Origin of the sequence: Nocardioides epinepheli (genome assembly GCF_037936805.1) — a bacterium.
In the GTDB taxonomy this organism is placed as follows: Bacteria; Actinomycetota; Actinomycetes; order Propionibacteriales; family Nocardioidaceae; genus Nocardioides.
On record NZ_JBBMMC010000009.1, the window covers coordinates 1 to 56,167 of the forward strand.

Genomic DNA, 56,167 nt, shown 5'->3' on the forward strand with positions numbered 1-56,167 from the left:
ACACACCGAACACGCGGAAAGGCCCTCTACCCACCCCGCCACGCCGAGCTGTCACCAACCTCCCTACCCACAACAGCCAGCGAGCGCCGACGAAACCCCGGCAACCGACTGCGCAACTCTCGTGGTGCGATGCTGCGATCCGTTGATCGACCGACCTGGGTGGTGGGTGGCCGCGCGCGGGCCGCGCTACTCGCGTTTCCGGGGTCGGTTGCGCCCCGCCGGAGGTTGAGCAAGCGAGCGCCAGCGAGCGCCAACGAAACCCCGGCACCCCTCACCGCCCAACTTCCCGAGAAGGCCGACTAGAACACACTAGCGAATCCGCGTCGGACGAGGTAGAATCAGACATGGCCGCCACCACCGACACCGGGACCGGGCACCCGCTCGCGGTCCTGGTCGCGCGGTTCAAGAAAGACCTCGCCGGCCACGTCGACACCCCCTTATGGAGCCTCGACGCCGACGACACCGCTGCCTTGCTGGTCGACCTGTCCGAAGTCACCGCCAGCCTCGCCGAGCTCGAGGCCCGCATCCTCACCCAGGCCGAGGCGCTCGACCTGCCCGGCACGATCGGCGCCCGCACCACCAGCGCCTGGCTCCGCCGTCTGGTCCCGATCACCCCCGGCCACGCGCACCGCACCACCCGCCTCGCCCACGAGCTCGCGACCCACGAACAAACCCGGATCGCGGCGGCCGAGGGCCGGGTGCTGCCCGACCAAGCCGCCGTGATCGTTGCGGCGGTCGACGAACTCGACCCCGAGCACCGCGACCTCGCCGAGAAGCACCTCCTCGCAGAAGCCGCCCACCACGACGCGAAAGCCTTGAAGATCCTCGGCCGCCGCATCCTCGAAGTCATCGACCCCGCCCGCGCCGACGCACACGAAGCCCGACTCTTGGAAGCCGAAGAAGCCCGCGCCCGGAAACACACGACGTTCGCGATCTACGACGACGACCAAGGCCTCACCCACGGACGGTTCACCCTCCCCGCCGCCCAAGGCTCGATGCTCCGCAAAGCCCTCACCGCACTCGCCGCACCCAAACACGTCCGCGCCACCGACGGCGCCGGCTCGTACGACTACGCCAAGCCCACTCCACAAAGACTCGGGCAGGCCTTCGCCGAATACGTCGAACGGTTCCCCACCGAGAAGCTCCCCAAGACCGGCGGACTCAACGCCACCGTCATCGTCACCATGCAACTGGAAACACTGCTCGGCGGACTCGAAGCAGCCCACCTCGACACCAGCATCGACATCTCACCCAGCCAGGCCCGCCGCCTCGCCTGCGAAGCCGGGATCATCCCCGCCATCCTCAACGGCAACAGCGAGGTCCTCGACCTCGGCCGCACCCGCCGCTTCCACACCCCAGCCCAACGCCTCGCGATCGCCCTCACCCAGCAGCACTGCCAAACCCCCGTCTGCGACACGCCCGCGGCGTACTGCCACACCCACCACACCCACTCCTGGCAAGACGGAGGCGACACCAACACCAAAGACGCCCGACTCCACTGCCCCTTCCACCACCACCAACTCCACGCCACAGGTAGTGAGCATCCGATGCGGACGTAGCCGGCGACGTCACTTCGCGGTGCTGCGCGCCATTCGCTTGGAGATCGCGGTCCACACCGGGGTCGGGAGGATCCGAGCCAGCTTCATCAGGACCGCCATCTGCCAGGGGAAGACGATCTCGGTACGCCCGCGCTCGAGGCCGTCGGCGATCGCTCGGGCCGCCTCCTCGGGCTCGACCATGAAGGGCATCTTGAACCGGTTGGACGCCGTCATCGGGGTCCGGACGAAGCCGGGCGCCACCGTGGTCACCACGACGCCGCGACGCGACACCGCGGCCCGCAGCGCCTCCATCAGGTTGATCTGGGCGGCCTTGGTGGCGCCATAGGCCTCCGACCCGGCGAGACCGCGGAAGCCGGCAACGGAGGCGACGGTCACGATCTGTCCCGATCCCACCCGCACCATCGGCGGCACGACGACGGCGAGCACGTTGTTCAGCCCGAGCAGGTTGACCTCCACATGCTGCTCGAAGACGTCGGCGTCCCAGGTGGCGGCGTCGAACTGCTTCCACAGCCCCGCGCACCAGACCATCGCGTCGATGCCGCCGAGCGCGTCGCGCACCTGCGCGGCCGCCGCCTCGACGGCGTCACGGTCGGTGGCGTCGAGGGGAACCGCCGACATCGTCGTGCCGGCGACCTCGGCGAGCGCGTCGGCGTCGCGTGCGCTGATCGCCACGTGCGCACCGCGCTCGACGAGCACGCGAGCTAGCGCCGCCCCGATCCCGCTACTGGCGCCGATGAGCCAGAAGCGTCGTCCGGCAAGCTGGTGGTGGCTCATGCAGGCACCTCGTCGGTAGGTCGGGTCAGGCGGATCTGGGCGACGTCGAGATAGCCGGCGGCGAAGCCTGCCTCGCAGTAGGCCAGGTAGAACTCCCACTTGCGGCGGAAGGTCTCATCGAAGCCGAGCGCGTCCACCCGGTCGGCAGCGGCCACGAAGGCCTCGCGCCAGCGGCGCAGCGTCTCGGCGTAGTGCAGGCCGAACCGGTGCACATGGTCGGCCTGCAGCGTCGTGGCGGATGCGGCGACCTCCTCGATCGCCCGCAGCGACGGGATGAGGCCGCCGGGGAAGATGTGCTTCTGGATCCACCCGTAGGACCGGCGGGTGGCTCGATAGCGGTCGTGCTCCATCAAGATCGCCTGGATCGCCACCGTGCCGCCGGGTGCGAGCATACGATCGAGGGAGCCGAAGTAGGCAGGCCAGAACTCCTCCCCAACCGCCTCGATCATCTCCACGCTGACCACAGCGTCGTAGGTTCCACGCACCTCGCGATAGTCGGCGATCCGCACCTCAACCGAGGCGTCGAGACCGGCCTCGCGGATCCGGCGACGGGCAAGCGCCGCCTGCTCGTGCGAGAGCGTGATGGTGAGCACTCGGGCGCCACGCATCGCGGCTCGGATCGCCAGCGTTCCCCAGCCGGTGCCGATCTCGAGGACCGAGCTGCCCGGGCCGACACGAGCCAGATCGAGGATCGCATCGACCTTGCGCTCCTGGGCCGAGACCAGATCCTGGCTCGCCCACCCGGTCGCGTCGTCGAAGAGCGCGGAGCTGTAGCTCAACGAGTCGTCGAGGAAGGTCTCGAACAGATCGTTGCTCAGGTCGTAGTGGGCCTCGATGTTGCGGCGCGAGCCCTCGGGCGAGTTGCGGTGCCGCAGCGGGATCGGGCGATCGACCAGGCCCCGGAGCCGAAGCAGCGCCGGCGGTACGGCACTGGACATCCGCTCGGCGAACGGAAGCAGAGCGGCGGCGAGGTCGGTGCCCGCATCGACCTGCCAGTCGCCGGCCATGTAGCCCTCCCCGATGCCGATCTTGGGGCTGGCGGCGATTCGGGCGAAGAGCGCGTCGGGACGGATCATCTCGATGGCCGGCAGGGAGTCGTCCTGGTGACGCGTCCACCACGAGCCGTCCGGCATCCGTACCCGGACCGGCACGCGCTCGAGTGCCGCTCGCACGACCCGGCGGGCGAGCGCGACTCGTGGTCCACGGGCCTCGCCGCGATCGGTGGCGGGAAACGTGTCCAGGCGCTGGGCGCAGGCGGTCATCGAACCGCCTCCTCCGAGTGCAGGGGCCGCGGCCGCACAGGGAGCCGGCCGAGCCACAGCCGGATCCCGTGCCAGCGGATCAGCAGGCTGACCCGCTGGGTCATGAGGAAGTGCCGGGCCGCGACCCGAGCGAGCCGGGAGGCCGTGGCCGCCCGCGGTGTTCCGGTGACATACGCCGTCATCACACGATCACCCTCTCGCTCCAAGGTGATGCTCAACCTCACCCTGGAGGAGTACAACCCGACCGAGATCCGGTACGTGCCGCTGGTGTCGTTGAAGGGTGAGACATAGAAGGCCTTGTCCACCTCGCCGTGCCCGTCGGCATCGAGGTCGACCAGATAGGCATGGCGCTCGCCGTAGGTGTTGTGGACCTCGAACACGACGGCCTTGAGCGTCGAGTCCGGGTCGAGTACCCAGAACACCGACAGCGGGTCGAACACGTGCCCGAGGACTCTGGCGTGGGCCAGCATCAGCACGCGGTCATCGGTGTCGAGCTCGATGCCGCGTCCGGCCAGCCACCGCTTGAGGTCACCCCTGATGCCGCCACCGAGCCGGCCGCGGTCGAAGTGGTCCCGGGCGTCGAATCGAGCCAGCCAGCTCAGCGGCCACCGATAGCGCGGGATCTGGTCGAGGTCGACCAGCCACTGGTAGTGGTCGTAGACGAACCGGTGCTTGACCGGATGATGCCGCGTGTGGCCCACCGTGCCGACCACGAGAGCGGGCAACGGGGGGAGGTCGACGGCGGCCGGGACGGGCGCGGGATCGCTGGAGGTCGAGCTGGAGGTCGAGCTGGAGGTCGAGGCGGGGGTGGTACCCGCCTCGGGCGCGAGGGTCACCAGGACACGCCCAACGCGCGGGCCGCATCGACGCCGGAACGGCACCCGTCCTCGTGGAATCCCCACCCGAGGTGCGCGCCTGCGAAGGCGAGCCGGTCCCCACCGGCCTCGCGCAGCCGCTCGGCGGCCCGCACCGCCTCCGGCGTGAAGATGGGATGGTCGTAGTCCATCTGCGCGATGACGGCGTCGGGGTCGACCTTGTCTGAGCCGTTCAGCGTCACCAGCAGGTCGTCGGCGGTGTCCAGACCCTGGAGGCGGTTCATCCAGTACGTCACCGCCACCGAGGCGCGGGCGTCGTCGGTCCCGCAGGTCGTCACGTGGTTCCAGGAGGCCCGCGCGGCCGGGCGGCCGGGCAGCAGGGAGCTGTCGCGATGCAGGACGGCCTCGTTCGTGGAGTACCCGATCGCGCCGAGGTCCTGCTTCTCCTCGGGGGTGGCGTCGGCCAGCAGCTCGAGCGCCTGGTCGGCGTGGGTGGCCAGGACCACCTGGTCGTAGGTCTCGATCGACCCGTCGCGGGTGACCACGTCGACGCCGTCGGGGTGACGCCGTACGGCGACGACCGGCGCCTCCCTGCGCACGTCCGGAAGCCGCTCGGCCACACGCTCGACGTAGGTCCGGGATCCGCCGACCACGGTGCGCCAGGTCGGCGAGCCCGAGACGCTCAGCATCCCGTGGTGGTCGAGGAACCGGAACAGGTGCCGCGCCGGATAGGCCAGGGCGTCGGCCTCGTCGGCGGACCAGACGCAGGACACGAGGGGCACCGCGAAGTGCCGCACGAAGTGCTCGGAGTAGCCCAGGGAGGCGAGGAAGTCTCCCCACGTCGTCTCGTCGCCCTCCGACTCCAGGACGCGCCGGGCCGCACGGTGAAAGCGCGGCACCTCGGCGAGCATCCGGATGAACCGGGGATCGCCGGCTCGCCAGGGCTGGGCGAAGATGCCGCGGGCGCCGCGGCCTCCGGCGTAGGAGAGCCCGCAGGTGCTGCAGGTGATGCTCATGCTCATCTCGGTGGGACGAGTCTCGACTCCGAGGTCGGCGAACAGGCGCAGCAGGTGGGGGTAGGTCCGCTCGTTGTGGACGATGAAGCCGCTGTCGACCGGCACCGTGTCGCCGCCGGCGTCCGTGGCGCTCACTGCGACGTCGTGGGTGTGCGCGTGACCGCCGAGCCGCGTGTCCGCCTCGTAGAGGGTCACCGCCCGCTCGCCGTTGAGGACGTGCGCCGCGCTCAGGCCCGATACTCCCGCGCCGATCACCGCCACGGTTCGCCGATTGGTGTCGCCCATGCCCGTTCCCTTCGGTAGGCGGAGCAGCCATTGCCACTCCCGATTCGAGACGTTAAGGTGTTTGTATCAGGTTTGTCAAAGGTTAGGTTAAGCTTGTGAAGCTGGTCCGCACGGTGAACTCCCCTCGGCCCGCGGCCGAGGTCTACGTCTATCTGGTGGACTTCACCACCACCGAGGAGTGGGAGCCGGCCACGGAGAGCACCACGCTCGTCGCGGCCGCCCCCGGAGGTGGCGACGGCGTCGGCGCGAAGTACCGCAACCGCACCCGCTTCCTCGGCCGGACGACCGAGCTGACCTACGTCGTGGAGGAGGCCGACCCCCCGAAGCGCATCCGGCTACGCGGGGAGAACAAGACCGTGATCGCGAAGGACACGATGACCCTGGTCCCCACCACGTCCGGGGGAACGAGGGTGACCTACCAGGCCGAGTTCGAGTTCCGGGGCCTGGCACGGTTCGTCGCGCCACTGCTGGCGCCGGCGCTCAAGCGTCTCGGGGACAATGCCCAGCGCGGCATGGAGCAGGCTCTTGCCTGAGCGAGCACGTGTGATGAACTCGATGAGGTAGCTGGGAGGAGTATGTACACGATCAAGCGGGCCGCCGAGATGGTCGGCGTCAGCGAAGCGACCCTGCGGGCGTGGGAGCGACGCTACGGAATCGGCGCGACCCATCGGACCGAGTCGGGCTATCGCCTCTACGACGAGGCGACGGTCGGCTCCCTCACCACGATGCACCGTCTGATCGAGTCGGGGTGGGCGGTGCGTGCTGCGGCCGACGAGGTGCTGCACCAGGCCTCGCGGCCCGGCCAACCCACGCCGGAGCCCCAGGCGAGCGGAGTTCTCGAGCGTGACACGGCGGAGTTCATCCGGGCCGCCATCGACCTCGATCCACACACTCTCGACATCGTCTTGGACCGACGGTTCGCCGCCACCACCTTCGAGTCGGTCGCCGACGACTGGCTGCTGCCCACCCTGGTCGCGCTCGGCCAGGCCTGGGAGCGCGGCGAGGTCACCGTGGCCGGCGAGCACCTGGTCGCCGGCGGCGTCCAGCGTCGGCTCGCCGCCGTCTACGAGGCGGCCGGCGAGAACGCCCTGGGGCCACGCATCCTGGTCGGCCTCCCCGCCAAGTCTCGACACGAGCTCGGCCTGCTGGCGTTCGCGACCGCCGCCCGCCGGCACGGGCTGTCCACCACGTGGCTCGGCGCCGACGTCCCGCTCAAGGACTGGAGCACCGCGGTGGAGGCCATCGGTCCGACGGCGGTGGTCCTGACCGCCTCCATGGACTCCGACCTAGCAGCCCTCGAAGCCACGGTGGCCCAGCTTCGAGCCCAGGACCCCGGGCTGCTCATCGCCGTCGGCGGGGCCGCCCAGGATCTCGCCCCGCCCGAGTGTGTGCGCCTGGGGCATTCGGTGGGTCCGGCCGTCGTCCGACTGACCGACCTCCTCACCTCGCCGGCCCGGGCGCGGGCCCGGGCGAGCCGCTGACCCACCAGGCTCGAAGGTCACAGGCCTCGGAAGCGCTCCACCTGCTGCTGGACCGCCGCCTGGATTCGGTCGGCCTCCTGGAGGCCGGCCCAGTAATCGGGGTGGACCCCCTCGAAGGTCGCGCGCAGTGCGTCGAGTCGCCGGGCCAGCGCGTCGAGGTCACGGCCGACGGCGTCACCGCCGGGTCGCGGCTGGTGGGTGACGAGGAGCTGGGCATCGCGCAACCGGAACCGGACCTTGCGGAGCAGCTCCTCGGGGTCGGCCTTGACCGCTCGCAGCGCGTTGAGCCGCTCGGCGGGGGCATCGACCAGGGCACCGGCCTCGTCGAGGGCGGCACGGGCCTCGTCGATCAGCCGCAGCGGCAGCGCCCACTCGGCGCCGGCGTCGACGAGACGATCGAAGTCGTGCAGCTTTCCTCGGGCCAGGCTCAGGGCCTGCTTGACCCGCTCGCCGACGTCGTCGACATCGCGCCAGTTGCCGAGGCTGAACTCGCGGCGCAGCACCGCCATGGTGTCCGGTATCCGCTCCATTCGTGACTCGATCGCCTGCGCCTTGGTGCTCAGCGAAGAACGGCGGGTCCGGGCGTGCGCGACGCGCTGGGGGTAGTCCTCGGCCAGCTTCTCGGTCTCGACGGCGAGCGACTGCAGCTCGGCGACCGCTTGCTCCAGCGCCGGGAACCCGGCGGCCGGCGCCCAGTCGTTGGCCGCGACAGCGGCGGCGCGAGTGCGCGCCAGCAGCCCGTTGAGCTCGGGCACCTCCAGGCCGGAGTCGCGCAGCCGGGTCGCGGCGGCCGCGACCCGGCCGGCCAGCCCCGCGGCGTCCTCCTTCATGGTCCGTCCGCGTTGGACCTGCGTGCCGATGCGGGTCAGCTCGGCGTCGTAGTCGTTGACGACCTGATCCATGGCGGCGGCCTGCTTGGCCAGCCGCGGCCCGATGTCGGCGTAGGCACGATGGGCCGCGCCGAGCCGGTTGAGATCGAGCGACTCGTCGAACGGGTGCTGGTCGAGGACGTCGAGGTACTCCAGGATCAGCTTCTCGGCCTCGGCGTCGAGCACCCGGAACCGCGGCACCAGTCCGGACGCCGCCGCCCGCTGCGGCAGATAGGCCTCGAAGCTCTCGACCATGCCGCGCAGGGTCCGCTGGGAGCTGTCGAGGTGTCGGAAGTCCTCCATCAGCTGGTCGAGCGCCTGCTGGGTCGCCTCACGCTGCGAGGGAGGGCGACGGGACACGCTCACATCCTATGAGGCGCCACCGAGCCCCTCTCCCGGGGCCGAAATGAACGCTGACCCGTCAGCTATAGCGGACGGGTCAGCGTAAGGACGACGGTGACCCGTCAGCTATGGCGGACGGGTCAGCGCACGAGGGGGTCACACGTGGAGGGTGTGGTCCTCGTCGGCGTGCGACTTGTTGTAACGGATGCTGGACCAGACGGCCACGGCGATGAAGCCGACGCCGATCAGGCCGATCACGACCTCGGGCGCGTGCCAACCGGGCGAGATCAGCAGCAGGAAGGCCAGGGCCGCGATGGCCCAGTGCGCACCGTGCTCGAGGAAGACGTACTCGGACAAGGTCCCCTTGTGGACCAGGTAGATCGTGATCGAGCGGACGTAGAAGGCACCGACACCGAGACCGATCGCGATGATGATCGGGTCGGAGGTGATCGCGAAGGCCCCGATGACGCCGTCGAAGCTGAAGCTGGCGTCGAGGAGCTCGAGGTAGAGGAACAGCGAGAACGCCGCCTTGCCGGTGGCCTTGACGACCTGCCCCTTGGCGCGCGCCGCCTCGGCCTCCTCGCTCTCGTCCTCGTCGTCGAAGCCGCCGTCGAAGAAGTCACCGAGGCCGCCGACGAGCAGGTACAGGATCATGCCGAAGATGCCGGCGGCGAGCATGTCCGAACGGTGCTCGGGGAAGGCGTAGCCGAAGCTGAAGAGCACGATGAGGCCGACCAGCGGCGAGATCGCCGGGAACGCGGCCATCTTGGAGAACAGCCGCTCCAGCGGGCCGATCCAGTGGTGCTCCTTGTCCTCGTCGAAGATGAAGTCGAGGAAGATCATCAGCAGGAACATGCCGCCGAACGCGGCGATGAGGGGACGGGCCTCCTCGAGGATGTAGCCGTAGGTGCCCGGCGTGTGCGGGTCGCCCTTCTCCAGGGCGAGGCGCCAGGCCTCCACCGGAGACAGGTCGGCGGTCACGAACACGATGACCAGCGGGAAGAGCAGCCGCATGCCGAAGACGGCGATGAGGATGCCGACGGTCAAGAAGATCTTGACCCAGAACTCCGACATCCGGACCAGCACCTTGGCGTTGACCACGGCGTTGTCGAAGGACAGCGAGACCTCGAGCACGATCAGGATCGCGGTGATCGCCAGCCCCGTGGGGCCGCCGTACCAGAGCGCGGCCGCCAGACCGATGAGGGTGATGAGGAACGACCACCGAAGGGTCTTGATCAGCTCCACGAGTACTGCTTTCTCATAAGCGGTGCGGCGGCCGGGTGAGTCCCCGGCCGCCGCACCGTCGTGTAGGGGTGGGTCAGAGGTTGACGCCGTAGTCGCGGACGATGCCCGCCAGACCCGAGGCGTAACCCTGCCCGATGGCGCGGAACTTCCACTCGCCACCGTTGCGGTAGATCTCGCCGAAGACCATCGCGGTCTCGCTCGAGGCGTCCTCGGAGAGGTCGTAACGGGCCAGCTCGGTGCCGTTGTCGGCGTTGACGACGCGGATGAACGCGCCGGTGACCTGGCCGAAGTTCTGGCCGCGGGCGTCGGCCTGGTCGATCGAGACCGGGAAGACGACCTTGTCGACGTCGGGTCCCATGCCGGCGAGGTTCACGTCGACGACCTCGTCGTCGCCCTCGCCCTCACCGGTGCGGTTGTCGCCTTGGTGGACGACGTTGCCGTCGGGCGAGGTGAGGTTGTTGTAGAACACGAAGTGCTGGTCACTGACGACCTTGCCGGCCTCGTTGCACAGCAGCGCCGAGGCGTCGAGGTCGAAGTCCTGACCGGTGGTGGTGCGCACGTCCCACCCGAGGCCGACGATGACCTTGTTCAGACCGGCGGGGCCGGCTTCCTTGGTGAGGGAGACGTTTCCGCCCTTGGACAGGCTGACGACCATGTGAACTCCTTGTGTTCGTGGCCCGGACGGACCACGGGATCGATGCGGTGTGGTGATGCGTACGGGTTTACAGCGGCAAGACTACAAATGGATGGTCAAACCGCCACCCCGCGGGCTCGGCGCGCGTCGATCACTTGGACCCCGGAGCCCACTGCAGGCCCCAGCCGTAGGCGTTGTCGAGCTCGGGATGCCCCCCGACGTAGCGCACCTCGCGCTGGACCGAGAAGTCGCCACCGGCGTTCTCCAGCAGCGCGATCGCGCACATCCGCGCCTGGTTGCTGCTCGCGTCCAGGCGCACCTCGACGGTCGGTCCGGACGTCGGGAACAGGGTCACGACCCCGTCCGCGGCGGCCCAGTTCGGCACGCCCTCGTAGATGAACGCATAGACCAGCACCCGCCGGATCAGCCCGAGGTGGGCCAGGTCGACGAACAGGTTCTCGCCGTCGCGGTTGGCGCCGGACCGGTCGTCGCCGTCGAGCCAGCAGATCGGGCTGCCGCCCACCGAGTGCTGGCCGCGCAGGGAGTTCCCGAGAGCCTGCACCGCCCCCTTCGAGCCGTCGACGAGCTCGTAGAGGCAGCCCAGGTCGAGATCGACGCCGCCGCGCCCGCTGCTCCGCTTGAGGAAGCTGGCGCCGGCGCGGCTGCCCTGGTTCCAGTTCAGGTTCACCCGCAGCCGGCCGGCGTCCGAGACCGCCTTGGTGAGTGAGACGCGCGGGGCGGCCGGCGTCAACGAGACCTTGGTGGCGCCACGATGACCCTTGACGGCGTCGTAGCGGCTCGGGTCGAACGAGTCGTCGGGCATGCCTCATCCTCCCCCGCCGAACGATCGCGGCGCCACCCGCCGTCCCAGCCACCGCGGCACCCGCCTGCGCCACCCACTGCGGTCACGTCAACGCGCCCGCCTCCTTCGGAGCGTGCGGCGCCGCGGTGTCCCAGTCCAGCGGCGCGGGCCGTACCGGGCGTGGCCGGCTCGGCCACCAGGCCCGCTCCCCCAACAGCGCCAGCGCCGCGGGCAGCAGCACCAAGCGGATGATCGTGGCGTCGAGCAGGATCGCCACGGCCAGCCCGACGCCCATCATCTTCATCTCGAGCATCGAGAGGGTCGCGAAGATCGCGAACACCGACACCATGACGGCGGCGGCGCTGGTGACGACGCCGGCGGTGTCGCGAATCCCCCGTTCGACGGCCACGCGGGTCGGGAGCCCGTTCGCGACGTGCTCGCGGATCCGGCTGACGACGAACACGTGGTAGTCCATCGAGAGACCGACGAGCACCACCATGATGAACAGCGGCAGCCAGTCGATCGCGTAGCCCGGCGTGGTGAAGTCGAGCAGGTCCGCGCCGACACCGTGCTGGAAGACCACGACGAGGAAGCCGAACGCGACGCCCACCGAGGCGAGCGTGAGCGCGGTCGAGAGTGCGGCGATCACGATGCTGCGGAAGTTCACCAGCATCATCACGAACATCAGGGCGAGCACGAAGCCGATCACCAGCGGCAGCCGGCCACCGAGCCGGTCGGCGAAGTCGAGGCTCTCGGCGGCTCCGCCGCCGACCACGACCTCCGCGCCGAGGTCCGCGCCCGGACCGTGATCGAACGCGGCGGGCACCAGGTCGGAGCGCAGGTCGCGCAGCGCCTCGTCGACGCGCTCGTCGGACTCGTCGTAGGGCATCGCGAGGTGGAGCAAGGACGTGGTCCGATCGTCCGAGGTCTGCACCGCCTCGCCCGACTTCTCGAACCGGCCGGTCCCGACGGCGTCCCGCTCCAGTCCGGTCAGGACGGCGCTGACTCGGTCGGCGTCGTCCGGGGAGGCCTTCACCACGACGGTGGCGACCGCGCCCTCACTCGGGAACGCCGTGGTGAGGGTGCGCATGGTCTGCACCTCGGGGATCGAGGCGGGCAGCGTGTCGAGGTTGCTGGAGTGGATGCGCAGGCTCAGTGCCGGAAACGCCAGGGCGACGACGGCGAGACCGGCGAGCACCAGCGCAATAGCCGGATGCCGCAGCACCGGCGCCAGGATGCGTCGGCTGAGCCCACCGCGACCGATCCGGCGGTTCAGGCGCCACAGCAACGGCACCCGCGGCCGGTCGACCCAGCGGCCGAGCTTGACCAGCACCGCCGGGAGCACGGTGATCGAGCCGAGGACCGCCACGGCGACCACGACGATCGCGCCGACGGCCAGGCTGTTGAAGATGACATCGCCGACGAGGAACAGGCCGCTCATGGCCGCGATCACGGCTCCGCCCGAGACGAGGATCGAGTGCCCGGAGGTCTCCGCCGCGATCTCGACGGCGTCCACGGTGCCGTGTCCGGCGGCGCGTTCCTCGCGCTCGCGCTTGAGGTAGAACAGCGAGTAGTCGACTCCGACGGCCATCCCGATGAGCACGATCATGCTGGTCACGCTGGGCTCGGCCGGCACCAGCCGCGAGAGCGGACCGAGCAGGCCGATCGTGGCCGCGACGCTGGACGCCGCGAGCAGGACCGGGATGCCGGCCGCGATGAGGGCCCCGAAGGCCACCAGCATGAGCACGAGCGTGATCGGCAGGCTGATGCCCTCGGCCGAGGACAGGTCGTCCGCGACCCGCTGGTCGATCGCCGCGCCGAGGGTCACGTCCCCGGCGACCCGGACGACGACGTCCGGGTGCTGCTCCTGGACGGCCGTGGTCGCAGCGTGGAGTGCGTCGGCCACCCGGTCGCCGTCGTCGGCGGCATCGCGGGTGAGCTGGACGGGCACCAGGAGCGCGGAACGGTCGGGGCTCCACTGCGGGCCGGCCACGCCCGCCACGCCGTCCACGCCGACGAACCGGGTGGCGACGTCGTCCGCGGCCCTCTCGGCCGCGTGCTGGTCGAGGTGGGCGGAGCCGGCTGAGGTGATCAGGACGTTCTCACGGTCGGGCTCGTCGAGCCCCGCGGCCACGACCAGCGCGTCGGCGCGACCGGAGTCGCCGAGGCGGTGGTCGGCCTCGGTCGCCTCGTGGATGGAGATCATCGATCCCAGCGCGATCGCGGCGGCCACGAAGGCCAACCACGCTCCGATGGCGCGCCAGGGATGCGTCGCGCTCCACCGGGCCGCGCGGCGCGGGAGCAGGGTCAGGGGGTTGCTCACAGCGGTACTCCTCGAGGTGGAAGGGCAGCTCGTCGACTCGGACGCCTCCAACCTCGCGCCTGAGCGCGCCGTGATCAGGAGCGCAGACACCCCGGATCGCAGTGGTGCTAGCACCACTGCGCCGACGCCGACAGCGCACGAGAATGGGGCCATGACGGAGCCGAGCCGCCTGCGCCTGACGGGCTACGCCGCCGCGCAGCTCCTGCTCGGGATCCTCGCGCTGGTGCTGTTGGTGCTCACCGTGATCGGCGGCGCGCTCCTGATCGTGTGGGTCGGCGCCCTACTGCTGGCGGTGGCGCTGCCGTCCACCCGCGCGATCGCCGGCTGGCAGCGGCAGATGGCCGCCGACGTCCTGGGGGTCGAGGTGCCGCGCCCCTACCGACCTGTGCCGCGGCGGCCGCTCGCGGCGCTCGCCGCGGTGGCGCGCGACCCGATGACCTGGCGGGATCTGGGCTGGCTGCTGTGGGCATCCACGCTCGGCTGGATCATCTCCCTGCTCTGCGTGCTCGAGATGCTCGTGGCGGTCTGGCCCCTGTGGTGGTTCACCGTGCGGCCGAAGATGGAGATCCGCTCGCAGATCGACCTGTGGTTCCTCGCACCGGGCCGTATCGAGAGCCTCGAACGCCGGGTGCGGGTGCTGACCGAGACCCGCGCGGACGCCGTCGACCACGCCGCGGCCGAGCTGCGCCGCCTCGAACGCGACCTGCACGACGGGCCGCAGGCCAGGCTGGTCGCGCTGTCGATGAGCCTCGGGCTGGCCGAGCAGGCGATGGGCTCGGATCCGGTGCTCGCCGAGAAGCTGATCGGCGAAGCCCGGAGGACGGCGTCGGCGGCGATCGGCGACCTGCGCTCGGTGGTGCGCGGCATCCACCCGCCGGTGCTCGCCGACCGCGGCCTCGGCGGCGCCGTGGAGGCCCTCGCACTCGACATGGCGCTGCCCGTCCGCATCGAGGTCGACCTGCCCGGGCGCCCGAGCGCACCGGTGGAGTCCGCGGTCTACTTCGCGGTCGCGGAGTGCCTGGCCAACCTCGGCAAGCACTCCAGAGCCACCCACGCCACCGTCGACCTGCGTCACGACGGCGAGCGGCTACGTGTGATCGTCGCCGACGACGGGGTGGGCGGCGCCGATCCGAGCGCCGGAACCGGCATGCTGGGGATCAGGCGGCGCCTGGCGTCGTTCGACGGCACGATGGTGGTGACCAGCCCACCGGGTGGGCCGACCGAGATCCTCCTGGAGGTGCCGTGCGACTTGTCCTCGCCGAGGACCACGCCCTCCTCCGCGCCGGGATGACCCAGCTGCTGGAGGCCAACGGATTCACGATCCTGCACTCGGTCGCAGACGCCCCCACCCTCGCCGAGGCGCTCGCCGATCCCGACGCCGAGGCCGCCGTCGTCGACGTCCGACTTCCGCCGAGCCGGACCGACGAGGGGCTGCGCGCCGCGATCGACGCACGCGCCCGACGTCCGGGCTTCCCGGTGATGGTGATCTCGCAGTACGTCGAGCAGCTCTACGCGCGCGAGCTCCTCGCCAGCGGCCACGGCGCCGTGGGCTACCTGCTCAAGGACCGGGTCTCCGATGTGGCGGAGTTCGTCGACGGCGTCCGGCGCGTCGCCGCGGGTGGCACCGTCTTGGACCCCGAGGTGGTCGCCGCCGTCCTCGCCCGAGGCGGCGAGGAGCCATTGGAGCGGCTCACGCCACGCGAGCGGGAGGTCCTGGCACTGATGGCCGAGGGCCGCTCGAACGCCGCGATCGCGGCGCGGCTCACGGTCACCGACAAGGCGGTGGCCAAGCACATCAACGCGATCCTCACCAAGCTCGACCTCCCGCCCGCCGACGACGACCACCGGCGGGTCCGCGCCGTGCTGGCCTGGCTGCGCATGTGAGCGTCAGCAGCTCGGCGCGGTTCGTCGATCTCCTGCACGGACGGCCTCGCCCACCTAGCCTCGTCGCAGCACCTCCCCCCACGATCTCAGGAGTCCTTCGATGCTGCGCCTCAAGACCGCCCTCGCCGCGATGGCTGTGCTCGCTGCCCCGCTGACCGCCACCGTCGCGCTCACCCCAGCCAGTGCCGACGCCGCGGCTGCAGGCGGCAAGTACTACGCCAACTGCGACGCTCTGCACCGCGACTACCGCTACGGCGTCGCGAACAGCGCCCGATCCGCTGCCGCCCAGGTCCGTGCAGGCTACGGGCGGCCCTCGACCAGCAAGACGGCCAAGGCCGTCTACCAGACGAACCGCTCGCGCCTCGACAGGGACAAGGACGGCACCGCCTGCGAGACGTCCTGAGCCTCACTCGCCCGAGACGGTGGTCCCCTGACCGGCATGGGTCTGAAAGGGTCACCGGGTGAGCACCCCACGCACGACCTCCCCGACGACGTCCCGCACCCGCTCCCAGGTGATTGGCGACGGCGTCGCCTGGCTGGCCCGCTGGAGTGGCCGCTGGATCCTGATCGCGGTGGCAGCCATCGTCCTGGGCCTCCTGGTCGGGCGCTTCTGGAGCATCCTGCTACCGGTGGCGCTGGCGCTGCTGGTGGCCAGCGTCCTCGAGCAGCCGGCCAGGTTCTTGGAGAACAAGCTGCGATTCCCGCCGGCGCTCGCCGCCGCCGCGGTGATCCTCGGCTCGCTGGGCGCCCTGGTCGGGATCGGGTTCGCGATCGCTCCGGCGGTCGGCGACCAGGCCGTCGACATCGTCGACAAGGCGTCCAAGGGCCTCCAGGAGCTCCAGGACTGGGTCCAGAAGCAGGACTTCGTCTCCCAGGACCAGATCGACGCCGGCATCCAGGCGATGCAGGACCGGCTGAAGAGCAGCGGCGACGCCATCGCCTCCGGAGTCCTCACCGGTGTCGGGGCGGCGACGTCGGCGACGGTCACCCTGGTCATCACCCTGATCCTCACGTTCCTGTTCCTCAAGGACGGGCGTCGCTTCCGTCCGTGGGTCCGGCACGTGGCGGGTCCGGGCGCGGGCGACCACCTCGTGGAGGTCATGGGCCGTGCCTGGTCCACGCTGGGCGGCTACATCCGGACCCAGGCGATCGTGAGCGCCGTCGACGCCGTCCTGATCGGCGCCGGCCTGCTCATCGTCGGCGTGCCGCTGGCGATCCCCCTGATGATCTTGACCTTCCTCGGCGGCTTCGTGCCGATCGTCGGCGCCTTCGTAGTCGGCGCACTCGCCGTCCTGGTGGCCCTGGTCTCCAACGGCTTCGGTGCCGCGCTGATCATCCTCGTGGTGATCATCGCGGTGCAGCAGATCGAGGGCAACGTGCTCTCGCCCTGGCTGCAGGCCAAGAGCATGCAGCTGCATGCCGCCGTGGTGCTGCTGTCGGTGACGCTGGGCTCGACGCTGTTCGGCATCACCGGCGCGTTCCTCGCGGTGCCCGCGGTCGCCGTCGGCGCGGTGGTGCTGCGCTATCTCGACGAGGTGATCGCGGCCCGCACCGGCGAGCCACCTCCGTACGAGGACGCCGAGTCGGACCCCGAGTCCGAGTCCGACGCGAAGTCCGGCTCGGCACCGGACGGCACGGCGACCGCGACCGACGTATAGCGCCGGTCGACGGCCGCGGTGGGTCAGCCCTCGAGGACGGCGAGGGCCGCGGCCCGCGCAGACGCCGGGTCGGTCGCGGCGAGAGCGGCCTCGGCGGCCTCGAGACAGGTGTCGTGGGTGACCGAGGCGAGGCGGGCGCCGACCGGCTTGGCGGCGGCCGCGGCCATGGAGAGCGAGGTGATGCCCATGCCCACCAGCACGCAGGCCAGGATCGGGTCGGCCGCAGCCTCGCCGCACACGCCCACCGGCTTGCCGGCCTGCTGACCGGCCTCGGCGGTGATCGCGATCAGCTGGAGGACGGCCGGCTGCCACGGGTCGGTGAGGTGCGAGAGGTCGGTCGCCATCCGGTCGGCCGCCATCGTGTACTGCGTGAGGTCGTTGGTGCCGATGGAGAGGAAGTCGACCTCCTCCAGCATCTGGTGGGCCAGCAGCGCGGCGGAGGGCACCTCGACCATCACGCCCGACTTCAGGCCACGCTCGCGGACCTGGGCGGAGAACTCCCGCGCCTCGGCGACCGTCGCGACCATCGGCGCCATCACCCAGGTCTCGGTGCCGCTGCTCTGCGCCGCCGCGGCGATCGCGTCGAGCTGGCGCTCCAGCAGGCCCGGGTTCCCGAACGAGAGCCGCAGGCCGCGGACGCCGAGAGCCGGGTTCTCCTCCCCCGGCAGGGTTGCGTACGCGACCGGCTTGTCGGAGCCGGCGTCGAGGGTGCGCACCACCACGTAGCGGCCGCCATCCTGCGCCCCCTCTCCCCCGAACGCGTCGAGCACCTCGCCGTAGATCGCCGCCTGCTCCTCGACGGTCGGCTCCTCGGAGCGGTTGAGGAAGGACAGCTCGGTGCGGAACAGGCCGATGCCCTCCACCGGACCGGTCGCCGCGGCGCGGGCCGACTCGCCGTCGGCGACGTTGGCCAGGATCTTCACGCGGAAGCCGTCGGAGGTGCTGCCCGGACCGGTCCAGGCATCGAGCGCCTCTCGGTCCGCGGCGGCCGCGGCGACCTTCTCCCGCGCGTCGTCGGGGTCGGCGTCGAGGACCACGCTGCCGGTGGTGCCGTCCACCAGGACGTCGGCGCCGGTGGCGATCTCGAGAACGCCGGCCGCACCCACGACACACGGGATGCCGAGCTGGCGGGCGATGATCGCGGTGTGGCTGGTCGGGCCGCCGCGCTCGGTCACTAGGGCGAGGATGAGCTCGGGGTCGAGGCCGGCGGTGTCGGCCGGCGCGAGATCCTCGGCGATCAGGACCGAGGGACGGTCGGGGGCCGGGACGCCCGGCTCGGGCTCCCCGACGATCCGGGCGACCAGCCGCTTCTCGATGTCGCGCAGGTCGGTGACCCGCTCGGCCATCAGGCCGCCCATCTGGGTGAACACGCCCGCGAACTGCTCGACGGCGGCAGCGACCGCCTCGAGGATCGGCGCACCGTCGCGCAGGTTCTTGCGGACCGCGCCACGCAGGCCGCGGTCGGTGGCCAGCCCGGCACTGGCGTTGAGCACCTCGGCCGCCGCACCGCTGGCCCGCGCCGCCTTCGCCGTGAAGCCCTCCGCGACGGCGGCCGCGGCGGTGTCGTAGGCCTCGAGGGCGGCCTCGGCATCGGCGAACCCGCCGTCGCCGAACCCGCCGACGGCGTCCTTGGAGACCTCCCCCCGGGCGAGGAGCGCGGGGCCGTAGCCGACCCCGGGAACTACCGGGGTGCCGATGATCGGCTCCGCCCCGGACTGGGCTCCGGACTGGGTTGAGGACTGTGCTGAGGGCTGGGCTGCGTCGGTGACCACAGTCACAAGTTACCCATGCCGCACCCTTGACAGTCAACACATTCGGGCATAAAACAACATAAGCGCAGATCCGGAGGAGGGCGCCGTGTACGCCGAAGAACGACAACAGGCCATGGCTCGGTCGGTCGCCGAGCGACGCCGGGTCTCGGTCGCCGAGCTTGCCGAGGAATACGACGTCACCACCGAGACCGTACGCCGGGACCTCTCCCAGCTGGAACGGCTCTGCCTGGTCCGGCGTGTCCACGGCGGCGCCGTGCCCGCCGACGCGCTGGCCATCACCGAGGCGGCCCTCAGCGACCGAGACCGCCTCCACACCGATCTGAAGGACCGCATCGCCAAGGCGGCGCTCGCGCTGCTTCCACCGAGCGGCTCCACGATCATCCTCGACGCCGGCAGCACCACCTCGCGCCTGGCCGGGGCTCTCCCCCACGATCTGCGCGTGGTCGCCTTCACCCATGCCGTCCCGGTCGCGGCCCGGTTGGTCAACCTGCCGCTCGTGGAGGTCCACCTCCTGCCGGGACGGGTGCGCACCACAACCCATGCGGCGGTCGGGTCCGACACCGTCGCCGCCCTGGGAGCACTGCGCGCCGACGTGGCCTTCCTGGGCAGCAACGCCCTCAACGAGTCGCACGGCCTGTCCACCCCGGACCCCGACGAGGCCGCCACGAAGCGGGCCATCGTCGGCGCCGCCCAGCGAGTGGTCGCCCTGGTCGACTCCACCAAGATCGGGCACGAGTCGGCGATCCGGTTCGCCTCGCTGGCCGAGGTCGACACGGTCGTCACCGACGACGGCATCGAGGACGCCGATCGCTCGATGCTCGAGGCGGCCGGCGTCGAGGTGGTCGTGGCATGAACTCGGCAGCCACTCCGGCCGGAATGGGCCGCATCGTCACCCTCACCCCCAACCCGAGCATCGATCGCACGATCATGCTCGACGGGCCCCTCGTGCGCGGCTCGGTGCAGCGCGCCGACTCCTCGTTCTTCCAGGCCGGCGGCAAGGGCGTCAACATCTCCCGCGCCTGCCTGGCCGCCGGCGTCTCGACGACGGCGGTGCTGCCGGCCGCGCCGGAGGACCCGTTCTCGCTCGAGCTGACCGCGTCGGAGATCCCCAGCCGGCTCATCGCGCCCGACGGCATGGTGCGGGTGAACCTCACGATCACCGAGCCGGACGGCACCACCACCAAGCTCAACAGCCCCGGCGCGGTCGCCACCCCGGCGACGCTGGAGGCCCTCGCCACCGCACTCCACGACGCCGCCACGGACGCCGCGTGGGTGGTCCTCGCCGGTTCGCTGCCTCCCGGGGCGCCGGCCGGCTGGTACGCCGAGCTCGTGGGCGACCTCCGCACGCTCACCAGGGTCGCGGTCGACACCAGCGACGAACCGCTCACCGCGCTGGTCGCACAGCTCTCCCCCGACACCGCGCCGCATCTGATGAAGCCCAACGGCGACGAGCTCGCCTCGTTCACCGGTGCCGACGCCGCCGAGCTCGAAGCAGATCCGCGGGCCGCGGCCGCCGCGGCCCGCACGCTCGTCGACGCCGGCGTCGCCGAGGTCCTCGCGACTCTCGGCGGTCACGGCGCGGTGCTGGTCAACGCCGAGGGCGCCTGGCACGCCACACCGCCCCCGATCGACGTCGTGAGCACCGTCGGCGCCGGAGACTCCAGCCTCTTCGGCTACCTGCTGGGCGGGCTGCGCGGCTACGCACCCGCCGAGCGGCTCGCGCTCGCGGTCGCCTACGGCAGCGCTGCCGCGTCGTTGCCCGGAACCACCATCCCGACCCCCGAGCAGACCCGCCCCGATCTCGTCGTCGTGCGCGACCTGGCGACTTCCACCACCGGCACCACGACCGACACCACTGGAGTGTGATCTCGATGAGCGATCTCATCACCCCCGCCCTGGTCCGACTCGACGTCGACCTCGGCACCGACAAGCACGAGGTGATCCGCGCGCTCGCCGGGATCGTCGGCGAGGCCGGCCGGACCGACGGGCCCGACGGCGTCGTCCTGCTGGCCGAGGACGCGCTCGCCCGCGAGGCGAAGTCGCCGACCGGCCTCAAGGACGGCATCGCCATCCCGCACTGCCGTACCGAGGCGGTCCAGGAGCCGACGCTGGTCTTCGCCCGGCTCCAGCCGCCGGTCGACTTCGGCGCCAAGGACGGGCCGGCCGACCTCGCCTTCCTGATCGCCGCGCCCGCCGGTGGCGACAACACCCACCTGCAGATCCTCACCAAGCTCGCCCGCGCGCTGGTCCGCAAGGACTTCACCGACGGCCTGCGCGCCGCGGCGACCCCCGACGACGTCGTCGCGCTGGTCTCCGGCGTCCTGGCCGACGCGCCGAAGCAGGCGCCCAAGCACGCCGCCCCGGCCGCCGAGTCCGGAACCGAACCGGCCGCAGACCCGGCGGCCGGGCCGGCAGCGGCCCCCGCATCCCAGCCCCCGCGGATCGTCGCCGTCACCGCCTGCCCCACGGGCATCGCCCACACCTACATGGCCGCGGAGGCGCTCGAGGCCGCCGCGGAACGCGCCGGCGTCCGGATCGACGTCGAGACGCAGGGCTCGGCCGGCTCGACGCCGCTGGCACCCGAGACGATCAAGGACGCCGACGCGGTGATCTTCGCCGTCGACGTCGGCGTGCGCGACCGCGGCCGGTTCGCCGGCAAGCCGCTGGTCTCCTCCGGCGTCAAGCGGCCCATCGACGACGGCGACGCGATGATCGCCGAGGCTCTGAAGTACGCCGCGGACCCGAACGCCCCGCGTGTCGAGGGCAGTGGCGAGGGCGGCGACACGACGGCCAGCAGCGGCGCGAGCGAGACCTGGGGCGGGCGCACCCGCCGGGTCCTGATGACCGGCGTGTCGTACATGATCCCGTTCGTCGCCGCCGGCGGTCTGATGATCGCCCTGTCGTTCCTGCTCGGCGGCTACGAGATCACCGGGCCCTACGGCGACATCGCGGTCAACAACACGCTGTTCGACCTGCCCGACCCGCAGGCGCTCGGCCTCGATCACGCGCTCTTCGGCTGGGGGCTCTCGGCCTACCTCGGTGCGCTGTTCTTCATCATCGGCAAGACCGCGTTCATGTTCTTCATCCCGGCGCTGGCCGGCTACATCGCCTACGCCATCGCCGACCGTCCCGGGATCGCTCCCGGCTTCATCGTGGGCGGCCTGGCCGCCAACATCTTCGCGGTCGCCGACGGCGAGGGCGTCCAGCTCCCGGCCACCGGCTTCCTGGGTGCGATCGTCGGCGGCGTCCTGGCCGGTCTCATCGCGCACTGGATCGCCGGCTGGAAGGTCCCGGCCTGGGCGCGCGGCCTGATGCCGGTGCTGGTGATCCCGCTGTTCACCTCGGTGATCGCGGGCATGCTGATGATCGTCGTCTTCGGCCGCCCGATCGGGTGGCTGATGGACCAGCTCACCAACGGCCTGTCGGACATGAGCGGCAGCTACGCCATCCTGCTCGGCGTCATCCTGGGCCTGATGATGGCCTTCGACATGGGCGGCCCGCTCAACAAGGTGGCCTACTCCTTCGCCGCCGCCGGCGTCGGCGGGGCCTCGCTGGCCACCGACGCACCCGAGCTGAAGATCATGGCGGCTGTCATGCTGGCCGGCATGGTCCCGCCGATCGCCCTCGCGCTGGCGACCGTGCTGCGCCCGGGGCTCTTCAACGCCGCCGAGCGCGAGAACGGCAAGGCCGGCTGGCTGCTCGGCGCCTCCTTCATCACCGAGGGCGCGATCCCGTTCGCGGCCGCCGACCCGCTGCGGGTCATCCCCGCCATCATGCTCGGCTCGGCCGTCACCGGCGGCATGTCGGAGTGGCTCGAGGTCAGCGTGCGCGCTCCCCACGGCGGCATCTTCGTGCTCTTCGCCGTCGACAACGTGCTGGGCTTCATGATCTCCCTCGTCGCCGGCGTCGTCGTCGGCGCGCTCGGCGTGATCGCCCTGAAGTCCTTCGGCAAGTCCCCCTCCACCGCAGCCGCGGTGTGAGTCAGCAGTACCCGCACACCCACCTCACCCACACCACACCACACCTAGGAGAACCCATGCCCCTCAGGTCCGTCGTCGTCGGCTCCGCCGTCGGTCTGCACGCCCGCCCCGCCGCCATCATCAGCGAGGCCGCCGGCGAGCTCGACTCCGAAGTGCTCATCGGCCTGCCCGGAGAGGAGCCCGTCGACGCCGGCTCCTCGCTGCTCATCATGACCCTCGGCGCCGGCAACGGCGACACCGTCGAGGTCTCCGGCGACAACCAGGCCGACGTCGACGCGATCGCGACGCTGGTCGAGAAGGACCTCGACGCCGAGTAGGCAGGTTCGAGCCGAGTCCCTCCTCCGGATGGGTGTCGCCGGCGCGACCCCGATGGCGATCTTGTGCCATGGCGCACACCGGCCACGCCGAAGCCTTTACCGGCGGCCGGCGGTCCCGCCAGAGTGTGACCACCGCCACTCATCTCGGAGGAGATCTCGGAAATGCGAATCAACCGCCTCATCGCCACGACTGCGAGCCTCGCGCTGCTCGCCGTAGGCACCCTGACCAGCGCCCCGGCCATGGCCGAGGACAACACCGGCCTGAGCCAGAACGAGGCCGACGCCGTCCTCGCGCTGGTCGACGCCACCACCCCGGCCGAGCTCCGCGCCGCCAGCCGGGACGCCGCTCTGCCCGACGAGACCGCCCAGCTCGCTCGCGAGGTGGCCACCCTGCTCCCCGCCGGCACCGACCTCACCGCGGAGGGGCCCGTCGAGAGCGCGGTCGACTACGACGCGGTCGTGCGCAACGCGATCCGCAGCGCCATCGACGGCACGCAGTACCAGTGCGAGGGCACCGCGCTGTCGGAGTACTCGACGTCGCTGCTGATGGGTCCGCTCGGAGACTTCGACATCGAGTCGGCCACCCAGGAGGAGCTCGAAGCCCACATCAATCAGATCTTCACCCTGCTCTTCTACACGATCCTGGGCGGGCTGGACGGTGCGACCTACGACCTGCTGTTCAACGCCAACGACCCGCGCTTCTCGCGGTTCGGCGCCGGCGATGTGAACCAGACCGCCGATCTGCAGCGCAGCTTCTTCGAACTGAAGAACTTCTGGGACATCAACGCTCGCAACATCCGTCTCGAGCCGCTGAAGAGCACCGTCATCCTCAGCAGCAACCTCGATGACCGCACGCGCTGGGGCAAGGGCGCGATCGCCTCGATCACACCCGAGAACATCCCGGCCACCGACACCCCTGAGCACCTCGAGCTGTACCGGGGCTGGGCCGACACCCTCGCCGCCTTCCAGGAGGACCTGCCCTGGATGGACGCGAGCAACCCGATCTACACCTTCAACGCCTTCGCCTTCGATCCCGCCGGCGAGAGCCCGGCCTTCTCGAAGTTCGGCAAGATCATCGCCTACGGCGACGGCCTGCTGACCGGACAGGCCGAGTTCGGCCTCATCGACGTCGGTCCCGAGGCGGTGCTCGGACACGAGTACGGCCACCAGGTCCAGTACTCCAACAAGGTCTTCGGCACCGCGTCCACCCCTGAGGCGACCCGCCGCACCGAGCTGATGGCCGACGCCTACGGCGCCTACTTCGCCGCCCACAAGGAGGGCCTCGCGCTCAACGGTCGCCGGCTCAGCCAGGTCGTGCGCTCCTTCGAGGAGGTCGGCGACTGCGGCTTCGACTCCCCCGGTCACCACGGCACGCCGTTGCAGCGCCAGAAGTCCGCGATCTGGGGCGTCGAGCTCGCCCAGGACGCGCCCTGCGTGACGCCGAAGGGCAAGGCCACCGCGACGCTGGCCAATGGCGACTGCCGCCTCGGCGTTCAGATCATCGCGACCAAGCAGCTCCAGCGTGAGTTCGACGTCGCGCTGCCGGGGATCGTGGCGCCCGACGCCTGATCCACTCGCGCAACCCCGCCTGATCGCGGAACCTCACCGTATGGCCGGTCCTCCCGGGGGCCGGCCATACGGCGCGTCCGGGGTCGGTTCGTGAGTGTCATCATGGAGCATGCTCAGCCAGTCGGGCCGCCTGCTGTTCGAGCGGATCAGCAGCACCGAGGTATCCGGGGACGTCGAGAACTGGGACGCCGCTGCCGCTGAGGAGCTGTGCGCCCTGGGCCTGGCGGAGTGGGACGGCGACATCCTTCGCGCGATCTCCCCCCGAGCCGCGCTCACCGCCCGGGCCAGCGATCTCGCACGGCGCCGCGACGACGTCCTGGCTCTGGCCGACGAGCTCGCGGACACCTGGGACCGGCTGCATCACTCGCCGCAGGTCGACTCCCTGATCGGGGACGACGCCGGACGCGCGGTGCGACAACTGGTTCGCGAGGCGCGCGGTCAGATCGATGCGATGAGCATCAACCCGGAGCCGGCCGGAGGCCAGCTGAGCAAGGTCCCGATGCCGCCGATCTCCCGGGCGGTCCAGGTGCGCGCCATCTACGACGCCGCGGTCATGGGCGATCCCGGCGGTGTCGCCATCGTCAGGGCCTCGGTCGAGGAGGGCGAGGTCGCACGGGTCCTCCCGCAGGTGCCGATGACCATGTTCGTCGCCGACCGCGAGGTGACTGCCGTCCTGCCGCCCTACGAGCGATGGGACTCACGCGTGCTCCTGCTGACCCGTGCCCCGGGCCTGGTGCAGGTCATGTCGGGGATCTTCGAGCTGCTGTGGGGACTCGCGATCGAGGTGCGCGCCTCGGCCTGGGCGGCGACGTCGGCGAACCCCGGCGGCGAGGTCGGCGACGACCGGGTGCTGCTGCTGATGGCGGCCGGACTGAGCGACCCGGCGATCGCCCGTGAGCTCGGCATCAGCGAGCGCACCTTGAGCCGCCGGATCGCCGCGTTGCAGCAACGGCTCGGCGCCAAGACCCGGTTCCAGCTCGGCTATCAGGCAGCCCAGGCGGCCGAGCACTCGAGGTGACCTGCTTCTCGGGACGGTGTGCGGGTGCGTGTGGTGGGATGGAAGCGCCATGAGCACCACGTCCGCCGAGCCCGATGCGCCCCGTGCCGGCCGTCCGCGTCGACGTCGTGGCTGGTCGTTCTGGCTCGGGCTGGCGCTGGTGCTCTCCGGCCTGGCGATCCTCGGCTGGGTCGGCTGGCAGCTCTACGGCACCAACATCGTGTCCCAGAAGCGGCACGAGCGGACGGTGGAGCGCCTCCAGCAGGAGTGGGACGAGCCGAGCGGCGCCGCCGACGTCCAGACCGACCAGGGGGTCGCCGACGCCATCTTGCGGATCCCGGCGTTCGGGGACGACTTCGCGGTCCCGATCCTGGAGGGGACCGCCGAGGACACCCTGGCCTCCGGCATCGGCCACTTCGACGACTCCGCCGCGCCCGGGAAAGTCGGCAACTACGCCCTCGCCGGTCACCGCATCACCCACGGCGAGCCGCTGCGCGACATGCCGGACCTCCAGCCCGGCGACGAGCTGATCGTCGAGACGCGCGACGCCGTCTACACCTACGTGCTCGACACCGGCGGCGACGACCTGCGGGTGCCGTTCACCGCCGGCTGGGTGGTCGACGCCGTCCCGGTCAATCCCGACGGTGGCACCGGCCCCGACCCCGACGCCAAGCGCCTGATCACCCTGACCACCTGCGCCGAGCTCTTCCACACCGACGACCGGCTGATCGCCTTCGGCCACCTGGATTCGGTCGACAAGCGCTAGGTGGCCCTCTCTCGCAGGACGAGATAGACCGCGCGCATGCCGACCGCACGCTCGAGCTCTCCGGTCACCGCTGCGAAGAACTGGCTGCGGTAGGTGTCGTCGGTGACCGCCGACACGGTGAAGTAGAGGCCCGAGAAGGCAGCGAGGAAGAGCGAGACCTGCACCAGCTCGACCGAGGCGTTGGGCAGGAACGGCAGGCTGTCGACCGGCCCGCCGGTCCAGGACTCCTGGACCGCCTTGGTCATCACCAGGGCGCCGAAGAGCAGGAAGAACGCGAAGACCGTCACCGCGAGCAGCAGCACCTGGCCGATCTGGACGACCAGCAGCACCAGGATGAGGTTCCACCGGGCGAAACCGGTGACCGGCGGGTGCGGGCCGGGAAGGTCGGCGATCCGGTCGGCCTCCGCCTCCAGCGGCGTCCCACGGGTGGTGCGCCGCAGGAAGTCGGCATCGATCGCGTCGTCGGCGCGGTCGACCTCCTCGGGGAGGCGGACGAGCAGGAACACCACGGCGAGCGCGGTGAGCAGCAGCACGGTCAGCCACAGGACGCCGGGCGCGAGGTGCGAGGTCATCTGCCAGGCCTCGGCGTTGATGAACAAGAACGTGACGAAGACCAGCAGCAGCGGCAGCGCGCGGCTCACCATCGGCACCAGGAGGCGAAGGCTGCCGAAGGTCCGGGTCAATGCCCAGCTGACGATGGCGCGTGCGTGCAGGGCGGTCAGCGCGTAGGCGAGCGCCCCGGCGAGCGCGAACGACGTCCACACGGCCGGGGCCGCGCTCTTCTCGTCGAGCAGGAGGACCACCAGCCACGCGGCGGCCACGGCGAGCGCGGTCACTCCGAGCAGCGGCGGCAGGAAGCGACGCGGTCGGAGGCCCCTGCGGACCTCCGCGCGCACCCGGGGCACGAAGTAGGACAGCCCGTGGTCGAGGAACCAGCGCTCGGCCTCGGTGATCGACGCCTGGTCGGAGCCGGGTCCTCGGCCCGTCTCAGCCACCGAGGATGTCCCGCGCCCGCCGGACGTCGTCGTTCATCTGGTCGACCAGCGCATCGATCCCCTCGAAGGCCACCATCCCACGCAGCCGGTCGACGAAGGACACCTCGACCTCCACTCCGTACAGCTCCAGGTCGGTGCGGTCGAGGACGTAGGCCTCCACACGGCGGTAGCGCTCGCCGTCGAAGGTGGGGTTGGTGCCCACGCTGATCGCCGCGGGATAGGTCTCCCCGGTGTCGAGGCGGCGCAGCCAGCCGGCGTAGATGCCGTCGGCGGGGGCGGCGGTGACCTCGGCGGTGGGCACGTTCGCGGTCGGGAAGCCGAGCTCGCGTCCACGCTGGTCGCCCTGGACGACGACGCCGCGCACCGCGAAGGGGCGCCCCAGCGCCTCGGCGGCGCCGGCGACGTCGCCGGCGGCCAGACAGGTGCGGACGTAGGTCGAGGACCAGACCTGCGGGCCGCCGTCCAGCTCGACGCCCACCGCCTCGAAGCCCGCCCGCTCGCCGGCGGCCACGAGGAAGGCGACGTCGCCGGCGGCTCGGTGACCGAACCGGAAGTTGGCCCCGACGACCACGGCGCGCGCGTGCAGGACCTCCACGACCACGCGGTCGACGAACTCCTGCGGGGTCCAGCTCGACATGTCCAGGTCGAAGGGCAGCGCGAGCACGTGGTCGATACCGACGTCGGCGAGCAGCACGGCGCGCTCCTCGAGGCTGGTCAGCATCATCGGGGCGTGCTCGGGACGCAGCACCGCCATCGGGTGCGGGTCGAAGGTCACCGCCACCACGGGGAGCCCGAGCTCGTCGGCGCGGTCGCGGGCCTCGGCGATCACCGCACGGTGGCCGCGATGGACGCCGTCGAAGTTCCCGATCGTGACGACGCACGCACCGAGGTCGGAGGGGATCTCCTCGAAGGATCGCCAGATCGTCACTCGCCAGAGCCTACGACGCCGACCCGTCCGCTATAGCTGACGGGTCACCGTGTCATTTGCGCTGACCCGTCAGCTATAGCTGACGGGTCAGCGTTCCTGGTGAGTCAGACGAAGACGGCGACGGGTCGGGCCAGGTCTCCGCGGGGCTCGTAGAGGGCGAGGAAGGCGCCGTCGGGGGCGAACAGGGCGGTGAGGCCGGCCAGCTGGCGCTGCAACGGACGGCCGACCCGGACGTCGCGCGCCTCGGCGTCGTCGAGGTCGGCGACCGCGAAGGTGGCGCGGGCGGCGTCGGCGATCGGCAGCACCGCGAAGTCGTCGGTGAGCTCGTCGAGCGTGCGCGCGGCGTCCAGGTCGAAGGCGCCGACCGCGGTGCGGCGCAGGCTGGTGAGGTGGCCGCCGACGCCGAGGCGCTCCCCCAGGTCGCGGGCGATGGCACGGATGTAGGTGCCGCTGGAGCAGCGCACGCTCACGCGCACCTCGGGGCCGACCACGTCGTGCACGGTCAGCTCGTGGATGGTGACCCGGCGCGGCTCCAGCTGAACCTGCTCGCCGTCGCGGACCCGCTGATAGGCGCGCTTGCCGTCGACCTTCACCGCCGACACCGCGGTCGGGACCTGGTCGATCTCCCCGACGAAGCTCGCCAGCGCGGACCGGATCTCCTCCGGGGTCAGCGCCTCGACCTGCTCGGCCGACGCCTGGCTGAGGACGTCGCCCTCGGCGTCGTCGGTGGAGGTGGCCGCGCCCAACCGGATCGTGGCGTCATAGCCCTTCTCGGTGAGCATCAGGTGCCCGAGCAGGCGGGTGGCGCGGTCGACGCCGAGCACGAGCACCCCGGTGGCCATCGGGTCTAGGGTTCCGGCGTGCCCCACCTTGCGGGTGCCGGCCAGCCGCCGGACCCGGGCGACGACGTCGTGGGAGGTGACCCCGGCCGGCTTGTCGACGACGACGAGACCGGGTTCGGTCATCGGTCCTCGTCGTCTCCGTCGGCCTCGTCGTCGTCGGCGTCGCGCGGCTTCTTGTACGGGTCCTCCTCGCCGGCGTAGGCGGTGCCGCGGGAGGCGGCCACCGCCTCGTCCTGCGCCTTGGCCCGTGCCAGCACCTCGTCGAGAGCCCGGGCCTCGTCGGGAAGGGCATCGTGGATGAAGGTGAGCGTGGGCGCGGTGCGCGTGCCGAGCTGCTTGGCGACCTCGGAGCGCAGGATGCCCTTGGCCGACTCGAGTGCGGCGGCGGTGGACTTCATCTCCTCCTCGCCCCCGAGCACCGTGTAGAACAGGGAGGCCTGCTGGCCGTCGCCGGTGAGGCGGACGTCGGTGATGGTGACGAACCCGAGCCGCGGATCCTTGATCCGGCGCTCGAGCATCTCGGCGACGATGACCTGGATCCGGTCGGCGATCTTGCGGACGCGGGGACTGCTCATAGCGATACCTAATCAGACGCGGCCAGCCGCGGTCGCGGTGGTCCGCACCGACGCCGGAGCGTGGCCCGAAATGCCGAACCGGCGCGGATCCGATCGGATCCGCGCCGGCTCGTGACCGCCCGTGCCGGGTCAGGTCCGCGGGATCTCCCGCATCTCGAAGGCCTCGACGATGTCGCCCTCCTTGATGTCCTGGAAGTTGCGCAGCACCAGACCGCACTCGAAGCCCTCGCGGACCTCGGAGGCGTCGTCCTTCTCCCGCTTGAGCGAGGCCAGGTCGAGGTTGTCGGCGACGACGTTGCCGTCGCGGATGACCCGGACCTTGGCGTTGCGGCGGATGACCCCGCTGGTGACCATGCAGCCGGCGATGTTGCCGATCTTGGAGCTGCGGAAGATCGCGCGGATCTCCGCCTGACCCAGGGTCGACTCCTCGAACTCCGGCTTGAGCATGCCCTTGAGGGCCGCCTCGATCTCGTCGATGGCCTGGTAGATGACGGTGTAGTACCGGATCTCCACGCCTTCCTTCTCCGCCATCTCGGTCGCCTTGCCCTGCGGGCGGACGTTGAAGCCGATGATGATGGCGTCAGAGGCGGCGGCCAGGTCGACGTTGGTCTCGGTGATCGCACCGACACCGCGGTCGATGACGCGGATGTTGACGTCGTCGCCGACGTCGATCTGCGACAGCGCGTCCTCGAGCGCCTCGACCGAACCGGACACGTCGCCCTTGAGGATGAGGTTGAGCTCCTGGCTCGCGCCCTTCTCCATGGAGGCCATGAAGTCCTCGAGGGTGCGGCGCACGCGGCGCTTGGCCTGCATCGCGGCACGCTCGCGCGCCTCGCGCTTCTCGGCGATCTGGCGGGCCATCCGGTCGTCCTCGACGACCAGGAAGTTCTGGCCCGCACCGGGGACCGAGCTGAGACCGAGGACCATCGCCGGACGGGCCGGGTCGGCGTACTCGAGCTCGTTGCCGTGCTCGTCGAGCATCGCGCGGACACGGCCGTGGGCCGGACCGGCAACGATCGAGTCGCCCACGCGCAGGGTGCCGCGCTGGACCAGGATCGTGGCCACCGGACCGCGGCCGCGGTCGAGGTGGGCCTCGACGACCAGGCCCTGAGCGTCCTGACCGGGGTTGGCCCGCAGGTCGAGCGAGGCGTCGGCGGTGAGGACGACGGCCTCGAGCAGCTTGTCGAGGTTGAGCTCGGACTTCGCCGAGACGTCGACGAACATCGAGTCGCCGCCGTACTCCTCGGGCACCAGGCCGTACTCGGTGAGCTGGCCGCGGACCTTGGTCGGGTCGGCCTCCGGCTTGTCGATCTTGTTGACCGCGACCACGATCGGGACGCCGGCGGCCTTGGCGTGGTTGAGCGCCTCGACCGTCTGCGGCATGACGCCGTCGTCGGCCGCGACCACGAGGATCGCGATGTCGGTGGCCTGCGCACCACGAGCACGCATGGCGGTGAACGCCTCGTGGCCCGGGGTGTCGATGAAGGTGATACGCCGCTCGTCGCCATCGACGTCGGTGGCGACCTGGTAGGCACCGATGTGCTGGGTGATGCCACCGGCCTCCTTGTCGACGACGTTGGCGCTGCGCAGCGCGTCGAGGAGCTTGGTCTTTCCGTGGTCGACGTGACCCATGACCGTGACGACCGGCGGCCGCACGACCAGGTCGGACTCATCGCCCTCGTCGGAGCCGAACTCGATGTCGAAGGACTCCAGCAGCTCGCGGTCCTCGTCCTCGGGAGAGACGACCTCGACGACGTAGTTGAGCTCCTCGCCGAGCAGCTCGAGGGTGGCGTCGTTGACCGACTCGGTGGCGGTGACCATCTCGCCGAGGTGGAACAGCATCTGCACCAGTTGGGCGGCGTCGACGCCGACCTTCTCGGCGAAGTCGGTCAGCGAGGCGCCACGGGCGAGACGGACGGTCTCGCCGTTGCCCTTGCGGACCCGCATCCCGCCCAGGGTCGGGGCCTCCATGGCCTCGAACTCTTGACGACGAGCCCGCTTCGACTTGCGACCGCGCCGCGAGGGACCGCCGGGGCGACCGAAGGCGCCCTGGGTCTGGCCGCGCTGGCCGGGACGACCGCCGCCGGGGCGACCGCCGCCGAAGCCGCCGGGGCGACCGGGAGCTCCACCGCCGCCGGGACCACCGCGACCGGGGGCACCGGGACGACCGGGAGCACCGCGTCCGGGAGCGCCGGGACGACCCGGACCGCCGGGACCGCGGCCGCCGGGGCCGCTGCCGAAGGCGGCCGGGGACTTGGGCATCATCGCCGGGTTCGGACGCGGCATGCCGGGACGCCCGGGGGCGCCGCCGTCACGGCCGGCCGGAGGACGCGGCGGACGGTTCTCGCCGCTGCCGTCGGCGTCGGGGCGCGGGGCGGCCGGACGCCGTCCCATGCCCTGGTTCGACGAGAACGGGTTGTTGCCGGGACGGGGCGTGCCGCCGGGCTTGCCGACCGGACGCGGGGCCGGAGCCTTCGGCGTCGGCGACGGCTTGGCCGGCGCCGCCGGGGTCGCCGGAGCCGCAGGAGCCGCCGGTGCTGCCGAGGCGGCAGGCGCCGCGGGCTCGGCCGGCTTCGCTGCCGCGGGCTTCTCGGCGGCCGGCTTGTCGGCGGCCGGAGCCGACGTGGTGGTCGCGCCGCTCGGCGAGGTGGTCGTGGTGGACGACGTGCTCGCGGGGGCGGCCGCGGCCGGAGCCGGAGCGGCCTTGGGACCGGGCTTGGGGCCCGGCTTCGCGCTCGGCTTGGCAGCCGGCTTCGCGGCCGGGGCGGCCGCGGCGTCGGTGCTCTTGGCCTCGCTCTTGGCCTCGGCGGGGGCCGAGGCTGCGGCCTTGAGCGACTCGCCGACCTCCTTGCGGAAGCGCATCTCGGCCGGCAGCTCGACAGTGGAGCTCGCCGACTTGACGAACTCCCCCATCTCCTTGAACTTCTCGAGAACGAACTTGCTCTCGACGCCGAACTCCTTGGCGAGTTCGTGTACGCGGGTCTTAGCCACAATTCTCCTTCATGGCTCGACCCGCGTCTCCCTCATCGGGTGCGGTGACCGAGCCTCAGTGGTGATCCAGACTGATGGGGCTCATCGGGAAGTACTCATCGAGTGCTCATGAGCTAGTGCTCCAGTTCCCTGGTGGTCGGGTGATCGTCTTGCTGGTTCTCGTTCAGCGCGGTGAGGTACTCGCCCACCGGCACGCTGGAAAGTCCCGAGTCGGCCCGTAGGGCCCGCCCGAACGCCTTCTTGCGCACCGCGAGGTCGTAACACTCGATCGTGGGGTGCAGGTGCGCCCCGCGGCCGGGTGCGGTGGCCCTCGGATCGGCCACCACGGCCGGCCGGCCGTCGCGGTCCGAGCCGGCGGTCACCCGCAACAACTCGCGCTTGGCGGCCCGCTTGCGACATCCCACGCACGTCCGAACAGGTTCGGTGCGCGCAGAGGACGCCGATCGTGGAACCACCACTGTGCAGTCTATCGAACTACTGCCCGGACGCCGAACCGGGCACGATCGGGGGGTGAGCTCGCTGCAGTGCCCCACCACGATCATCCTCGCCCGCCATGGCGAGGCGACCTACGAGTCGCCGACCTGGCAGCCCGAGGGCGGCTGCCTGACTCCGGCCGGCCGCGCCCAGGCCGGCGCCCTCGCCGAGCGACTGGCCGGACGGCGGATCGCGCACGTATGGACCAGCACGCTGGCTCGCGCCGTCCAGACCGCCGAGATCGCGGCCGCGCGGCTCGGGGTCTCGGTGACCACCCGCGCCGGTCTCCGCGAGTTCGAGGTCGGCGACGCCGCTGGCACGCCCCTGGACGAGGACCCGTTCGCGGACACCTATGCGCGGTGGCTCGAAGGCGAGCTGGACGAGCGGATCGCCGGGGGCGAGTCCGCTACCGAGATAGTCGGGCGGATGAGCGCGGTGCTCGACGAGATCGCCGACCAGCACCCCGGCGAGACCGTTCTCGTGATCAGCCACGGCGGCGCGCTGCGACTCGCGGTCCCCCACTGGGCCCGCCTGGAGGCGCCCCCACAGCGCCTCACGAACTGCGCCACTCTCGAGGTTCGGGCCGATCCCGACGACCGCGCCTGCGTGGCCTGGGACCGTCCGGCCTGACCGACCTCGGAGGCACCAGCCCTCGGAGGTTGAGCAAGCGGGACGGGCGAGGAACGAGCCCGCCTGACAGTCGGCCTCCGACGAAACCTCACAACCCTCCTCGGAAACGCTGGCACGACCGGTTGCCGGGGTTCGATCAATCAACGAGCGCTCGTTGGCGCTCGCTTGCTCAACCTCCGGCCGCGGCGCAGGAGCGAAGCTGCGGCCGGCTTCGCCGATTGCGGACAGCCGCTGACCGCAGTCAGACCTATCGTGCCCACATGCCGAAGGTCGACCTCAAGCGCGAGCTCCCGTCGTACCGAGCCAGGACGGGCGTCTTCGACGTCGTCGAGGTGCCGCCGCTGCGGTACCTGATGATCGATGGTCACGGCGACCCGAACGACCCCGACGGCGAGTACGCCGCCGCGATCACGACGATCTTCCCGGTCGCCTACAAGTTGAAGTTCGCGCGGCGCGCCGAGACCGGCAACGACTACGTGGTGATGCCGCTGGAGGCGCTGTGGTGGGCCGACGACATGGCCAGCTTCACCGCCGAGCGCGACAAGTCGCGCTGGCACTGGACGATGCTCAACCTGGTGCCGGACGACGTCACCGACGGCCAGTTCGAGCAAGCCCTGTCAGCGGCGGCGGACAAGGGAGCCAGCGCCGTCGACCGGGTGCGGCTGGACACCCTCGCCGAAGGCCGGTGCGTGCAGACCCTGCACCTGGGCCCCTACGACGACGAGGGTCCGGTGCTCGCCGCGATGCACGATGAGTTCATCCCGGCGCAAGGGCTCCAGATGACCAGGCGACACCACGAGATCTACCTCAACGACGTCCGGCGCACGGACCCCTGGAAGCTCCGCACGATCCTGCGGCAGCCTGTGTCGTCGGGATGAGGGTCACTCCTCGTCGCCGTGGATGTCGATGCGCCAGCCGGTGAGCCGGGCGGCCAGGCGGGCGTTCTGGCCCTCCTTGCCGATGGCCAACGACAGCTGGAAGGACGGCACCACCACGCGCGCGGACTTCGCGGCCTTGTCGACGACCTCGACGCTGGTGACCTGCGCCGGGGACAGTGCGTTCGCGACGAACGTGGCCGGGTCGTCGGACCAGTCGACGATGTCGATCTTCTCCTCGTTGAGGGCGTGCATCACGTTGCGCACCCGCTGCCCCATCGGCCCGATGCAGGCACCCTTGGCGTTGACGCCGGGCGCGATGGCGCGCACCGCGATCTTGGTGCGGTGGCCGGCCTCGCGGGCGATCGCTGCGATCTCGACCTGGCCGTTGGCGATCTCGGGGACCTCGAGCGCGAACAGCTTCTTCACCAGGTTGGGGTGCGAGCGGGTGAGGGTGATCTGCGGACCGCGCATCCCCTTGCGGACCGAGAGGACCAGGCACTTGATCCGGGTCCCGTGCGTGTAGGTCTCCCCCGGCACCCGCTCACTCACCGGCAGCAGCGCCTCGAGGCGGCCCAGGTCGACCAGCACGTCGTCGGGATTGCGGCCCTGCTGGATGACACCCGAGATGAGGTCTCCCTCCTTGCCGGAGAACTCGCCGAACTTGATCTCGTCCTCGGCGTCGCGCAGGCGCTGCATCATGATCTGCTTGGCAGTGGTGGCCGCGATCCGGCCGAAGCCGTCCGGGGTGTCGTCGAACTCGCCGACCTTCTGGCCGTCGTCGTCGAGCTCGGCGGCGAACACGGTGACGTGTCCGGTCTTGCGGTCCAGCTCGACGCGCGCCTCCTCGTAGGCGCCGGGCGACTTCTGGTACGCCGTCAGCAGCGCCTGCTCGATCGCCTCGACGAGCACGTCGAACTTGATCTCCTTCTCGCGCTCCAGCACCCGCAGGATGCTCAGGTCGATGTCCATCAGTCGTCCTCCTCCGACCCGTCGGCCGGGTCCACGCGGTTGAACTCGATCTGCACCAGCGCCTTGGCGACGTCGGCGTACGGCACCTGCTGCTCGGCACCCGACACCTCCAGGGTGACGCCGCCGCCGGGCTCCTCGTCGCTGGCGACGATCCGCCCGGTGACCGACGAGCCGTCGGTCAGTGAGACCTTCACCAGGCGACCGCGGTTGCGGCGCCAGTGGCGCGGGAGGCTCAACGGACGGTCGACTCCGCGTGAGGTGACCTCGAGGGTGTAGGGCTGCTCGCCCAGGGCCGAGGACAACGGGCCGTCGAGCTCGGCGCTGATGCGTCGGGTGGCCTCGGCGATGTCGTCGAGGGTCACTCCGTCGTCCTGGTCGACGGCGATCCGGACCACCCGCCTCTTGCCGGCCGGGGTGACCTCGACGGCTTCGAGATCGAGCCCGAGCTCGGCCAGGGGGTCGGTGACTCCGGCTTCGATGCGGCTGGTCAACGCCTCGTTGGCGGACATCCTCACGACCTCCTGTGCTGTTGTGGCCCTGCCTCGAACCCGAGCGCCGAACGGCGTCGTGCCTGATCGTCCAGCCTAGGGCATGTCTCCCAATTCATGGCGGCGCCGGACGCCGCCCAGGCCGCACGCCGACGGACACCGCAGCTGCTTTGAATACGCCCGGTATGCCCACGCACCTGCGGCACCGTCATCGCACGACCTAGACGACGCCGGCATCCACCAGCAATAGGGAGACACACCCTAGACGATGGGCCCGCGGCGGCGTGAGGCCGAGGGAGGCCGGGGCCGGCCGGTCGGGGTATCGTCGCCCGGTGCCGCCGCGTCCCCACACGTTGAGTCGTCGCGCCCTGATCGGCGCCGCGGCGCTGACGACCGCCGGATGCTCGTTCGGCTCACTGGATCCCGACGCCGAGGACCCGACCTACACGCCCACCAGCACGCCGTCCGAGAGCGCCGCAGGCCCGGCGACCACCGAGCCGCAGCCCGCCGACCCCGACGCCGAGGTCGCATCCCAGGCGGCGGTCGAGCTGCTCACCGCCCAGCAGGTCGCCAAGGAGACCGCCAAGGCCTATCCGGCCCTCGCCGACCGCCTCGACCCGATCGCCCGGCTTCATCGAGCCCAGGCCGGCGAGCTCGGCGGCGGCCAGGTCACCACCGTGGTCGTCATCGAGCAGGGCGAGCCTCGGGCCAAGGTGCTGCGCCGGATCGAGCGCAGCGAGCAGGCCCTCCAGGAGCACCTGGTCGCCGCGGCACTGGCGGCCGACAGCGGTGCGCTGGCCCGGCTGCTGGCCTCCATGGCGGCCGCGACCGCCCAGCACCGGGAGACGCTGTGACCTACCTCGACGGCCTCCAAGCGACCCTCGAGGCAGAGTACGCCGCCGTCTTCGTCGTCGGCTACCTCGGCGCGCAGACCTCCGCCTCGGCCGACCCCAAGCTCGACGAGCTGCTGCGCACGACGTTCGCCGTGCACCGGACCCGGCGCGACGAGCTGAGCGCCGCGATCCTCGCCGAGGGCGCCGAACCGATCGCCGCGGCGCCGTCCTACGACCTGCCGACGGTGGGCACGGGCGACAGTGCGGCTATCCGGGCCGAGGCACTGCGCCTGGAGAAGGCGTGCGGCGCTACCTACGGGTACCTGGTGGCCAGCGCGCCGAGCGCGAAGCGGTCGTGGGCGGTGGACGCGCTGCTCGACTCCGCGCTGCGCGAACTCGCCCTCGGCGGCCCGCCGCGCGCCAACCCCGGCAGGTAGCCGGGATCGCGCCGGAAGACCGGCGGCCGGAAGAAGGCAATCCGCGTTCTCATCCTCCGGGGAACTCCCGAGATGCCCCCCGGAGGGATGAGAACGCGGACTGCATGGCCTGGGACGAGGCCTGGGAAGGGACTCGGCGAGCCGAGTGGGACCCCCTTCGACGTGGACGAGTCTGGTGGAGAACCCAGGCCTGCGGATATCTGCGGGGCTCATCACAAGTCTGCAATGCACAAACCTGCAACGGCCCGGCCGTCAGCCGACGCCGGGGACGACCTCCTGCTCGACCTCCTGCTCGACCCCAGGCTCGGCATCGCTGCCCGGCACGATCTCCTGTTCGACCGTGTCACCGGCCTGGTCACCGCCGACGGCGGCTCCGGCCGGCGCGGCGATCGCACCTGCTCCCACACAGGTCAGCAGCCCGGCGCAGAACGCTCCGGCGGCGATCGTGAGGATCCTGCGGAACGGCTGGTGCGGATGGGTCATTGCGTATCACCCTCGTGCGCTCACGGCACTCACCCGATCGGGAGTGCCTCGATAGGGTCGGGCGCCCGGTAGGGCAGGCCGACACCCTTCGAGCCTGTCCATCCCGCTCCGGCTGCGCTACCGCGGGCAGGGTGCGGTTTCCTGCGATTGCACGAACCTGCAATGGACTGCAGCAGTGGCCCTCACAACCATTGCTCGACGAGGTCGAGGACCTCGGCGAGGCGCTGGACGACGGCGTCCGGCTCCCCCTCGGCAGGTCCGACCTGCTCTGGCGGAATCGACGATGACCGCATCGAGCCGCATGTGGTCGAGGTAAGGGAATCACTGATCAATGGGGTGGATGCCGGCGTCGTTCGGGTGGTGGCCTGGCAAGGCGCCGGCACGCCGGGCAGACTGGGCATCTGTCAAGCGTCCGGCAAGCCGCCAGGGTGCCGCCGGGGTGCCGCCCGGGCGGCGCTGGCGCCGTCCCGGCATTGATCAGTGGTTCCCTAGCCGGCGTCGGCGAGGATCTCGGCCGCGAGCCGCTCGGGCTGGTCGAGGGCGAGGTAGGTGCGTGCGTCATCGAGCTCGACGAGCCGTGCGTCGAGGACCCTCGCCAGGCGTCGGCCCAAGGCCACGGTGAAGAACCGGTCCTTGCGCGCCCAGACGACCAGGGAGTCGCCGGGGAACGAGCCCAAACTCGGCGATACCTCGACCAGGTCTGCCCTCGACCAGGCTCGGGCGAAGTCCGCCACGTCGCGGCGCACCCCGGCGTCGGTGAGATAGGGCGTGACCCACGACAGCGTCTCGGCCGCACTGAGCCGGCGATCGACGAGGGCGCCGAAGCCGAGCGGCCCGGTGCGGATCGCCCCGATGCGGACCACCTGGAAGAGCGCGCGGGTGAGCCGTGGGTGGCGGGCCAGGCGGAACAGGAGGTTGAACGGGAACGGCGGGAACACCTCGAAGGCGTCGCAGTCGGTTAACACGAGCCGGTCGATTCCGCTCGGGTCGGCCTCGATCACCAGTTGGCAGATCGCGCCGCCGCTGTCGTTGCCGACCAGCGTGACCTCCCGCAGGCCCAGGGCGTCCAGGAACTCACGTACCAACCTGGCGACCCGGCGCGGCGACAGCTCGGCATACGGGTGCATCGCCGGGGAGTGGGAGCCGAGCGGCCAGGTGGGAACCAGGCAGCGTCGTCCGCTCGCGGCAAGACGGTCGGGCACGTCGCTCCAGACCGTGCCGTCGACGAGGAACCCATGCACGAACACGATCGGCGCGCCATCGGCGGGGCCGAGGTCGCGATACTGGATCGTGCCGGCGGTGAGGTCGATGCTGGTCGCCCTGCTCATTCGGATGCTCCCCCGTCGATGTCCGGTCCATCTACCATACAGAGTGAATGTAACTTACGGACAGGTTGTATGAAAAGTTCTCGCACCCAGGCCGACCGCACCGCCGCCACCCGCGGCGCCCTGACCGCGGCCGCCCGTCCGCTGTTCGCCACCAAGGGCTACGCCGCGGTCGGCACCGACGAGCTCGCCGCAGCGGCGGGAGTCACCCGGGGCGCGCTCTACCACCAGTTCGGCGGCAAGGAGGGTCTCTTCGTCGCGGTCTTCGAGCAGGTCGAGGCCGAGGTCGTCGACCAGATCGCCGGACGTCTGACCGGGGTGGAGCAGTCCGACCCACTCACCGAGGCGCTCGCGGCCATCGACGGCTGGCTGGAGGCGTGCGCCGACCCGGAGGTTCACCGGATCGCCCTCATCGAGGCCCCAGCGGTCCTCGGCTGGGAGCGGTGGCGCGAGATCGGCCAGCGCTACGGTGTCGGGCTGGTCGAGGCGATGGTCGCCGGGCTGGTCGAGGCGGGGGTCGTCGCCGAGCAGCCGGTGCGCCCCCTCGCGCACCTCCTCGTCGGCGCGCTCGAGGAGGCGGCGCTCTACGCGGCGCGCGGCGAGGACCGCGAGGTCGCCACGGCCGAGGCCCGGGCCGCGCTGGCGACCCTGGTCGCCGGCCTCGTCCGGGGCACCTGAGTACCTGTCGCCTGGGGTGTGCCCTAGATACTCAGGAGTTGACCAGCGACACCAGATGGTCGACGGCGTGGGCGATCTCGACGTTCTCCCGCTCGCCGGTGCGCCGGTCCTTGACCTCGACGACGCCGTCGGCAAGCCCCTTGCCGACCACCAGGATGGTCGGGACGCCGATCAGCTCGGCGTCCTTGAACTTCACCCCGGGGCTGATCTTGCCCGTCCGGTCGTCGTAGAGCACGCGGACGCCGGCCGCGTCGAGCTCGCGGGCGAGCTCCTCGGCGGCGGAGAACAGCGCCTCGTCCTTGCCCGCGGCGACGATGTGGACGTCGGCCGGCGCGACGTCGCGCGGCCAGCACAGACCGGCGTCGTCGAGGGTGTCCTCGGCGATCGCCGCCACGGCCCGGGTGACGCCGATGCCGTAGGAGCCCATCGTCACGGTGACGAGCTTGCCCGACTCGTCGAGCACCCGCAGGTCGAGGGCGTCGGCGTACTTGCGGCCGAGCTGGAAGACGTGGCCCATCTCGATGCCGCGGGCGGTCTCCAGCGTGCCGTCGGCACAGACCGGGCAGTGGTCGCCGTCGCGGACGTCGGCGGCCTCCACGGTGCCGTCGGGGGTGAAGTCGCGGCCGGCCACCAGGTCGAGCACGTGCTTGCCGGGAGCATCGGCGCCGGTGACCCAGGCGGTGCCCTCGACCACGCGCGGGTCGACGAGGTAGCGGATGCCGGAGGCGTTCTTCTCCCCCAGGACGCCCGGACCGATGTAGCCCTTGACCAGCGCCGGGTGCTTGGCGAACTCGGCCTCGTCGAAGGGCTCGACCTCGATCGGCTCGAGCTGGCCCTCGAGCCGCTTCTGGTCGACCTCGCGGTCGCCGGGGACGCCGATCGCCACCGGCTCGCGGGTGCCGTCGGGGTGGTTGAGCACCACGAGCACGTTCTTGAGGGTGTCGCCGGCCGACCACGGCCGGTCCTGGCGCGGGTAGGAGGCGTTGAGGTGGTCGACGAGGGTCTGGATGGTCGGGGTGTCCGGGGTGTCCTCGACATGGGCGGCGGGCGCGGAGTCGTAGGCGACGGGCGCGGGCGGGCGCACCTCGACGGCCTCGACGTTCGCGGCGTAGTCGCAGTTGTTGCAGCGGACGTAGGTGTCCTCCCCGACCGCCGAGCGGGCCAGGAACTCCTCCGACCTCGACCCACCCATCGCACCGGACGTCGCCTTGACGATCACGTAGTCGAAGCCCAGCCGGTCGAAGATGCGCACGTAGGCGTCGCGGTGACGCTGGTAGCTCTCGGCGAGACCCGCGTCGTCGACGTCGAAGGAGTAGGAGTCCTTCATGGTGAACTCGCGTCCGCGCAGCAGCCCGGCGCGCGGCCGCGCCTCGTCGCGGTACTTGTCCTGGATCTGGTAGAGCGCGAGCGGAAGATCCTTGTAGGAGGAGTAGAGGTCCTTGACGACGAGGGTGAACATCTCCTCGTGCGTGGGCCCCAGGAGGTAGTCGGCGTCCTTGCGGTCCTTGAGGCGGAAGATCCCGTCGCCGTACTCGGTCCAGCGCCCGGTCGCCTCGTAGGGCTCGCGAGGCAGCAGCGCGGGGAACGACAGCTCCTGGGCGCCGATGCCGTCCATCTCCTCGCGGATGATCTCCTCGACCCGGCGTCGCACCTTCAGCCCGAGCGGCAGCCAGGAGTAGATCCCCGGTGCGGCGCGCCGGATGTAGCCTGCGCGGACGAGCAGCCGGTGGCTGGGGACCTCGGCGTCCGCGGGGTCGTCGCGCAGGGTGCGCACGAACAGGGACGACATCCGCATGATCATGGACGAAGATTACGGCCGCACCCTCGGTTCCAGCCAACCGGTTACCCCAACCGGTTGACCCCTGCGTCCCGGGCCCCCGGACCCGCGGCGGCGACTCCCAGCACCTACGGGAAGGACCCCGCAGAATCATCGAAGGCGACCGGGTCATCCGGGTGCCGGGCCGATTCCCCAGACTGCACGGCCGCTCGGGCTCCGGGTACGTCGTGGACTACAACGCTCGCGGTCAACGGGGCACCTATCTGCTCGGCTACGGCCCGTCCCGGCTCATCGCACCCGCGCATCAGACGACCGTGCGGCTCGCGGGCGATGGCAAGAGCCTCTCGATCGCGCGCTACCACCCTCGCCTCGACTACATCAGCGTCCGGATCCAGGCGCTACCGGGCGGCCGAGAGGTCGGCCGTACGGCCATCCGCCCCGACCAGTCGGTGATCGACGTGCGAGGCTTCCGCGCCGTCATCGGCGGGTCCTCCCGCGGCGGGCTGCTCTGGGACGCCCCCAGCGGCACTCGCCGCCTCAAGACCGGCATCATCCATGCCGCCGACATCGCCGCCGATCGGATCGCCTACTTCCACCGCGATCCGTCTCGGGGCGGTTGTACGAGGGTCGCCACGCTCACCCGGCCGCGTGCGGTGCTGTGGGCCTCCTGCCGCGAGGCGGTCGTGGCCTTCTCCCCGCCGGGCGCTTGCTGACCATGCCGAAGCTCAGCGACGGCGTCGGTCCGGCCAGGCTCTGGGAGCGTGGGGCCGGTGGCGGTCTCCACGCCTCGTATGCGATCCGTCGCGGCTACTTCGGCGACCCGCGGTGGGAGAGCGACACCGCCGTCCTCTTCAAGGCCTACGGTCGGCGCTCCTACGCAACGATCCGCTGCACCGCGGGCGTCTGCGAGCGGGCGACCCGCCTGCGGCCGAGCACCCCCGGTCTGATCCGGCCGTCGCGACGGACGGGCATCCGAAAGCAACCTATGGGCGGACCTGTGCGTCCTTCACATGTCCACCTCCACCGACCCAGTCACGACCAGACACCGAAGGACTCCGTCATGAAACGACTTCTCTCGGCCCTCGGGCTCGCCGCGCTACTGGCCACGACGCTGCCCGGCACTCCCGCACACGCGGCGGCGCCGGTGACCACCATCAAGCCCGCCGAGCTCCCCCGCGGTGCCGATGTCGCCGGACCGCACCTGGTCGGCAAGGTCATCGTGGACGGCGACCGGCGCGTCCGGGCTCCCGGGCGCGCCCCGTGGCTGCACGGCGCCTCCGGCGACGGCTATATCGTCAGCGCCCGCTCGGCCGGCCGCTGGCACCTCTACCGGGTGGGCGACGGGGCCACGAAGGTCCTCCACACCGGCGGCTACCCCGAGTACGCCGTCCTCTCCGACGACGGCGCCAAGGTCGCCCTGACGCTCTCCCAGACCAGCCGCCGCACTGTGGTGAAGGTGATCTCGGCCACCACCGGCGCCAAGATCCGCCGCAAGGCCTGGGCGAAGGCCCCGCGCGTTCTCGACATCGACGGCAACCGGGCCGTCGTCGGCGGGCCCGACGGCGGCTACCTGTGGAACCTCCGCACCGGGCGCAGCCGGGTCATCGACACCGGCTTCGTGTACGAGGCCGACCTCGGCGCCAACCGGCTCGCCTCCTTCGACAAGGACCCCTACGACGGCGGCTGCTCGAGCGTCAGCACCCTCCTCGGGCCGGAGGAGCTGTTCACCATCGACTGCACCGAAGCGGTCCGCGCCTTCTCCGACGACGGCGCCCGGATGATCACGGTGCACAAACTCTCCGACGGGATCGGCCCGAACCTGGTCCGCGAGCGCACGGTCGAGGGCAAGCGGCTCGCCACCTACAAGGTCGGCTTCTTCTTCGGCGAGATCCGCTGGGAGACCGACACCGCCGTCCTCCTCGACGCCTACGGAAAGCGCAAGGGCGCCACGGTCCGCTGCACCGAGGGCACCTGCGAGCGGGCCTCGAGTCTGCGGGCCACCCCCGCGGCCTGAACCTGGAGCAAAGCCGAGCGGCAGCCGGGGAGTGCCCGGCTGCCGCTCGACGCAGATGGGCACGCGGTCGGCTCGCGCGCGGGTTCCGCCCGCGCCGAGACGGGTAGAGTCGCGCACCACCGGCGCGCCGGACGGCGCGCCAGGGAGGCGGGGGACATGAGACGACGACTGATCGCACTCTGCGCGGCTGTGGTGACCATCGCGATGCTGTCGGGGCTGCCGGGGCTGCCGGGGCTGTCGGGGCTGTCGAAGCAGCCGGGGCTGCCGGGGCTGTCGGCGGTACCGGCGCAGCCGGCCGACATCAAGATCAAGCCGGGCAAGACGCCCCGCGGTCCCGACGCGGGGCCGAGATTGGACGGGTCGTCCATCATCGACGGCGATCGCAAGGTGCCCGTGCCTGGGAACCCGATCGCGCTCGTCGGCGCCTCCGACGATGCCTACATCGTCACCTCCGGTTTCCGGGGCGGGGCGAGGCTCCTGCGCGTCGACGAGGACGGCTCGCGAGTCCTGGCGACCGCTGAGGAGTTCGATCCCACCTTGTCCGCGGACGGCACCCGGATCGCCCTTGCCGACCGGAAGAACCGCCGAACGGTCACCACGGTGATCTCGGCGAGCACCGGCCAGAAGGTGCGACGCACCACCTGGGCCGGAAGCGCGTACGTACTCGACTTCGACGGTGACCGGATCGTGGTGGCCGGTCCGAAGCGCGGCTACCTGTGGAACCTGCACACCGGCAGGTCCCGGGGCATCGTTCGAGGCGCCCTGTACGTGGCCGATCTCGGCGCCGACCGGATGGCAGTCGCCGGCAAGGCCCCCTCGAAGGGTCGCTGCGAGACGGTCAGCACGATCACCCGCCCACGCACCACTCACTTCCGGACCTGTCGCGATCGGGTGATCACCTTCTCCGACAGCGGCGCTCGGATGATCACCGGTTCCCGCTCGGCAGACTTCACGACGGTCCGGCTACGCACGATCGGCGGCAAGAAGCTGGCCAGCTACACCATCAGCCGGAGCAACTGGAACATCGAGGGGCCGTCGTTCGAGACGGACACCACCGTGCTCTTCACCGGCTATTCGGGCTACCTCGGCGCGGTCTACCGCTGCACGGTCACCGCCTGCGAGCGCGCCAGCAAGTGGCTCGACAACCCCTACTTCTGAGGCTCGCTAGAACATCCGCCCTAGAACATCACGGTCGAGAACCGGGTCGACTCGCGGAAGCCGACGCGGTGATAGGCCCGCCGGGCGGGGTGGTTCCACTCGTTGACGTACAGCGAGACGACGGGAGCCACCTCGGCCCGGACCAGTTCCACCACCGCGGCCATCCCGGCGATCGCCAGGCCCTCGCCACGACGGTCCGGTGGCACCCACACGCCCTGGATCTGGGCGGCGCGCTCGGTCGCGCAGGCGACCTCGGCCTTGAAGACCAGCCGACCACGGTCGAAGCGGGCGAAGGACCAGCCCCGGGAGACCAGCTGGGTGACTCGCGCCCGATAGAGGTCCCCGCTACCGCCGGCCTCCGGGGAGACACCGACCTCCTCGGAGTACATCGCCACACAGGCCGGGTACAGCTCGCCGAGGTCGCTGCGCTCGGTGCGCCGCACCTGGGCATCGGCGGCGACGTCGGGTGACCGGTCGATGACCAGGTGCGGCTGCATCCAACGCGCCTCGCGCGGACGACCCCACGTTCCGGCGACACCGTTCCAGAAGGTGCGGACGGCCTCGTGCGGGCCGACGATCGTGGAGGCCGTGCGGTGCCGGGTCAGCGCCTTCTCGGCGAAGGCGCGCGCGTCGTCCTCGGTGGCCTCGATCGGCACCAGGTTCGCACCGACGTGGCAGGCGGCCACCAGCGCCCCGTCGTCGAAGCGACCCCACATCTCCCCGCCGAGCCATCGTGGCTCCAGCGTCGTGGCACGCGCCCGGTAGAGGGCGAAGACGTTGGTGACCGGGTCGCGGCCGGCCAGCGCCATGAACGCATCGAGGTCGGCAGGGCCGAGGACACGGACGCCGTGACGGCTGACTCCATGACGACTCGTCCCGTGACGGCTGGCTGGCACGCGGGCAGCCTACTGAGGATAGGGCCGCTCAGGACACGGACACCTCGGCGGCGGCGCCGTCGACCGACTCCATGCCCTCGGCGATCCGCATCGCCTCCTCGATGAGGGTCTCGACGATCTGCGACTCCGGGACGGTCTTGATGACCTCGCCCTTGACGAAGATCTGGCCCTTGCCGTTGCCGGAGGCCACGCCGAGATCGGCCTCGCGCGCCTCCCCGGGCCCGTTGACGACGCACCCCATGACCGCCACCCGCAGCGGCACCTCGAGCCCGTCGAGGCCGGCGGTCACCTGCTCGGCGAGGGTATAGACGTCGACCTGGGCGCGCCCGCAGCTGGGGCAGCTGACGATCTCCAGGCGACGCGGCCGCAGGTTGAGCGACTCCAGGATCTGCAGTCCGACCTTGACCTCCTCGACCGGAGGGGCGCTCAGCGAGACCCGGATGGTGTCGCCGATGCCCTGGGAGAGCAGCGCACCGAACGCGGTGGCCGACTTGATCGTGCCCTGGAATGCCGGGCCTGCCTCGGTGACCCCGAGGTGCAGCGGCCAGTCCCCCGCCTCGGCGAGCAGCTCGTAGGCGCGCACCATCACCACGGGGTCGTTGTGCTTGACCGAGATCTTGAAGTCGTGGAAGCCGTGCTCCTCGAACAGGCCCGCCTCCCACACCGCGCTCTCGACCAGGGCCTCCGGGGTGGCCTTGCCGTACTTCTCCAGCAGGCGCTTGTCGAGGGAGCCGGCGTTGACGCCGATCCGGATCGAGGTGCCACGGTCCTGCGCGGCCTTGGCGATCTCCTTGACCTGGTCGTCGAACTTGCGGATGTTGCCCGGGTTGACCCGCACCGCCGCGCAGCCGGCGTCGATGGCCGCGAAGACGTACTTCGGCTGGAAGTGGATGTCGGCGATCACCGGGATCTGCGACTTCTGCGCGATCGCCGGCAGCGCCTCGGCGTCGTCCTGGCTCGGGCAGGCCACCCGGACGATGTCGCAGCCGGCCGCGGTGAGCTCGGCGATCTGCTGGAGGGTGGAGTTGACGTCGGAGGTGAGCGTGGTGGTCATCGACTGCACCGACACCGGCGACTCGCTGCCCACCCCGACCTTGCCGACCTTGATCTGACGGGTCGGACGACGCGGCGCGAGCACCGGCGGGGGCGCAGCCGGCATGCCGAGGTTGATAGCGGTCATGGCGCCAAATCTAGCGGCCGCGCGTCTCTCGACCCACTCGCCGACCCTCACGCTGCGGGCCGGGCTCAGCTGGTGACCGAGAGCGGCACCACGATGTCGCCGACGATGAGCACCACACCCATGATCAGCATCGCTCCGGCCACGACGTAGGCCACCGGAAGCAGCTTGGCGGCGTCGACATAGCCGGGGTCGGGACGACGGCGCAGCCGGGCGAACCCGCGGCGCAGCGCCTCCCACAGCGCCGAGGCGATGTGGCCGCCGTCCAGCGGCAGCAGCGGGAGGAAGTTGAACAGCCCGATGAAGAGGTTGAACCCGGCGATCAGGCTGAGCAGGAAGACCGTCTTCTCCTGCACGTCGAGGACGTCGCTGGAGGTCTGCTCGCCGGCGAAGCGACCGCCGCCGACGATGCTCACCGGGCTGTCCTTGGCCCGCTCCTCGACCCCGACGATGGCCTTGCCGACGCCGTAGACCTTCACCGGCAGTTGGCCGAGGGCCTTGACCGTGTCGACGGTCATCGTGCCCATCGCGTCGAGGGTGAACAGGGGCCCGCCGGTCTCGGAGACCTCGCGCATCACCGGCGCGACACCGAGGAAGCCGACCTCGGTGAGCGTCTCGTCGGTCTCCGACGTCGGTCGCGCCTCGACGGTGGTGTTCGTGGTGCCGGTGTAGGTCTTGCCGTCGCGCTCGTAGGTGATGGCCGCCTCGCCGTCGCTGTTGACCCGGATCAGCTCGCGCAGCTGGTCCCAGCCGGTGACGGTGACCCCGTTGAAGGCGACGATCCGGTCGCCGGGCCTCAGCCCGGCCTCGGCGGCCGGGGCGACCGGGTCGGCGTCGGTGCACTCGCGGGTCCCGTTGTCCTCGGAGTAGGCGATCACGCACTGCGAGACGGTGTCGATCACCGGCGGCCCGGGCTCGACCTCGGCGTGGCGCTGGCCGTAGGTCGCGAAAACGATCCAGAACAGGACGAATGCGATGAGCAGGTTCACCGTGGGGCCGCCGGCCATCACGATGACCTTCTTCCACCACGGCATCTTGTAGAACAGCCGGTCGTTGTCCTCGGGCTTGACCAGCTCCCACTCGGCCGCGCGGGCATCGGAGATCAGCTGGGTGAACAGCCCGGTGTTCGACTTGCGGATCCGTTGCACCCGGTTGCCGTCGGCGTCGTACTCGACCTCCTCGACCAGCTCCTCCGCGGCCGGGGGGAGCATTCCGATGATCTTGACGTAGCCGCCCAGCGGGATCGCCTTGATGCCGTACTCGGTCTCCCCGACCTGCTTGCTCCACACCGTGGGGCCGAAGCCGACGAAGTACTGGGTGACCTTCCCGCCGAAGGCCTTGGCGGGGATCATGTGACCCAGCTCGTGGAGTCCGATCGAGACCAGGATCGCCAGGACGAAGATCAGGACTCCGAGGAGATACAGCAGGGGTGTCACGTAGCTCTCCGGATCGAATCGTGCGCGGCGGCCCGCGCCCAGGCGTCGGCGGCGAGCACGTCGTCGACGGTGAGGTTCTGGGACGAGACTACGTCGTGGCGTGCAAGGACGTCGGCCACTTGGTCGACGATCCCCGGAAATGTGAGCCGTCCGTCGCGGAACGCCGCCACGCAGACCTCGTTGGCGGCGTTGTAGACCGCCGGAGCGGTGCCGCCGGACGCGCCTGCCGAGCGGGCGAGCGCCACCGCCGGGAACGCGTCGTCGTCGACCGGGTGGAACTCCCAGGTCTCCGCCAGGCTCCAGTCGACGGGGGGCGCGGTGTCGGGGACGCGATCGGGCCAGGCAAGGCCCAGCGCGATCGGGATCAGCATCGTCGGCGGGCTCGCCTGGAGCAGGGTCGAGCCGTCGACGAACTCCACCATCGAGTGCACCACGCTGGTGGGGTGGACCACGACCTCGATCCGGTCGTACGGGATCCCGAACAACAGGTGCGCCTCGATCACCTCCAGACCCTTGTTGACCAAGGTGGCGGAGTTGATCGTGATCACCGGACCCATGTCCCAGGTCGGATGGGCCATCGCCTCCTCGGGCCGGACATCGGCGAGGGAGTCGCGCGAGCGGCCGCGGAAGGGCCCGCCGCTGGCGGTGAGCACCAGCCGGCGCACCTCGTCGGCGCGACCGCCGCGCAGGCACTGCGCCAGCGCGCTGTGCTCGGAGTCGACCGGCACGATCTGGCCGGGCCGGGCACGGTCGAGGACCACCGGGCCGGCCATGATCAGCGACTCCTTGTTGGCCAGGGCGAGCGTGGTGCCGGCATCGAGCGCGGCCAGCGTGGGGCGCAGACCCACCGCGCCGGTGATCGCGTTGAGCACGACGTCGCTCGGCCGGGCGGCCGCCTCGACCGAGGCTTCCTCCCCCAGGCCGGAGAACTCGGGCGCGAACTCGGCGACCTGCGCCTCGAACAGCTCCGGGTTGCTGCCGCCTGCGGTCAGCCCGACGACGCGGAAGCGGTCCGGGTTGCGGCGGACGACGTCGAGCGCCTGGGTGCCGACCGAGCCGGTCGAGCCCAGGACGACGACGTCACGGCGTTCGTGCGCGGAGGACGGTGGGGTCACCCGCCGATTCTGTCAGCGCTGCGTGCGCGAGGTGCGGCGACCGGCGTCTCGACGCCGCGGTGCCCGCCCTTGCCGGCCGGCTTGGTGATGAGCTGGGTGAGCACCAGGTAGGTCAGCCCTCCGACCAGGAAGGAGGGGATCGAGGCGGTGACGTAGGGGAAGATCGCCGACGGCACGTAGTCGATGGGGTCCAGGATGAGCGCGTAGGTGATCGCGCCGGTGGCGATCGAGACGAAGCCGACCAGGTTGAACCCGCGCCAGTACCCGTAGGTGGAGGTCTGCCAGGGGAGGTAGAGCTGCCGGATGTCGACCCGGGCGCGGCGCAGCACGAAGTAGTCGACGATCTGGATCGCGCACAGCGGCGCGACGAAGATCGCTCCCCACGAGAGGAACCGGCCGTAGTTGTCGTAGACCGCGGCCGGGAAGAAGACCAGCACGGCCGCCGGCCCGAGGATGGCCAGGCCCATCATCGGCCAGGGCAGCCTGCGGAAGAACTCCCCGCCGCCGCAGCGCAGGGCGACCATCGAGCCGTAGCCCTGGGAGAGGATCGCGGTGAGGTTGGCGCAGCCGATCGCGATCAGGGCGATCGAGCCGAGCACGACGCCGCCGAGGGGGAACATCCAGTCGGTGGGCTCGTCGAGCTGGAGGGCGAGGGCGGCGAAGACGCCGACGATCGCGGCGAGCACCGACGCGCCGAACACCCCGATCCAGTTCGGCCAGAAGGCGGCGCGCGAGCTGGTGGTGAGGCGGGCCAGGTTGCCGAGGTTCGGCCACCAGGCGAAGCCGCCGGCGATCCCGAGCTCGATGGCGAGCATGAAGCTGGTGTGCGGGTCGTCCTCGGGGGCCAGCGGCGCGAGGTCGGTCAGCTCGGACCACGAGGTCTTGGTGAACAGCAGCACGCTCATCCCGATCAGCACCACGATGAGCGCGGGCGCGATCACCCGGCTCACGTGCTCCACCGACACCGGGCCGCGGGCCAGGATGACCCACGACAGCACGATCGTGGCGAGGGCGGCGGTCGTGACCGCCGCGCCGTCGCCGCCGAGACTCAGCCCGAAGATCCGGTTGAGCAGGTTGACCGCGCCGTGACCCAGCATGATCGCCAGGACCGCCGCCCACGCGGCCGCGAACACCGTCGACATCGCCACCATCACCACGCGCGCACCGTTGGTGCCGAACACGCTGCGCAGCATGATGAACTGCTCGACGCCGTACTTCGCCGAGGGCAGGCACGGCGCCAGCGAGACCAGCAGCACGCTCACGCCGTAGCCGATGACGACGCTGGCGATCGCCTCGACGGCGCCGACGTAGTAGGCCACCGCCGCGCCCTGGAGGAAGGCCCAGGTGGCCACGGCGAGGCCGACGTTCACCGAGGAGTACTGCCAGAAGCCCCAGATCCGCTCGCGCGGCAGCAGCGGCAGGTCGTTGAGGGTCGCGTCGTCCGGGACGTCGAGGATCGAGCCCGGTCCCGTGTGCTCGCGGGCCATCACAGGGCCCACGCCAGCAGGGCGATCGAGACCAGCACGAGACCGACCACCAGGAGCACGAGGTCACGCAGCGGCAGGTCCTGCTGCACCATGCCGGGCTCCCCCGCCTCCAGGAGCGCCAGGCGGCGTTCGAGGTCGTCGTGCGGGTCCGGGTCGTGATCCATGGTGGCGCCTCTGGTCGTCGGGGTCGTCGGGGTCGTCTGGGTCGTGGGGTCTGCGGCGTGGGTCATCGGGCGAGCTCCTCGGCGATCGCGCGTGCCTCGGCCCGTCCCGAGCGGATCGCGCCGTCGATGTAGCCGTTCCAGACGCCAGCCGCCTCGGTGCCGGCCCAGCGGATCGGACCGACCGCCGCGCGGCGTCCGGCGTGGTGCTCGACCCAGGTGCCGGGCGTCGGGACGGCGGCGTAGGCGCCCTCGGCCCAGGGGTGGTCGGGCCACTGGGTCTCGACGTACCCGACCGGTTCGGCCGCCTCCGGACCCAGCACCTCGACCAGGACCTCCACCAGGTCCTTCTGGCGCGCCGCCCGGCCCTGGGCCGACCACGAGCGGTAGGCGTCGCCGTAGACGAAGGCGGCGATCACGCCCGGCGCGTCGTCACGTTCGGAGGCGTCGGCCGGCGAGTTGTCGAAGGTGTAGGAGAGCACCGAGTCGCCGTAGTCGACGATCTGCCCCGACAGGCCGGCGGCACGCCAGAACGGCGTGCGGTAGAGGAGATGCACCTTCGCGACGTCGCCCATCGGGCTGCGGGCCAGCCAACGGCGTCGCGCCTGCGGGAGGGCCGGACTGAACCGGATCCGCGCCTGAGCCGTCGGAGTGCCGGTGACGATCACGCGGCGAGCGGTCCACGACTGCTCGTCGCCGTGCAGGCGTACCCCGTCGGCGTCCCACTCGATGGCGCGCACCGGGTGGTCGAGCCGGATGCGGTGCCCGAGGGCCGCGGCGGCGGCCAGCGCCGGCGCCTGGGCTCCGCGGAGGAACCGGCTGTCCTGGGCGTGGTCGTGGGTCTCCATGAGCTGGGCGAACCCGCCGGCGGAGCGGACGTAGAACAGCACGTGGAAGAGCGAGACGTCGCGGGGCTCGCACGCCCACACGCCGCGGATCGCGACCCGCAGTCGCTCGCGGACCGCCTCGTCGTCGGTGCGCCGCTCGATCCAGTCGGCGAAGGTCTGGGAGTCCCACGTCGCCGCGTCGGCGCAGGCGGTGGGGTCGGCGAGGTCCACGCGGGCCGCGAGCTCGTCGAGCTCCTCGAGGGCGGCGTAGTAGGCCGCTGCCCCGGGGCCGTTGGGGCCCTCGCTGGAGGTGAAACGCACCTGCCGGCCCTCGGGCCACAGCTCGACGTGGGTGCCGTCGTCGAAGGAGCGGAAGGTCTCGCAGCCGAACCGGCCGGCGAGGTCGAGCAGAGCGGTCTGGGTAGGACCCACCCACTGCCCGCCGTGGTCGACGACCACGGGGGCATCGCCGGCGGTCTCGGTGCGGCTCCAGACCCGTCCCCCGACCCGGTCGTCGGCCTCGAGGACGATGACGTCGAGGCCCTGGTCGGTCAGGTCCAGGGCTGCGGAGAGGCCGGCGTACCCGGCCCCCACCACGATGACGTCCACCTCTGGGACCGCTGCTGAGACCACCCGTGGCACCCCCGGAGCTCCTGCGTCGTGGGCTGTCCACGACCGATCGGATAATTAACTGGTGCGCCAGTTAATAACTCCAGGGTGATCCCTGCCACACGGTTCTGTCAACGGTCCCGAGCAGACTTCATCGACCGGCACCGGCCATGGCACAGGGATCTGGCGGGTCGGAGCCGGCCCCGAAGGACCGCTCGATCACCAGATCAGGCGTGACTGAGGTGTCCGGTCGCCGCGCTGCGACGACCCTGGGGCCGCTCGGTGCGACCGGCGCCTTCCTGGGTGCCGACCGGGGCGCCGGCCTGGGTGCGCACAGCCGCGACCAGGGCGACGACGGTGGTCACGGCGGCGATGGCGGCCACGACCAGGAACACCACGGCGAAGGGGGCGACGGAAGGAAGGAGGGTGAAGTTCATGATCGAGGCCTTTCTACTTATGTAGTTGCTACTGATGTAGAAACTACGCTTGTAGAAGAGCGGTGCAAGTGCGGATCGATGTCTGGTGCGCCACACTGTGCGCGTGCCCCGCCCCATCGCCACCGAACGCCGCGCCGTCCTGCTCGACGCCGCGCTGCAGGTCGTCGTCCACCAGGGCCTGCGGGGACTGACCCATCGCGCCGTCGACCGAGAGGCCGCGGTCGCCGAGGGCACCACCTCGGCCTACTTCCGCACCCGCAAGGCGCTCCACCACGGCCTCGCGGCCTGGATCAGCCGACGCCTCGCCGGTGACATCGACGAGGTGGCCGGGCGGATCTCCGGCTGCGACCCCGCCGGACCGGAGGCGCTGGCGGCCGTCGTCGGACTGTTCACCACCTGGCTCGACGAGCCGGCCCTGCTCCAGGCCAAGGTCGAGCTCGCGCTCGAGGCCGCACGCGACGCGGAGCTGGCCGAGCTCCTGGCCTCCGACCGGGAGCGCGTCGTAGCGATCGTCGCGGACATCCTGGCCGCCCGCGGCAAGGCCCACCCCGAGCGCCGCGCCGCCATCGCGGTCGCCTCCTTCGACGGGATCCTGCTCGCGGCCCTCACCTGGCCCGAGGCCGACCGGGACGCCTTCGTCGCCGAGGGCGTCCGCTTCACCGTCCAGCCCCTCGGCCAGGACGACCCGTAGCCCGACCCGCATGGCCCGTGTGGACCGTATGACCCGCGTGGCCCGCGTGACCTGGCCCGTATGACATGGAGGCGGAGCGTCCGGACATGGACCGGGACATGAGCCCACCATCGGAGGACCTGTTCCGAGCCATCTATGCCCGTCACGCCCGCCCCGTCCTCGGCTACGCGCTGCGCCGCGTCGACGTCGCCGAGGACGCCGCCGACGTCGTCGCCGAGACGTTCCTGGTCGCGCTGCGCAGGATCGCGGACGTCCCGCACGAACCGGACACCCGTGCCTGGCTGTTCGGAGTCGCGCGCCGGGTCCTGGCGAACTCCCGGCGTGGCGATCGCCGACGCGGCCGGCTCGGTGAGCGCCTGCGCGGGGACGTCGCCGCGGCATTCCCCGACCATGCCTCGTTCGTGGCCACCACGCTCGACACCGAGCGGCTCCTGGAACCGCTCGGCGAGGTCGACCGGGAGATCGTGCGGCTGACCGCCTGGGAGGAGCTGAGCCCCGGCGAGATCGCCCAGGTGCTCGGCCTGACGCCGAACGCCGTGCGCCTGCGTCTGAGCCGAGCACGGCGCGGCCTGCGCGCGGCGGCACAGGAGCCGGGCGAGCCGGCCGGTCCGGAAGGTCCGCGACACGAAGGTGGAGCTGCCGGACACCCCCATAGCAACCATCCGTCCACCGCTCTCATGTCCGAGGAGCAGTCATGAACCGTCCCGAACTCCCTTCCCGCCTCGACGACGAGGCCCTTGCCCGGCTCCCGGTCGACCTCGGCCTGGCCGACCTCGAGCGCGAGCTGCTTCGCGAGCGCTCCGCCGGCCGGTCGAGGCCGGCGCGCCGGCTGCCGGTGATCGCGGCCGCGGCCGCGACGGTCGCCGTCGTGGCGTCCGTGGGCGTCACGCTCGCCGCCCTGTCCGGGGATGAGGACCCCGCCTCCGAGCAGAACGGCGTCGCCGGCTCTCCCAGCGGTCCGAGCACCCTGGCCGAGTCGCCCTCCCGTGAGCCCGCGACCGGCACCCCCGGCAGCGAGCCGAGGATCACCACCGGTGCGTGGGCAGGGCAGCAGGACTTCCTCGTGCTCGACGCCGCGGGGTGGTCGGCTAACGGCTACGCGGTCACCGATCCCGGCTACGGCCTGTCCTACGGCTGGAAGAACGGCCAGCGCACCTTCGAGGTGTCCTATGTCGCCGCCCGCCACTGGGAGGACCTCAAGGCCGACAACCTGCAGCCGGGCGAGGGAGCCACGATCGGCGAGATCGAGGTGCTGGGCGAGCGGGTGCCCTACGTCGAGTACGACTCCCAGCAGCAGATGGCCTTCGTCACGCTCCCCGACGGCTCGGGCATCCGGATCGACGGCGGGTTCACGACACCTGCCGACTTCGCCGCGCTGGTCTCGTCGCTGTCGAGCGCCGACGCCGCGGGCTTCGAGGCAGCCCAGCCCGGGATCGTGCCGCCCGCGCGCCTCGACGCCGCGCTCGCCCGCATCGTCGGGGAGATTCCGGCGGTCCCCGATCGCGACCTCGCCGTCGACGTCGCCGGCTACAACTCGCCCGCCTCGCTCGACGGCGCGGTGCTCATGGCGGTGAGCTGCCTGTGGGTCGACGAGTACGCCGACGCCCTGGACGCCGGGTCCGACGAGGGCATCGACGCCGCCGCGGCCGGCCTGCGCGGAGTCTCCCGTTCGCCGGTCGGCGAGCGGGCCGGCTATCCCGCCGACCTCAACAACGGCGCGGTCGTCGCGATGCGCGACCACGAGTCGGTGGAGTCGGTCTCCGGTCGCGCCGGCTGTAGCGGCTGACGGCCCGAGTGCTGGGTCGGCGCAGCTCTGCGCCGGCCCAGCACCGGCTACTCATCGGCAGCGTCAGCGCAGCCCGTTGCGCTTGGTGGCCTTGGGCGCGCGGGGAGCCTGGAGCCAGGCCTTGAAGAAGCCGCCGAGCCGCTCCCCGGAGATCTCGGTGGCGAGCCGGCGGAACTCACGCACCGAGGCGTTCCCGTTGCGGTTCTCCCGCACCCACGTGCGCAGGATCTTCATGAAGTCGCGGTGGCCGATGCGGTGCCGCAGCGCCTGGAGGGCCATGGCCCCCCGCGTGTAGACGGCCTGGTCGAACACCTTGCGCTTGCCCGGGTTGGTGAGGTCGACTCGCCAGAAGCTCCGGTAACCCTTGAGGCCGGAGTAGGCGTCCAGCAGCCAGGCCTGCGCCTTCTGACCGCCGTGCTTCTCGGCGTAGAGGGCCTCCATGAAGCTGGCGAAGCCCTCGTTGATCCAGATGTCGCGCCAGCGCTTGACCGAGACCGAGTCGCCGAACCACTGGTGGGCCAGCTCGTGGACCACCGTCTCGCGGTTCCAGAAGCCCCCATAGGTCGGCCGGGTCTGGTTCTCCAGCGCGAAGCCGGCCTGCAGCGGAGTGATCAGGCCACCGGTGGACTCGAACGGGTACGGGCCGAGCTGGCTGGACAGCCACTTGGTGATCGGCCCGCTCTTGCGCAGGGTGCGCATCGCGTTGCGCTGGCTGGCGCC

The 56,167-nt window shown here is 71.2% G+C and carries 56 protein-coding genes (1 of these 56 cut by a window edge); 25 read left to right on the top strand and 31 right to left on the bottom strand.

Going from position 1 to position 56,167, the window contains the following annotated elements; all coding sequences use genetic code 11:
- The first annotated feature begins 344 nt into the window (after positions 1-344).
- Positions 345-1,559, top strand: a complete 1,215-nt coding sequence (locus WMR31_RS13250; protein ID WP_340539321.1) for an HNH endonuclease signature motif containing protein — start codon at positions 345-347, stop codon at positions 1,557-1,559.
- A 9-nt stretch (positions 1,560-1,568) separates the two neighbouring features.
- Here the strand turns inward: WMR31_RS13250 and WMR31_RS13255 are convergent, their stop codons facing one another.
- The 4 genes from WMR31_RS13255 to WMR31_RS13270 are packed head-to-tail and all read right to left on the bottom strand — an operon-like array spanning position 1,569 to position 5,711.
- Entirely contained in the window at positions 1,569-2,333 is a 765-nt protein-coding gene (locus tag WMR31_RS13255) for an SDR family NAD(P)-dependent oxidoreductase (protein ID WP_340539322.1), read from the bottom strand.
- Positions 2,330-3,595, bottom strand: a complete 1,266-nt coding sequence (locus WMR31_RS13260; protein WP_340539323.1) for a class I SAM-dependent methyltransferase — start codon at positions 3,593-3,595, stop codon at positions 2,330-2,332. The genes WMR31_RS13255 and WMR31_RS13260 overlap by 4 nt, the downstream gene beginning before the upstream one ends.
- Complete coding sequence (locus WMR31_RS13265; protein ID WP_340539324.1) at positions 3,592-4,431, bottom strand: DUF1365 domain-containing protein; 840 nt, start codon at positions 4,429-4,431, stop codon at positions 3,592-3,594. Before WMR31_RS13265 ends, WMR31_RS13260 begins: the two co-directional genes overlap by 4 nt.
- Positions 4,428-5,711 (bottom strand): NAD(P)/FAD-dependent oxidoreductase, encoded by a 1,284-nt coding sequence (locus WMR31_RS13270; protein ID WP_340539325.1) that lies wholly within the window; start codon positions 5,709-5,711, stop codon positions 4,428-4,430. The genes WMR31_RS13265 and WMR31_RS13270 overlap by 4 nt, the downstream gene beginning before the upstream one ends.
- 95 nt (positions 5,712-5,806) lie before the next feature.
- Between WMR31_RS13270 and WMR31_RS13275 the strand changes: the two genes are divergently transcribed.
- Positions 5,807-6,244 carry an SRPBCC family protein gene (locus tag WMR31_RS13275; protein WP_340539326.1) on the top strand — a complete coding sequence of 146 codons (438 nt, stop codon included), beginning with the start codon at positions 5,807-5,809 and terminating at the stop codon, positions 6,242-6,244.
- A 42-nt stretch (positions 6,245-6,286) separates the two neighbouring features.
- Positions 6,287-7,192: a MerR family transcriptional regulator gene (locus WMR31_RS13280; protein ID WP_340539327.1), complete on the top strand. Its 906-nt coding sequence runs from the start codon at positions 6,287-6,289 to the stop codon at positions 7,190-7,192.
- Positions 7,193-7,209: 17 nt separating this feature from the next.
- On the opposite strand, the gene WMR31_RS13285 is transcribed toward WMR31_RS13280, so the two are convergent.
- From WMR31_RS13285 to WMR31_RS13305, 5 genes are all read right to left on the bottom strand, one after another.
- Positions 7,210-8,421, bottom strand: coding sequence for a hypothetical protein (locus tag WMR31_RS13285; RefSeq protein ID WP_340539328.1), 1,212 nt, complete (start codon positions 8,419-8,421; stop codon positions 7,210-7,212).
- Positions 8,422-8,559: 138 nt separating this feature from the next.
- Positions 8,560-9,648 (bottom strand): DUF475 domain-containing protein, encoded by a 1,089-nt coding sequence (locus WMR31_RS13290; RefSeq protein WP_340539329.1) that lies wholly within the window; start codon positions 9,646-9,648, stop codon positions 8,560-8,562.
- Between the two features lie 73 nt (positions 9,649-9,721).
- The gene (locus tag WMR31_RS13295; RefSeq protein ID WP_340539330.1) at positions 9,722-10,303 is read right to left on the bottom strand and encodes a TerD family protein; all 582 of its coding nucleotides are present in this window, start codon (positions 10,301-10,303) and stop codon (positions 9,722-9,724) included.
- A 130-nt stretch (positions 10,304-10,433) separates the two neighbouring features.
- A complete protein-coding gene (locus tag WMR31_RS13300) occupies positions 10,434-11,105 on the bottom strand; it encodes a TerD family protein (RefSeq protein WP_340539331.1) in 672 nt (223 codons plus the stop codon).
- 82 nt (positions 11,106-11,187) lie between these two features.
- Positions 11,188-13,407 (bottom strand): MMPL family transporter, encoded by a 2,220-nt coding sequence (locus WMR31_RS13305; RefSeq protein WP_340539332.1) that lies wholly within the window; start codon positions 13,405-13,407, stop codon positions 11,188-11,190.
- 151 nt (positions 13,408-13,558) lie between these two features.
- Here WMR31_RS13305 and WMR31_RS13310 point away from each other — a divergent pair, with 151 nt between their 5' ends.
- The 4 genes from WMR31_RS13310 to WMR31_RS13325 all read left to right on the top strand — a co-directional run bounded on the left by WMR31_RS13310 (position 13,559) and on the right by WMR31_RS13325 (position 16,949).
- A complete protein-coding gene (locus WMR31_RS13310; RefSeq protein WP_340539333.1) occupies positions 13,559-14,698 on the top strand; it encodes a sensor histidine kinase in 1,140 nt (379 codons plus the stop codon).
- Complete coding sequence (locus WMR31_RS13315; RefSeq protein ID WP_340539334.1) at positions 14,650-15,291, top strand: LuxR C-terminal-related transcriptional regulator; 642 nt, start codon at positions 14,650-14,652, stop codon at positions 15,289-15,291. Before WMR31_RS13310 ends, WMR31_RS13315 begins: the two co-directional genes overlap by 49 nt.
- Before the next feature lie 100 nt (positions 15,292-15,391).
- Positions 15,392-15,694, top strand: a complete 303-nt coding sequence (locus WMR31_RS13320) for an excalibur calcium-binding domain-containing protein (protein WP_340539335.1) — start codon at positions 15,392-15,394, stop codon at positions 15,692-15,694.
- A gap of 58 nt (positions 15,695-15,752) precedes the next feature.
- Positions 15,753-16,949 carry an AI-2E family transporter gene (locus WMR31_RS13325; protein ID WP_340539336.1) on the top strand — a complete coding sequence of 399 codons (1,197 nt, stop codon included), beginning with the start codon at positions 15,753-15,755 and terminating at the stop codon, positions 16,947-16,949.
- A gap of 23 nt (positions 16,950-16,972) precedes the next feature.
- Here the strand turns inward: WMR31_RS13325 and ptsP are convergent, their stop codons facing one another.
- Positions 16,973-18,721 (bottom strand): phosphoenolpyruvate--protein phosphotransferase, encoded by a 1,749-nt coding sequence (ptsP, locus tag WMR31_RS13330; RefSeq protein ID WP_340539337.1) that lies wholly within the window; start codon positions 18,719-18,721, stop codon positions 16,973-16,975.
- Between the two features lie 85 nt (positions 18,722-18,806).
- Here ptsP and WMR31_RS13335 point away from each other — a divergent pair, with 85 nt between their 5' ends.
- The 7 genes from WMR31_RS13335 to WMR31_RS13365 all read left to right on the top strand — a co-directional run bounded on the left by WMR31_RS13335 (position 18,807) and on the right by WMR31_RS13365 (position 26,350).
- The gene (locus tag WMR31_RS13335) at positions 18,807-19,574 is read left to right on the top strand and encodes a DeoR/GlpR family DNA-binding transcription regulator (RefSeq protein WP_340539338.1); all 768 of its coding nucleotides are present in this window, start codon (positions 18,807-18,809) and stop codon (positions 19,572-19,574) included.
- The gene (locus tag WMR31_RS13340) at positions 19,571-20,587 is read left to right on the top strand and encodes a 1-phosphofructokinase family hexose kinase (protein ID WP_340539339.1); all 1,017 of its coding nucleotides are present in this window, start codon (positions 19,571-19,573) and stop codon (positions 20,585-20,587) included. The genes WMR31_RS13335 and WMR31_RS13340 overlap by 4 nt, the downstream gene beginning before the upstream one ends.
- Before the next feature lie 5 nt (positions 20,588-20,592).
- Entirely contained in the window at positions 20,593-22,701 is a 2,109-nt protein-coding gene (locus WMR31_RS13345; RefSeq protein ID WP_340539340.1) for a PTS fructose transporter subunit IIABC, read from the top strand.
- Between the two features lie 56 nt (positions 22,702-22,757).
- On the top strand, positions 22,758-23,018 hold the full coding sequence (locus WMR31_RS13350) for an HPr family phosphocarrier protein (RefSeq protein ID WP_340539341.1): 261 nt from the start codon (positions 22,758-22,760) through the stop codon (positions 23,016-23,018).
- 162 nt (positions 23,019-23,180) lie between these two features.
- Positions 23,181-24,587, top strand: coding sequence for a hypothetical protein (locus WMR31_RS13355; RefSeq protein WP_340539342.1), 1,407 nt, complete (start codon positions 23,181-23,183; stop codon positions 24,585-24,587).
- A gap of 109 nt (positions 24,588-24,696) precedes the next feature.
- Positions 24,697-25,605: a helix-turn-helix transcriptional regulator gene (locus tag WMR31_RS13360; RefSeq protein ID WP_340539343.1), complete on the top strand. Its 909-nt coding sequence runs from the start codon at positions 24,697-24,699 to the stop codon at positions 25,603-25,605.
- Between the two features lie 49 nt (positions 25,606-25,654).
- A complete protein-coding gene (locus tag WMR31_RS13365; RefSeq protein ID WP_340539344.1) occupies positions 25,655-26,350 on the top strand; it encodes a class E sortase in 696 nt (231 codons plus the stop codon).
- On the opposite strand, the gene WMR31_RS13370 is transcribed toward WMR31_RS13365, so the two are convergent.
- The 6 genes from WMR31_RS13370 to WMR31_RS13395 all read right to left on the bottom strand — a co-directional run bounded on the left by WMR31_RS13370 (position 26,347) and on the right by WMR31_RS13395 (position 33,223).
- Positions 26,347-27,345 carry a hypothetical protein gene (locus tag WMR31_RS13370; protein ID WP_340539345.1) on the bottom strand — a complete coding sequence of 333 codons (999 nt, stop codon included), beginning with the start codon at positions 27,343-27,345 and terminating at the stop codon, positions 26,347-26,349. The genes WMR31_RS13365 and WMR31_RS13370 overlap by 4 nt on opposite strands.
- A complete protein-coding gene (locus WMR31_RS13375) occupies positions 27,338-28,273 on the bottom strand; it encodes a bifunctional riboflavin kinase/FAD synthetase (RefSeq protein WP_340539346.1) in 936 nt (311 codons plus the stop codon). The genes WMR31_RS13370 and WMR31_RS13375 overlap by 8 nt, the downstream gene beginning before the upstream one ends.
- 104 nt (positions 28,274-28,377) lie before the next feature.
- Positions 28,378-29,238 carry a tRNA pseudouridine(55) synthase TruB gene (gene truB, locus WMR31_RS13380; protein ID WP_340539347.1) on the bottom strand — a complete coding sequence of 287 codons (861 nt, stop codon included), beginning with the start codon at positions 29,236-29,238 and terminating at the stop codon, positions 28,378-28,380.
- On the bottom strand, positions 29,235-29,690 hold the full coding sequence (gene rbfA, locus WMR31_RS13385; RefSeq protein WP_340539348.1) for a 30S ribosome-binding factor RbfA: 456 nt from the start codon (positions 29,688-29,690) through the stop codon (positions 29,235-29,237). The genes truB and rbfA overlap by 4 nt, the downstream gene beginning before the upstream one ends.
- 129 nt (positions 29,691-29,819) lie before the next feature.
- Entirely contained in the window at positions 29,820-32,681 is a 2,862-nt protein-coding gene (infB, locus tag WMR31_RS13390; RefSeq protein ID WP_340539349.1) for a translation initiation factor IF-2, read from the bottom strand.
- 113 nt (positions 32,682-32,794) lie between these two features.
- Positions 32,795-33,223 (bottom strand): YlxR family protein, encoded by a 429-nt coding sequence (locus WMR31_RS13395; protein ID WP_340539350.1) that lies wholly within the window; start codon positions 33,221-33,223, stop codon positions 32,795-32,797.
- On the opposite strand from WMR31_RS13395, the gene WMR31_RS13400 reads away from it, so the two are divergent.
- Both WMR31_RS13400 and WMR31_RS13405 read left to right on the top strand, forming a co-directional pair.
- The gene (locus tag WMR31_RS13400; protein ID WP_340539351.1) at positions 33,192-33,785 is read left to right on the top strand and encodes a histidine phosphatase family protein; all 594 of its coding nucleotides are present in this window, start codon (positions 33,192-33,194) and stop codon (positions 33,783-33,785) included. The genes WMR31_RS13395 and WMR31_RS13400 overlap by 32 nt on opposite strands.
- Positions 33,786-34,045: 260 nt before the next feature.
- A complete protein-coding gene (locus WMR31_RS13405; protein WP_340539352.1) occupies positions 34,046-34,663 on the top strand; it encodes a GyrI-like domain-containing protein in 618 nt (205 codons plus the stop codon).
- A gap of 3 nt (positions 34,664-34,666) precedes the next feature.
- On the opposite strand, the gene nusA is transcribed toward WMR31_RS13405, so the two are convergent.
- The gene (gene nusA, locus WMR31_RS13410; RefSeq protein ID WP_340539353.1) at positions 34,667-35,632 is read right to left on the bottom strand and encodes a transcription termination factor NusA; all 966 of its coding nucleotides are present in this window, start codon (positions 35,630-35,632) and stop codon (positions 34,667-34,669) included.
- The gene (rimP, locus tag WMR31_RS13415) at positions 35,632-36,141 is read right to left on the bottom strand and encodes a ribosome maturation factor RimP (protein ID WP_340539354.1); all 510 of its coding nucleotides are present in this window, start codon (positions 36,139-36,141) and stop codon (positions 35,632-35,634) included. The genes nusA and rimP overlap by 1 nt, the downstream gene beginning before the upstream one ends.
- A 311-nt stretch (positions 36,142-36,452) precedes the next feature.
- Here rimP and WMR31_RS13420 point away from each other — a divergent pair, with 311 nt between their 5' ends.
- Positions 36,453-36,974, top strand: a complete 522-nt coding sequence (locus WMR31_RS13420) for a hypothetical protein (RefSeq protein ID WP_340539355.1) — start codon at positions 36,453-36,455, stop codon at positions 36,972-36,974.
- Positions 36,971-37,390, top strand: coding sequence for a DUF4439 domain-containing protein (locus WMR31_RS13425; RefSeq protein ID WP_340539356.1), 420 nt, complete (start codon positions 36,971-36,973; stop codon positions 37,388-37,390). The genes WMR31_RS13420 and WMR31_RS13425 overlap by 4 nt, the downstream gene beginning before the upstream one ends.
- Positions 37,391-37,642: 252 nt before the next feature.
- Here WMR31_RS13425 and WMR31_RS13430 read toward each other — a convergent pair whose 3' ends face one another.
- From WMR31_RS13430 to WMR31_RS13440, 3 genes are all read right to left on the bottom strand, one after another.
- Positions 37,643-37,873, bottom strand: coding sequence for a hypothetical protein (locus WMR31_RS13430; protein WP_340539357.1), 231 nt, complete (start codon positions 37,871-37,873; stop codon positions 37,643-37,645).
- Between the two features lie 182 nt (positions 37,874-38,055).
- The gene (locus WMR31_RS13435) at positions 38,056-38,274 is read right to left on the bottom strand and encodes a hypothetical protein (RefSeq protein WP_340539358.1); all 219 of its coding nucleotides are present in this window, start codon (positions 38,272-38,274) and stop codon (positions 38,056-38,058) included.
- Positions 38,275-38,361: 87 nt separating this feature from the next.
- A complete protein-coding gene (locus tag WMR31_RS13440; RefSeq protein ID WP_340539359.1) occupies positions 38,362-39,201 on the bottom strand; it encodes an alpha/beta fold hydrolase in 840 nt (279 codons plus the stop codon).
- 69 nt (positions 39,202-39,270) lie between these two features.
- Here WMR31_RS13440 and WMR31_RS13445 point away from each other — a divergent pair, with 69 nt between their 5' ends.
- Complete coding sequence (locus WMR31_RS13445; RefSeq protein WP_340539360.1) at positions 39,271-39,876, top strand: TetR/AcrR family transcriptional regulator; 606 nt, start codon at positions 39,271-39,273, stop codon at positions 39,874-39,876.
- A 31-nt stretch (positions 39,877-39,907) separates the two neighbouring features.
- Here the strand turns inward: WMR31_RS13445 and WMR31_RS13450 are convergent, their stop codons facing one another.
- Positions 39,908-41,677, bottom strand: a complete 1,770-nt coding sequence (locus tag WMR31_RS13450; RefSeq protein ID WP_340539361.1) for a proline--tRNA ligase — start codon at positions 41,675-41,677, stop codon at positions 39,908-39,910.
- 203 nt (positions 41,678-41,880) lie between these two features.
- On the opposite strand from WMR31_RS13450, the gene WMR31_RS13455 reads away from it, so the two are divergent.
- From WMR31_RS13455 to WMR31_RS13465, 3 genes are all read left to right on the top strand, one after another.
- The gene (locus WMR31_RS13455; RefSeq protein WP_340539362.1) at positions 41,881-42,366 is read left to right on the top strand and encodes a hypothetical protein; all 486 of its coding nucleotides are present in this window, start codon (positions 41,881-41,883) and stop codon (positions 42,364-42,366) included.
- Between the two features lie 347 nt (positions 42,367-42,713).
- Positions 42,714-43,667, top strand: a complete 954-nt coding sequence (locus WMR31_RS13460) for a hypothetical protein (RefSeq protein WP_340539363.1) — start codon at positions 42,714-42,716, stop codon at positions 43,665-43,667.
- A 156-nt stretch (positions 43,668-43,823) separates the two neighbouring features.
- Complete coding sequence (locus WMR31_RS13465; protein WP_340539364.1) at positions 43,824-44,825, top strand: TolB-like translocation protein; 1,002 nt, start codon at positions 43,824-43,826, stop codon at positions 44,823-44,825.
- A 20-nt stretch (positions 44,826-44,845) separates the two neighbouring features.
- Here the strand turns inward: WMR31_RS13465 and WMR31_RS13470 are convergent, their stop codons facing one another.
- From WMR31_RS13470 to WMR31_RS13505, 8 genes are all read right to left on the bottom strand, one after another.
- The gene (locus tag WMR31_RS13470) at positions 44,846-45,721 is read right to left on the bottom strand and encodes a GNAT family N-acetyltransferase (RefSeq protein WP_340539365.1); all 876 of its coding nucleotides are present in this window, start codon (positions 45,719-45,721) and stop codon (positions 44,846-44,848) included.
- 28 nt (positions 45,722-45,749) lie between these two features.
- Positions 45,750-46,901, bottom strand: coding sequence for a flavodoxin-dependent (E)-4-hydroxy-3-methylbut-2-enyl-diphosphate synthase (ispG, locus tag WMR31_RS13475; protein ID WP_340539366.1), 1,152 nt, complete (start codon positions 46,899-46,901; stop codon positions 45,750-45,752).
- A gap of 65 nt (positions 46,902-46,966) precedes the next feature.
- A complete protein-coding gene (locus tag WMR31_RS13480; protein ID WP_340539367.1) occupies positions 46,967-48,334 on the bottom strand; it encodes a M50 family metallopeptidase in 1,368 nt (455 codons plus the stop codon).
- On the bottom strand, positions 48,331-49,449 hold the full coding sequence (dxr, locus tag WMR31_RS13485; RefSeq protein ID WP_340539368.1) for a 1-deoxy-D-xylulose-5-phosphate reductoisomerase: 1,119 nt from the start codon (positions 49,447-49,449) through the stop codon (positions 48,331-48,333). The genes WMR31_RS13480 and dxr overlap by 4 nt, the downstream gene beginning before the upstream one ends.
- Positions 49,446-50,936, bottom strand: a complete 1,491-nt coding sequence (locus WMR31_RS13490) for a cytosine permease (protein ID WP_340539369.1) — start codon at positions 50,934-50,936, stop codon at positions 49,446-49,448. The genes dxr and WMR31_RS13490 overlap by 4 nt, the downstream gene beginning before the upstream one ends.
- Entirely contained in the window at positions 50,936-51,166 is a 231-nt protein-coding gene (locus WMR31_RS13495) for a hypothetical protein (protein ID WP_340539370.1), read from the bottom strand. The genes WMR31_RS13490 and WMR31_RS13495 overlap by 1 nt, the downstream gene beginning before the upstream one ends.
- Positions 51,163-52,533, bottom strand: coding sequence for a flavin monoamine oxidase family protein (locus WMR31_RS13500; RefSeq protein WP_340539371.1), 1,371 nt, complete (start codon positions 52,531-52,533; stop codon positions 51,163-51,165). The genes WMR31_RS13495 and WMR31_RS13500 overlap by 4 nt, the downstream gene beginning before the upstream one ends.
- Before the next feature lie 227 nt (positions 52,534-52,760).
- Complete coding sequence (locus WMR31_RS13505; RefSeq protein WP_340539372.1) at positions 52,761-52,970, bottom strand: hypothetical protein; 210 nt, start codon at positions 52,968-52,970, stop codon at positions 52,761-52,763.
- A 103-nt stretch (positions 52,971-53,073) separates the two neighbouring features.
- On the opposite strand from WMR31_RS13505, the gene WMR31_RS13510 reads away from it, so the two are divergent.
- The 3 genes from WMR31_RS13510 (at position 53,074) to WMR31_RS13520 (ending at position 55,447) form a co-directional block, all read left to right on the top strand.
- The gene (locus WMR31_RS13510; protein ID WP_340539373.1) at positions 53,074-53,661 is read left to right on the top strand and encodes a TetR/AcrR family transcriptional regulator; all 588 of its coding nucleotides are present in this window, start codon (positions 53,074-53,076) and stop codon (positions 53,659-53,661) included.
- Positions 53,662-53,759: 98 nt separating this feature from the next.
- On the top strand, positions 53,760-54,359 hold the full coding sequence (locus WMR31_RS13515; protein ID WP_340539374.1) for an RNA polymerase sigma factor: 600 nt from the start codon (positions 53,760-53,762) through the stop codon (positions 54,357-54,359).
- Positions 54,356-55,447, top strand: a complete 1,092-nt coding sequence (locus tag WMR31_RS13520; protein ID WP_340539375.1) for a hypothetical protein — start codon at positions 54,356-54,358, stop codon at positions 55,445-55,447. The genes WMR31_RS13515 and WMR31_RS13520 overlap by 4 nt, the downstream gene beginning before the upstream one ends.
- A 63-nt stretch (positions 55,448-55,510) precedes the next feature.
- Here WMR31_RS13520 and WMR31_RS13525 read toward each other — a convergent pair whose 3' ends face one another.
- Positions 55,511-56,167, bottom strand: partial view of a M1 family metallopeptidase gene (locus WMR31_RS13525; RefSeq protein ID WP_340539376.1) — the end only. It continues 783 nt past the right edge of the window; the window shows 657 of its 1,440 coding nt (coding positions 784-1,440); the start codon falls outside the window, past its right edge; it ends in the stop codon at positions 55,511-55,513.

Bases quoted from the DNA above. Each gene is read 5' to 3' on its own strand.
- WMR31_RS13250 (WP_340539321.1), top strand. From the start codon at position 345: ATGGCCGCCACCACCGACACCGGGACCGGGCACCCGCTCGCGGTCCTG.
- WMR31_RS13255 (WP_340539322.1), bottom strand. From the start codon at position 2,333: ATGAGCCACCACCAGCTTGCCGGACGACGCTTCTGGCTCATCGGCGCC.
- WMR31_RS13260 (WP_340539323.1), bottom strand. From the start codon at position 3,595: ATGACCGCCTGCGCCCAGCGCCTGGACACGTTTCCCGCCACCGATCGC.
- WMR31_RS13270 (WP_340539325.1), bottom strand. From the start codon at position 5,711: ATGGGCGACACCAATCGGCGAACCGTGGCGGTGATCGGCGCGGGAGTA.
- WMR31_RS13280 (WP_340539327.1), top strand. From the start codon at position 6,287: ATGTACACGATCAAGCGGGCCGCCGAGATGGTCGGCGTCAGCGAAGCG.
- WMR31_RS13295 (WP_340539330.1), bottom strand. From the start codon at position 10,303: ATGGTCGTCAGCCTGTCCAAGGGCGGAAACGTCTCCCTCACCAAGGAA.
- WMR31_RS13300 (WP_340539331.1), bottom strand. From the start codon at position 11,105: ATGCCCGACGACTCGTTCGACCCGAGCCGCTACGACGCCGTCAAGGGT.
- WMR31_RS13310 (WP_340539333.1), top strand. From the start codon at position 13,559: ATGACGGAGCCGAGCCGCCTGCGCCTGACGGGCTACGCCGCCGCGCAG.
- WMR31_RS13320 (WP_340539335.1), top strand. From the start codon at position 15,392: ATGCTGCGCCTCAAGACCGCCCTCGCCGCGATGGCTGTGCTCGCTGCC.
- WMR31_RS13340 (WP_340539339.1), top strand. From the start codon at position 19,571: ATGAACTCGGCAGCCACTCCGGCCGGAATGGGCCGCATCGTCACCCTC.
- WMR31_RS13345 (WP_340539340.1), top strand. From the start codon at position 20,593: ATGAGCGATCTCATCACCCCCGCCCTGGTCCGACTCGACGTCGACCTC.
- WMR31_RS13350 (WP_340539341.1), top strand. From the start codon at position 22,758: ATGCCCCTCAGGTCCGTCGTCGTCGGCTCCGCCGTCGGTCTGCACGCC.
- WMR31_RS13355 (WP_340539342.1), top strand. From the start codon at position 23,181: ATGCGAATCAACCGCCTCATCGCCACGACTGCGAGCCTCGCGCTGCTC.
- WMR31_RS13360 (WP_340539343.1), top strand. From the start codon at position 24,697: ATGCTCAGCCAGTCGGGCCGCCTGCTGTTCGAGCGGATCAGCAGCACC.
- WMR31_RS13365 (WP_340539344.1), top strand. From the start codon at position 25,655: ATGAGCACCACGTCCGCCGAGCCCGATGCGCCCCGTGCCGGCCGTCCG.
- truB (WP_340539347.1), bottom strand. From the start codon at position 29,238: ATGACCGAACCCGGTCTCGTCGTCGTCGACAAGCCGGCCGGGGTCACC.
- rbfA (WP_340539348.1), bottom strand. From the start codon at position 29,690: ATGAGCAGTCCCCGCGTCCGCAAGATCGCCGACCGGATCCAGGTCATC.
- WMR31_RS13395 (WP_340539350.1), bottom strand. From the start codon at position 33,223: ATGATCGTGGTGGGGCACTGCAGCGAGCTCACCCCCCGATCGTGCCCG.
- WMR31_RS13405 (WP_340539352.1), top strand. From the start codon at position 34,046: ATGCCGAAGGTCGACCTCAAGCGCGAGCTCCCGTCGTACCGAGCCAGG.
- nusA (WP_340539353.1), bottom strand. From the start codon at position 35,632: ATGGACATCGACCTGAGCATCCTGCGGGTGCTGGAGCGCGAGAAGGAG.
- rimP (WP_340539354.1), bottom strand. From the start codon at position 36,141: ATGTCCGCCAACGAGGCGTTGACCAGCCGCATCGAAGCCGGAGTCACC.
- WMR31_RS13430 (WP_340539357.1), bottom strand. From the start codon at position 37,873: ATGACCCATCCGCACCAGCCGTTCCGCAGGATCCTCACGATCGCCGCC.
- WMR31_RS13435 (WP_340539358.1), bottom strand. From the start codon at position 38,274: ATGCCCAGTCTGCCCGGCGTGCCGGCGCCTTGCCAGGCCACCACCCGA.
- WMR31_RS13440 (WP_340539359.1), bottom strand. From the start codon at position 39,201: ATGAGCAGGGCGACCAGCATCGACCTCACCGCCGGCACGATCCAGTAT.
- WMR31_RS13445 (WP_340539360.1), top strand. From the start codon at position 39,271: ATGAAAAGTTCTCGCACCCAGGCCGACCGCACCGCCGCCACCCGCGGC.
- WMR31_RS13450 (WP_340539361.1), bottom strand. From the start codon at position 41,677: ATGATCATGCGGATGTCGTCCCTGTTCGTGCGCACCCTGCGCGACGAC.
- WMR31_RS13460 (WP_340539363.1), top strand. From the start codon at position 42,714: ATGAAACGACTTCTCTCGGCCCTCGGGCTCGCCGCGCTACTGGCCACG.
- WMR31_RS13465 (WP_340539364.1), top strand. From the start codon at position 43,824: ATGAGACGACGACTGATCGCACTCTGCGCGGCTGTGGTGACCATCGCG.
- ispG (WP_340539366.1), bottom strand. From the start codon at position 46,901: ATGACCGCTATCAACCTCGGCATGCCGGCTGCGCCCCCGCCGGTGCTC.
- WMR31_RS13490 (WP_340539369.1), bottom strand. From the start codon at position 50,936: ATGGCCCGCGAGCACACGGGACCGGGCTCGATCCTCGACGTCCCGGAC.
- WMR31_RS13495 (WP_340539370.1), bottom strand. From the start codon at position 51,166: ATGACCCACGCCGCAGACCCCACGACCCAGACGACCCCGACGACCCCG.
- WMR31_RS13505 (WP_340539372.1), bottom strand. From the start codon at position 52,970: ATGAACTTCACCCTCCTTCCTTCCGTCGCCCCCTTCGCCGTGGTGTTC.
- WMR31_RS13515 (WP_340539374.1), top strand. From the start codon at position 53,760: ATGAGCCCACCATCGGAGGACCTGTTCCGAGCCATCTATGCCCGTCAC.
- WMR31_RS13520 (WP_340539375.1), top strand. From the start codon at position 54,356: ATGAACCGTCCCGAACTCCCTTCCCGCCTCGACGACGAGGCCCTTGCC.